56 protein-coding genes (1 of these 56 running past the window's edge) are annotated in these 57671 nt (G+C 70.3%); 30 read left to right on the top strand and 26 right to left on the bottom strand.

The genetic code is table 11. The features are described from left to right. From yidC to EUA06_RS20230, 5 genes are all read left to right on the top strand, one after another. On the top strand, positions 1-207 hold the end of the coding sequence (gene yidC / locus EUA06_RS20250; RefSeq protein WP_242498276.1) for a membrane protein insertase YidC. Its footprint begins 789 nt before the window's first position; only the last 207 of its 996 coding nucleotides appear in the window; the start codon falls outside the window, past its left edge; the stop codon is at positions 205-207. A 71-nt stretch (positions 208-278) separates the two neighbouring features. Continuing rightward, positions 279-827 carry a Jag family protein gene (locus EUA06_RS20245; protein ID WP_129479232.1) on the top strand — a complete coding sequence of 183 codons (549 nt, stop codon included), beginning with the start codon at positions 279-281 and terminating at the stop codon, positions 825-827. A 181-nt stretch (positions 828-1008) separates the two neighbouring features. Beyond that, positions 1009-1560, top strand: coding sequence for a 16S rRNA (guanine(527)-N(7))-methyltransferase RsmG (gene rsmG, locus EUA06_RS20240; RefSeq protein WP_242498275.1), 552 nt, complete (start codon positions 1009-1011; stop codon positions 1558-1560). 217 nt (positions 1561-1777) lie between these two features. Further along, entirely contained in the window at positions 1778-2719 is a 942-nt protein-coding gene (locus EUA06_RS20235) for a ParA family protein (protein WP_277985687.1), read from the top strand. A gap of 61 nt (positions 2720-2780) precedes the next feature. Next, positions 2781-3785, top strand: a complete 1005-nt coding sequence (locus EUA06_RS20230; RefSeq protein ID WP_129479159.1) for a ParB/RepB/Spo0J family partition protein — start codon at positions 2781-2783, stop codon at positions 3783-3785. 191 nt (positions 3786-3976) lie between these two features. On the opposite strand, the gene EUA06_RS20225 is transcribed toward EUA06_RS20230, so the two are convergent. Further along, positions 3977-4750, bottom strand: coding sequence for a lysophospholipid acyltransferase family protein (locus EUA06_RS20225; protein ID WP_129479157.1), 774 nt, complete (start codon positions 4748-4750; stop codon positions 3977-3979). A gap of 54 nt (positions 4751-4804) precedes the next feature. Further along, positions 4805-6019 (bottom strand): pyridoxal phosphate-dependent aminotransferase, encoded by a 1215-nt coding sequence (locus EUA06_RS20220; protein ID WP_129479155.1) that lies wholly within the window; start codon positions 6017-6019, stop codon positions 4805-4807. Positions 6020-6061: 42 nt separating this feature from the next. On the opposite strand from EUA06_RS20220, the gene EUA06_RS20215 reads away from it, so the two are divergent. Then, positions 6062-6706, top strand: a complete 645-nt coding sequence (locus EUA06_RS20215) for a GNAT family N-acetyltransferase (RefSeq protein WP_129479153.1) — start codon at positions 6062-6064, stop codon at positions 6704-6706. 10 nt (positions 6707-6716) lie between these two features. Here EUA06_RS20215 and trxA read toward each other — a convergent pair whose 3' ends face one another. The 7 genes from trxA to EUA06_RS20180 form a co-directional block, all read right to left on the bottom strand. Further along, positions 6717-7040, bottom strand: a complete 324-nt coding sequence (trxA, locus tag EUA06_RS20210) for a thioredoxin (RefSeq protein WP_091199549.1) — start codon at positions 7038-7040, stop codon at positions 6717-6719. Between the two features lie 109 nt (positions 7041-7149). Continuing rightward, complete coding sequence (gene trxB / locus EUA06_RS20205) at positions 7150-8163, bottom strand: thioredoxin-disulfide reductase (RefSeq protein ID WP_129479151.1); 1014 nt, start codon at positions 8161-8163, stop codon at positions 7150-7152. Between the two features lie 88 nt (positions 8164-8251). Next, entirely contained in the window at positions 8252-8992 is a 741-nt protein-coding gene (locus tag EUA06_RS20200) for a hypothetical protein (RefSeq protein ID WP_129479149.1), read from the bottom strand. Positions 8993-9049: 57 nt separating this feature from the next. After that, positions 9050-9718, bottom strand: a complete 669-nt coding sequence (gene sigM / locus EUA06_RS20195) for an RNA polymerase sigma factor SigM (RefSeq protein WP_129479147.1) — start codon at positions 9716-9718, stop codon at positions 9050-9052. Continuing rightward, positions 9715-11679: a protein kinase domain-containing protein gene (locus EUA06_RS20190; RefSeq protein ID WP_129479145.1), complete on the bottom strand. Its 1965-nt coding sequence runs from the start codon at positions 11677-11679 to the stop codon at positions 9715-9717. The genes sigM and EUA06_RS20190 overlap by 4 nt, the downstream gene beginning before the upstream one ends. A gap of 59 nt (positions 11680-11738) precedes the next feature. Then, on the bottom strand, positions 11739-13376 hold the full coding sequence (murJ, locus tag EUA06_RS20185; protein WP_129479143.1) for a murein biosynthesis integral membrane protein MurJ: 1638 nt from the start codon (positions 13374-13376) through the stop codon (positions 11739-11741). Further along, entirely contained in the window at positions 13373-15706 is a 2334-nt protein-coding gene (locus EUA06_RS20180) for a DUF6049 family protein (RefSeq protein ID WP_129479141.1), read from the bottom strand. The genes murJ and EUA06_RS20180 overlap by 4 nt, the downstream gene beginning before the upstream one ends. 53 nt (positions 15707-15759) lie before the next feature. On the opposite strand from EUA06_RS20180, the gene EUA06_RS20175 reads away from it, so the two are divergent. From EUA06_RS20175 to EUA06_RS20165, 3 genes are read left to right on the top strand one after another with little or no spacing between them, the layout of a single operon-like run. After that, a complete protein-coding gene (locus EUA06_RS20175) occupies positions 15760-17220 on the top strand; it encodes a CCA tRNA nucleotidyltransferase (protein ID WP_129479139.1) in 1461 nt (486 codons plus the stop codon). A 31-nt stretch (positions 17221-17251) separates the two neighbouring features. Next, positions 17252-17977, top strand: a complete 726-nt coding sequence (locus EUA06_RS20170; RefSeq protein ID WP_129479138.1) for a FadR/GntR family transcriptional regulator — start codon at positions 17252-17254, stop codon at positions 17975-17977. Further along, a complete protein-coding gene (locus EUA06_RS20165) occupies positions 17974-18714 on the top strand; it encodes a sterol desaturase family protein (protein ID WP_129479136.1) in 741 nt (246 codons plus the stop codon). Before EUA06_RS20170 ends, EUA06_RS20165 begins: the two co-directional genes overlap by 4 nt. Here the strand turns inward: EUA06_RS20165 and EUA06_RS20160 are convergent. The 3 genes from EUA06_RS20160 to EUA06_RS20150 all read right to left on the bottom strand — a co-directional run bounded on the left by EUA06_RS20160 (position 18698) and on the right by EUA06_RS20150 (position 21246). Beyond that, entirely contained in the window at positions 18698-19375 is a 678-nt protein-coding gene (locus EUA06_RS20160) for an NADPH-dependent F420 reductase (RefSeq protein WP_129479135.1), read from the bottom strand. The genes EUA06_RS20165 and EUA06_RS20160 overlap by 17 nt on opposite strands. Before the next feature lie 133 nt (positions 19376-19508). Continuing rightward, a complete protein-coding gene (locus EUA06_RS20155) occupies positions 19509-20591 on the bottom strand; it encodes an inositol-3-phosphate synthase (RefSeq protein ID WP_129479133.1) in 1083 nt (360 codons plus the stop codon). Between the two features lie 79 nt (positions 20592-20670). Continuing rightward, on the bottom strand, positions 20671-21246 hold the full coding sequence (locus EUA06_RS20150) for a PadR family transcriptional regulator (RefSeq protein ID WP_129479132.1): 576 nt from the start codon (positions 21244-21246) through the stop codon (positions 20671-20673). Between the two features lie 71 nt (positions 21247-21317). On the opposite strand from EUA06_RS20150, the gene EUA06_RS20145 reads away from it, so the two are divergent. Both EUA06_RS20145 and EUA06_RS20140 read left to right on the top strand, forming a co-directional pair. Beyond that, the gene (locus EUA06_RS20145) at positions 21318-23690 is read left to right on the top strand and encodes a transglycosylase domain-containing protein (protein WP_242498274.1); all 2373 of its coding nucleotides are present in this window, start codon (positions 21318-21320) and stop codon (positions 23688-23690) included. Positions 23691-23692: 2 nt separating this feature from the next. After that, positions 23693-24967, top strand: coding sequence for a hypothetical protein (locus EUA06_RS20140; protein ID WP_129479128.1), 1275 nt, complete (start codon positions 23693-23695; stop codon positions 24965-24967). On the opposite strand, the gene EUA06_RS20135 is transcribed toward EUA06_RS20140, so the two are convergent. Both EUA06_RS20135 and EUA06_RS20130 read right to left on the bottom strand, forming a co-directional pair. Further along, positions 24878-25957, bottom strand: a complete 1080-nt coding sequence (locus EUA06_RS20135) for an alanine racemase (protein WP_129479126.1) — start codon at positions 25955-25957, stop codon at positions 24878-24880. The genes EUA06_RS20140 and EUA06_RS20135 overlap by 90 nt on opposite strands. A gap of 1 nt (position 25958) precedes the next feature. Then, positions 25959-27095, bottom strand: coding sequence for a lipid II:glycine glycyltransferase FemX (locus EUA06_RS20130; RefSeq protein WP_242498273.1), 1137 nt, complete (start codon positions 27093-27095; stop codon positions 25959-25961). Positions 27096-27438: 343 nt separating this feature from the next. Between EUA06_RS20130 and EUA06_RS22575 the strand changes: the two genes are divergently transcribed. Further along, complete coding sequence (locus tag EUA06_RS22575) at positions 27439-28221, top strand: hypothetical protein (RefSeq protein WP_165354470.1); 783 nt, start codon at positions 27439-27441, stop codon at positions 28219-28221. Between the two features lie 34 nt (positions 28222-28255). Beyond that, positions 28256-28855 carry a class F sortase gene (locus tag EUA06_RS20120; protein WP_242498272.1) on the top strand — a complete coding sequence of 200 codons (600 nt, stop codon included), beginning with the start codon at positions 28256-28258 and terminating at the stop codon, positions 28853-28855. Between the two features lie 3 nt (positions 28856-28858). Here the strand turns inward: EUA06_RS20120 and EUA06_RS20115 are convergent, their stop codons facing one another. Together EUA06_RS20115 and EUA06_RS20110 are read right to left on the bottom strand one after the other, a co-directional pair. Beyond that, positions 28859-29656: a deoxyribonuclease IV gene (locus EUA06_RS20115; RefSeq protein WP_129479124.1), complete on the bottom strand. Its 798-nt coding sequence runs from the start codon at positions 29654-29656 to the stop codon at positions 28859-28861. Continuing rightward, a complete protein-coding gene (locus tag EUA06_RS20110) occupies positions 29653-30597 on the bottom strand; it encodes a serine/threonine-protein kinase (protein WP_129479122.1) in 945 nt (314 codons plus the stop codon). Before EUA06_RS20110 ends, EUA06_RS20115 begins: the two co-directional genes overlap by 4 nt. 224 nt (positions 30598-30821) lie before the next feature. On the opposite strand from EUA06_RS20110, the gene rpsF reads away from it, so the two are divergent. The 4 genes from rpsF to rplI all read left to right on the top strand — a co-directional run bounded on the left by rpsF (position 30822) and on the right by rplI (position 32631). Next, entirely contained in the window at positions 30822-31112 is a 291-nt protein-coding gene (rpsF, locus tag EUA06_RS20105; protein WP_129479120.1) for a 30S ribosomal protein S6, read from the top strand. A gap of 113 nt (positions 31113-31225) precedes the next feature. Further along, the gene (locus tag EUA06_RS20100; RefSeq protein WP_129479118.1) at positions 31226-31846 is read left to right on the top strand and encodes a single-stranded DNA-binding protein; all 621 of its coding nucleotides are present in this window, start codon (positions 31226-31228) and stop codon (positions 31844-31846) included. Between the two features lie 87 nt (positions 31847-31933). Beyond that, positions 31934-32170 carry a 30S ribosomal protein S18 gene (gene rpsR, locus EUA06_RS20095; protein WP_056603689.1) on the top strand — a complete coding sequence of 79 codons (237 nt, stop codon included), beginning with the start codon at positions 31934-31936 and terminating at the stop codon, positions 32168-32170. A gap of 14 nt (positions 32171-32184) precedes the next feature. After that, entirely contained in the window at positions 32185-32631 is a 447-nt protein-coding gene (gene rplI / locus EUA06_RS20090; RefSeq protein WP_129479117.1) for a 50S ribosomal protein L9, read from the top strand. Positions 32632-32811: 180 nt separating this feature from the next. On the opposite strand, the gene EUA06_RS20085 is transcribed toward rplI, so the two are convergent. Next, complete coding sequence (locus EUA06_RS20085) at positions 32812-33216, bottom strand: hypothetical protein (RefSeq protein ID WP_129479116.1); 405 nt, start codon at positions 33214-33216, stop codon at positions 32812-32814. 17 nt (positions 33217-33233) lie between these two features. Further along, complete coding sequence (locus EUA06_RS20080; protein WP_242498271.1) at positions 33234-34559, bottom strand: MATE family efflux transporter; 1326 nt, start codon at positions 34557-34559, stop codon at positions 33234-33236. A 525-nt stretch (positions 34560-35084) separates the two neighbouring features. On the opposite strand from EUA06_RS20080, the gene dnaB reads away from it, so the two are divergent. From dnaB to EUA06_RS20060, 4 genes are all read left to right on the top strand, one after another. Beyond that, positions 35085-36488 (top strand): replicative DNA helicase, encoded by a 1404-nt coding sequence (gene dnaB, locus EUA06_RS20075; protein ID WP_207208462.1) that lies wholly within the window; start codon positions 35085-35087, stop codon positions 36486-36488. Between the two features lie 315 nt (positions 36489-36803). Further along, entirely contained in the window at positions 36804-37268 is a 465-nt protein-coding gene (locus tag EUA06_RS20070) for a DUF6153 family protein (protein ID WP_242498270.1), read from the top strand. An 86-nt stretch (positions 37269-37354) separates the two neighbouring features. Next, a complete protein-coding gene (locus tag EUA06_RS20065; protein ID WP_129479113.1) occupies positions 37355-37921 on the top strand; it encodes a DUF305 domain-containing protein in 567 nt (188 codons plus the stop codon). A gap of 72 nt (positions 37922-37993) precedes the next feature. Beyond that, a complete protein-coding gene (locus EUA06_RS20060; RefSeq protein ID WP_129479111.1) occupies positions 37994-38830 on the top strand; it encodes a F510_1955 family glycosylhydrolase in 837 nt (278 codons plus the stop codon). 110 nt (positions 38831-38940) lie between these two features. Here EUA06_RS20060 and EUA06_RS20055 read toward each other — a convergent pair whose 3' ends face one another. The 8 genes from EUA06_RS20055 to EUA06_RS20020 all read right to left on the bottom strand — a co-directional run bounded on the left by EUA06_RS20055 (position 38941) and on the right by EUA06_RS20020 (position 50446). After that, a complete protein-coding gene (locus tag EUA06_RS20055) occupies positions 38941-39171 on the bottom strand; it encodes a hypothetical protein (protein WP_207208461.1) in 231 nt (76 codons plus the stop codon). 49 nt (positions 39172-39220) lie between these two features. After that, positions 39221-42388, bottom strand: coding sequence for a beta-phosphoglucomutase family hydrolase (locus tag EUA06_RS20050; RefSeq protein WP_277985688.1), 3168 nt, complete (start codon positions 42386-42388; stop codon positions 39221-39223). 291 nt (positions 42389-42679) lie between these two features. Beyond that, on the bottom strand, positions 42680-45157 hold the full coding sequence (locus EUA06_RS20045; RefSeq protein WP_129479108.1) for a heavy metal translocating P-type ATPase: 2478 nt from the start codon (positions 45155-45157) through the stop codon (positions 42680-42682). Beyond that, complete coding sequence (locus tag EUA06_RS20040; protein ID WP_129479106.1) at positions 45154-47499, bottom strand: heavy metal translocating P-type ATPase; 2346 nt, start codon at positions 47497-47499, stop codon at positions 45154-45156. Before EUA06_RS20040 ends, EUA06_RS20045 begins: the two co-directional genes overlap by 4 nt. A 50-nt stretch (positions 47500-47549) precedes the next feature. Then, entirely contained in the window at positions 47550-47765 is a 216-nt protein-coding gene (locus EUA06_RS20035) for a heavy-metal-associated domain-containing protein (protein WP_129479104.1), read from the bottom strand. 191 nt (positions 47766-47956) lie between these two features. Next, on the bottom strand, positions 47957-48241 hold the full coding sequence (locus tag EUA06_RS20030) for a metal-sensitive transcriptional regulator (RefSeq protein WP_129479102.1): 285 nt from the start codon (positions 48239-48241) through the stop codon (positions 47957-47959). A 316-nt stretch (positions 48242-48557) separates the two neighbouring features. Next, on the bottom strand, positions 48558-49682 hold the full coding sequence (locus tag EUA06_RS20025; protein ID WP_242498269.1) for a sensor histidine kinase: 1125 nt from the start codon (positions 49680-49682) through the stop codon (positions 48558-48560). Beyond that, positions 49679-50446: a response regulator gene (locus tag EUA06_RS20020; protein ID WP_479724677.1), complete on the bottom strand. Its 768-nt coding sequence runs from the start codon at positions 50444-50446 to the stop codon at positions 49679-49681. Before EUA06_RS20020 ends, EUA06_RS20025 begins: the two co-directional genes overlap by 4 nt. Positions 50447-50598: 152 nt before the next feature. Here EUA06_RS20020 and EUA06_RS20015 point away from each other — a divergent pair, with 152 nt between their 5' ends. The 9 genes from EUA06_RS20015 to EUA06_RS19975 all read left to right on the top strand — a co-directional run bounded on the left by EUA06_RS20015 (position 50599) and on the right by EUA06_RS19975 (position 57041). Next, positions 50599-50844, top strand: a complete 246-nt coding sequence (locus EUA06_RS20015; protein WP_129479100.1) for an SHOCT domain-containing protein — start codon at positions 50599-50601, stop codon at positions 50842-50844. A gap of 64 nt (positions 50845-50908) precedes the next feature. After that, positions 50909-52453 (top strand): multicopper oxidase family protein, encoded by a 1545-nt coding sequence (locus EUA06_RS20010; protein WP_129479098.1) that lies wholly within the window; start codon positions 50909-50911, stop codon positions 52451-52453. 125 nt (positions 52454-52578) lie between these two features. Further along, positions 52579-52914 carry a hypothetical protein gene (locus EUA06_RS20005; protein WP_207208460.1) on the top strand — a complete coding sequence of 112 codons (336 nt, stop codon included), beginning with the start codon at positions 52579-52581 and terminating at the stop codon, positions 52912-52914. Between the two features lie 212 nt (positions 52915-53126). Beyond that, the gene (locus EUA06_RS20000) at positions 53127-53759 is read left to right on the top strand and encodes an ATP/GTP-binding protein (RefSeq protein WP_129479096.1); all 633 of its coding nucleotides are present in this window, start codon (positions 53127-53129) and stop codon (positions 53757-53759) included. A 169-nt stretch (positions 53760-53928) separates the two neighbouring features. Further along, positions 53929-54174 carry a YgaP family membrane protein gene (locus EUA06_RS19995; RefSeq protein ID WP_129479094.1) on the top strand — a complete coding sequence of 82 codons (246 nt, stop codon included), beginning with the start codon at positions 53929-53931 and terminating at the stop codon, positions 54172-54174. Continuing rightward, positions 54171-54452 (top strand): hypothetical protein, encoded by a 282-nt coding sequence (locus EUA06_RS19990; protein ID WP_129479092.1) that lies wholly within the window; start codon positions 54171-54173, stop codon positions 54450-54452. The genes EUA06_RS19995 and EUA06_RS19990 overlap by 4 nt, the downstream gene beginning before the upstream one ends. 173 nt (positions 54453-54625) lie before the next feature. Then, complete coding sequence (locus EUA06_RS19985) at positions 54626-55291, top strand: ATP-binding cassette domain-containing protein (RefSeq protein WP_242498268.1); 666 nt, start codon at positions 54626-54628, stop codon at positions 55289-55291. Further along, positions 55288-56814 (top strand): ABC transporter permease, encoded by a 1527-nt coding sequence (locus tag EUA06_RS19980; RefSeq protein ID WP_129479088.1) that lies wholly within the window; start codon positions 55288-55290, stop codon positions 56812-56814. The genes EUA06_RS19985 and EUA06_RS19980 overlap by 4 nt, the downstream gene beginning before the upstream one ends. 20 nt (positions 56815-56834) lie before the next feature. Further along, positions 56835-57041: a hypothetical protein gene (locus tag EUA06_RS19975; protein ID WP_129479087.1), complete on the top strand. Its 207-nt coding sequence runs from the start codon at positions 56835-56837 to the stop codon at positions 57039-57041. Positions 57042-57671 lie beyond the last annotated feature (630 nt).

Genomic DNA, 57671 nt, shown 5'->3' with positions numbered 1-57671 from the left:
GCCGCCAAGGCGAAGGAGGATCGCGACCGGGCCAAGGGCAAGCTTCCGGCCGGCGAGGTCATCGCGACCGAGACGGTGGTCGAGGAGAAGCCCCAGCCTCCGCGCCAGCAGCCTCAGCGGCAGACGAAGGCCCAGCGCCAGGCGAAGACGCCGGCCAAGCCCCCGGTGAAGCCGCAGGCGAGCAAGAACAAGAAGAAGAAGCGCTGACCCCACGATTTCGGCGTTGCCGTCCGCGGCACCGCATCCGAGTGAAGCAGGAGTTCTACGTGAGTGAGCAGATGACCGACGGCGAGACCGTCGAGACCACCGAGACGGTCGTCGAGGAGACGGAGTCCAGCGACGCGGACACCAAGGCCGGACGACCGTCCAAGGTCCAGCGGCTGGAGGCCGAGGGCGACATCGCCGCCGACTACCTCGAGGAGCTGCTCGACATTGCGGACCTCGACGGCGACCTCGACATGGATGTCGAGGGCGACCGGGCGAGCGTCCAGATCGATGGCGCGGACCTGCAGCAGCTGGTCGGTCGCAACGGTGAGGTGCTCGAGGCTCTCCAGGAGCTGACCCGCCTGGCCGTCTACCGCGAGACCGGCGAGCGGTCTCGGCTCATGCTCGATGTCGGGGGCCACCGAGCCGAGCAGCGCACGCGCCTGGTGGCGCTCGCCGAGACGTCGATCGCCGAGGTGAAGGAGAAGGGCGAGGCCCTGTCCCTGGAGCCGATGAGCGCGTTCGAGCGCAAGGTCGTCCATGACGCGGTGGCGGCCGCCGGCCTGTCATCCGAGTCGGAGGGCGCGGAGCCGAAGCGCCACGTGGTGATCCTTCCGGCGTGAGCGACGACGTTTCACGTGAAACGCCCTCCGTGCCCGAAGCGGCGCGGAGGGCGTTCGCGTCTGACCGGGTGGACCTCGCGGTCCGCTACACCAACCTTCTTTCCACCGAAGGCGTGGTGCGTGGGCTGATCGGACCTCGCGAGGCCGACAGGCTGTGGGATCGGCACGTGCTCAACTCGGCGTGCTGGGTGAGGCCATCCCCCACGGTGCACGCGTCTGCGACATCGGCACGGGCGCTGGTCTGCCCGGCATCGTGGTGGCGATCGCCCGACCGGACATCAGGATGACCCTGGTGGAGCCGTTGCTGCGCCGGACCACGTTCCTCGACGAGGTGGTCTCCGAGCTGGGACTGGACCACGTGGAGGTGGTGCGCGCCCGGGCCGACGAGCTCCATGGTGAGCGCACGTTCGACGTGGTGACGTCGCGTGCGGTGGCACCCCTGGAGCGACTCCTCGGCTGGTCGATGCCCCTGGTCGCCCCCACGGGTGCACTGGTCGCCATGAAGGGTCGCTCGGTCCACGACGAGATCGACGCCGCCCGGGGCACCCTGACGACTTGGCGCTGCGCCGAGCCTGAGGTGCTGGAGCTGGGTGTAGGAGTGGTGGATCCACAGACGACAGTGCTCCGGGTGTCGTGGGCCGACCCGGGCCGGATAGGTTGGCCCCTTGCCCGTGGACCTGAGCGCGGCCGTCAACGTCAGAAGCGGCGCCGAGCACGACGAGAGGCAGAGTGACGTGAGCGGAGACAGCCATCACCGCTGGGGCGGTCGGCACACTGCCGACGACTCAGGGCAAAAGTTTTCCACCGGTCCGGAGGAGGCTGCTGAGCGCGGTTATCCACAGGACCAGTCCTCTTCTCCACAGCCCGTGGATGTTTCACGTGAAACCGACCCTGAGGTTTCACGTGACACCCATGAGGCTGTTTCACGTGAAACACGCCCGGCGTGGCAGGTGCGGACCGCAGCCGACTTCATCGATCAGCACGACAGCTTCCACGACCAGGGGACGCCGCTCGCCCAGGCCGCCCAGCACAGCGTGTTGGCTCGTTCCGGCGGACTCCGACGTCAGGGGGCTTCCCGACCGGACGCGACGCGCGTCCTCGTGGTCGCCAACCAGAAGGGCGGGGTCGGCAAGACGACATCGACCGTGAACGTCGCCGCCGGGCTGTCCCAGCTGGGGCAGCGCGTCCTCGTGATCGACCTCGACCCGCAGGGCAATGCCTCTACCGCGCTCGGTGTCGACCACCACCGCGGTGTGCCGTCGACGTACGACATGCTCGTCGAGGGCCAGCCCCTCATTGACGTGATGACCGAGTGCGCCGACCTTCCCGGCCTGTGGGTCGTGCCGGCGACCATCGACCTCGCGGGCGCGGAGATCGAGCTCGTGAGCGTGGTGGCGCGCGAGCAGCGGTTGGCGCGCGCCATCAACGCACATCCCCTCGTCGGTACGGCCGACGAGGTGGGGGACGACCGGTTCGACTACGTCCTCGTGGACTGCCCGCCCTCCCTCGGCCTCCTGACGCTCAACGCCCTCGTGGCCGGACGCGAGATGTTCATCCCGATCCAGGCGGAGTACTACGCGCTCGAGGGCCTCGGGCAGCTGCTCGAGACCGTCGAGATGGTGCGCCAGCACCTCAACCCGCGGCTGGTCGTGTCCACGATCCTGCTCACGATGTACGACGCCCGCACGAGGCTCGCGGCCGGCGTTGCCGATGAGGTGCGCAGTCACTTCGGTGACCAAGTGCTCAAGACGGCCGTGCCGCGCTCGGTGCGGGTGTCGGAGGCACCGTCCTACGGACAGACGGTGATGACCTACGATCCGGCGTCGGCCGGCGCGCTGTCCTACCTCGAGGCCGCCCGCGAGATCGCCAGCAAGGGAGCCCCCACCACATGAGCACCCCACGACGTTCTTCTCCGCCGCTTCGCTCCCCCGAACAACGCCGCGAGGACCCCGCATGAACGCCGCCAATCCGCCCCGCCGTGGACTGGGTCGAGGCCTCGGCTCGCTGATCCCGACCGCGCCGAGCCAGCCCGCACCGACCGCGTCCACCGAGACGTCGATCGCCGGCACCGAGGTCGCATCGGCGACCAACGGGTCCACGGGGGCGAGCGCGCCCGGGAGCGACCCGGTAGCGCCCGAGATGGTCGCCGGAGCGTACTTCGCCGAGCTCCCGATCACCCAGGTCCGTCCGAACGCTCGGCAGCCGCGCCACGTCTTCGAGGAGGGGGCGCTGGCCGAGCTGGTGCACTCCATCCGAGAGGTCGGCCTGCTGCAGCCGGTCGTCGTGCGCAGGACCGGCGACGAGGCGTACGAGCTGATCATGGGCGAGCGGCGCTGGCGGGCCTCCCAGGAGGCCGGTCGCGACACGATCCCCGCGATCGTCCGCGAGACCGACGACAACGACATGCTGCGCGACGCGCTGCTGGAGAACCTCCACCGCTCGCAGCTCAACCCGCTCGAGGAGGCCGCGGCCTACGGGCAGCTGCTCGAGGACTTCGGGTGCACGCACGAGGAGCTCGCCCAGCGCATCGGCCGGTCCCGGCCCCAGATCTCCAACACGCTGCGTCTCCTCAAGCTGTCGCCCGCCGTCCAGCGCCGCGTCGCGGCCGGCGTGCTGTCCGCCGGCCACGCTCGCGCCCTCCTCGCCGTCGATGACGCCGGCCTCCAGGACAAGCTCGCCTCACGCGTCACGGCCGAGGGCATCTCGGTGCGCGGCCTGGAGGAGATCGTCTCGCTCGGCGTCGAGCCGGACGAGCCGGCGCGGGTGGTGCGCAACAAGCCCGTTGCTCCTGGGTTGGCCGAGCTGGCCGACCGGTTGTCCGACCGGCTCGAGACTCGCGTCAAGGTCGACCTCGGCAAGGCCAAGGGGAAGATCACCGTCGAGTTCGCCAGCCTCGACGACCTCCGCCGGATCGTTGACATCATGGATCCGCGCAACCGGGCCGACCGGCCCATCTGAGCCGAGCAGCGCGCGGGCCAGTGGATCTGTTCGGGGCGGACTGGTCAGGCTCTCCCTGAACCTGTCAGGCCGTGCACGGGCTGACAGGTTCAGCGATCCCCGGTCAGCCGGGGATCACTGAAAAGGGCGTCGATCCACGCTCAATGTCGACAAAGTGACAAAGCCACTTGTCGCTAGATCGATATGTCGATCTAGCGCTTCTTCTTCGCCCGCTTCTCGGCACGCCTCCGGGCGCGCTCACGCTTCTCGGCGGCGTCGAGGGTCAGCGCCTCGTCGGGCGTGGGGGCGGTGCCACCCATCGACGCAGGCACCCACCAGGAGCCGGGAGGCTGCTCGGCGGTCGGGTAGTCCGCGACCACCTCGGCCAGCAGCTGGCTCATCCGGGATCGCAGCTCGGCCGTCTCGGCGGTGGGGTTGGCGCCCGTCGGGTGCAGCGGCTCGCCGACCTTGATCGCGATCGTCTTGCCGCGCGAGAAGTCACGCGGGTGGTCCTTGGTCATCATCCGCTGGGTGCCCCACAGGATGACGGGCACGAGGGGTACGCCGGCCTCGGCAGCGATGCGTACGGCCCCGGTCTTGAACTCCTTGAGCTCCATCGACCGGGAGATGGTCGCCTCGGGGAAGATACCGACCGCCTCGCCCTGGCGGAGGTAGTCGACGGCGGTGTGGAAGCTGGCGACGCCCTCGCCCCGGTCGACCTCGATGTGGTGCAGCGAACGCATGAGCGGGCCGACCCAGCGGTGGTCGAAGAGCTCGCGCTTGGACATGAACCGCACCAGTCGGTCCGACGGGTTCGCCGCGAGGCCGCCGTAGATGAAGTCGACGTAGCTGATGTGGTTGTAGGCCAGCAGCACGCCACCCTCGCGCGGCACGTGCTCGGTCCCGGACATCTGGAAGCGCTGGCCGAGGGCGCGGAACGCCGTCTTGGCCGTGACGATGATCGGGGGATAGGTGACGTCACGCATGCGCGAAGCCTAGGGTCCCGCGCACCACGCGGCGAGGGTAGGTGAGGCGGTGACTCAGCGCCGCGTGGCGAGGAAGTCGGCGATCCGGCCGATGGCCTCCTCGAGCACGCTCGCCTCGGGCAGCGTGACCAGGCGGAAGTGGTCGGGGGACGGCCAGTTGAAGCCGGTGCCGTGCGTGACGAGGATCTTCTTGGCCCGGAGCAGCTCGATCACGAAGTCCTGGTCGTCCTCGATGGCGTACACGTCGGGGTCGAGCCGCGGGAAGCAGTAGAGCGCTCCGCGCGGCTTGACGTTGGTCACGCCCGGGATCTCGTTGAGCAGACGGTGCGCGAGCATGGACTGCTCGTAGAAACGTCCGCCGGGGCCGATCAGCTCCTCGATCGACTGGTAGCCGCCGAGCGCGGTCTGGATCGCGTGCTGCGCCGGCACGTTGGCGCACATCCGCATGTTCGCGATCAGGGTGAGGCCCTCGAGGAAGTCGGTGGCGAGCTCCTTGGGGCCGGAGATCATCACCCAGCCGGCGCGGTAGCCGCAGACGCGGTAGGCCTTGGACAGCCCGGAGAACGTCAGCGTCAGCACGTCGTTGCCGCCGTAGGTCGCCGCGTGGTGGTGCCGCGCGTCCTCGAAGAGGATCTTCTCGTAGATCTCGTCGGCCATGACGACGAGCTGGTGGCGGCGCGCGATGTCGACCAGTCCCTTGACGGTCTCCTCGCTGTAGACCGCACCGGTCGGGTTGTTGGGGTTGATGATCACGAGCGCGTGGGTGTTCTCGGTGATCTTCGACTCGATGTCGGCGAGGTCGGGGTTCCAGTCGTCGTCCTCGTCGCAGCGGTAGTGCACCGGGATGCCGCCGGCGAGGGTGATCGCACCGGTCCAGAGGGGGTAGTCCGGGGCCGGGACCAGGATCTCGTTGCCGTCGTCGACGAAGGCCTGCAGCACCATCGAGATCAGCTCGGAGACGCCGTTGCCGATGAAGACGTCCTCGACGCCGACGTCACGCAGCCCGTGCGACTGGTAGTAGTGCATGACCGCCGTGCGAGCCGACCAGATGCCCTGCGAATCGGCGTACCCCGTCGACTGCGGCAGGTGGTGCATCATGTCGGCGAGGATCTGCTCGGGTGCCTCGAAGCCGAACGGCGCGGTGTTGCCGATGTTGAGCTTGAGGATCCGGTGGCCCTCCGCCTCGAGCCGCTGTGCCTCGACGAGGATCGGCCCGCGCACGTCGTAGCGGACACCTTGCAGCTTCTTGCTCTGTCGGATCGGGCGCACGCCTCATCCTCGCAGGCCGCCGACGGGTCTACGCTGGGACGCGTGTCACGCAAGACCGCGCGCCTGACGGTCGACCACCTCGCGGAGCTGGCCGATCCGGTGCGGTCGTGCCTGTTCTGGGAGCTCGGCCCGGTGGACCGCGCCCGGCTCGACGAGCAGGAGCGCGCCGCGGAGAAGGAGAGCTGGCTCTCCGGGGTGCTGCGCGACTGGGGCTCGTGCGGGCGGGTCGTACGCATCGACGGGCGAACCGTCGGCCACATCGTCTACGCGCCCGCGGCCTACCTGCCCGGCGCCGGGGTGCTGCCGACCGCGCCGGCCTCGCCCGACGCGATCATCGCCGCGACGGCCTGGGTCGAGCCGGCGATGCGCGGCGGGGGGCTCGGTCGCATCCTGGTGCAGGCGATGGCCGCCGACCTCGTCCAGCGCGGACACACCGCGATCGAGGCGTACGGCGACACGCGGGGCCGCACGCAGGGATGCGTGCTGCCCACGGAGTTCTGGGGCGGCGTCGGCTTCAAGACCCAGCGCGCGCACCCGACCACGTCGCGGATGCGGATGGAGCTGCGGACGGCCCTGAGCTGGAAGGACGAGGTCGAGCTGGCGCTGGAGCGGGTGTGGGGTGTCGTGCGCCCCACGCAGAAGGCGACCCGCCCGATCGGATCGGTGCGGGCCGCCTCGAGCGACTAGTGGATCAGCCTCAGATGAGGCCCTCGAGCTCCTTGAGGAGCGCGGCCTTGGGCTTGGCGCCGACGATCGACTTCACGACCTCGCCGCCCTGGTAGACGTTGATCGTCGGGATGCCGGTCACGCGGTAGGACGAGGGCGTTACCGGGTTCTCGTCGACGTTCATCTTGAGGAACGTGAGCTTCTCGCCGTGCTCGGCGTTGAGCTCGTCGAGGATCGGGGCGACCTGGCGGCACGGGCCGCACCACTCCGCCCAGAAGTCCACGAGGACGGGCTTGTCGGACTTGAGGACCTGCGCCTCGAACTCGGCGTCGGTCACGGCGGCGATGTTGGCCACGGTTGCCCCTTTCAAAGGTCTGGTTGCGTCTGAGGATCTCGCGGTGATGTCTGAGTCAACACCACCCCACGGACAGTTGTTCCCACCCGCTGGCGCGGGCCGGAGGTGCTCAGGCGCCGGCGGTCTGCACCTCTTCGGCGATCGCCTCGACAGTCGCGGCGGCCTCGCCGGCGGTCGACGCCTCGTGGTCGAGGGCGGCGATGAACCGCTCGGCGTCGAGGGCCGCGGCGCAGCCGGTGCCCGCAGCCGTGATGGCCTGACGGTAGTGGTGGTCGACCAGGTCCCCGGCGGCGAAGACGCCCGGCAGGTTGGTCGCGGTGGACGGGTGGTCGACGAGGACGTAGCCGTCGTCGTCGAGGTCGACCTGGCCGGTGAGCAGCTCGGAGCGCGGGTCGTGGCCGATCGCGATGAAGAGGCCGGTGACGTCGAGCTGGCGCTCGTCGCCGGTCACCGTGTCGCGCAGGGTGATGGACTCGAGCTTCTCGGCGCCGTTGATCGCGGCGACCTCGGAGTTCCACACCATCTCGAGCTTGGGGTCGGCGAAGGCGCGCTCCTGCATGATCTTGGAGGCGCGGAGCTCGTCGCGCCGGTGGATCAGGTAGACCTTCGAGCCGAAGCGGGTGAGGAAGGTGGCCTCCTCGATGGCGGAGTCACCGCCGCCGACGACGGCGATGGCCTGCTCGCGGAAGAAGAAGCCGTCGCAGGTCGCACACCACGAGACGCCGCGGCCGGAGAGCTCCTCCTCGCGGGGCAGGCCGAGCTTGCGGTAGCCCGAACCGGTCGCGAGGATCACCGACCGCGCGGTGTAGGTGTCGGTCGCGGTCTTGACGACCTTGATGTCGCCGGTGAGGTCGACCTCGACGATGTCGTCGGAGACCAGCTCGGCACCGAAGCGCTCGGCCTGCGCGCGCATCTCGTCCATCAGCGCGGGACCCATGATGCCGTCGCGGAAGCCGGGGAAGTTCTCGACCTCGGTGGTGTTCATCAGCGCACCGCCGGCGGTCACGGACCCCTCGAAGACCAGGGGCTCGAGCGCGGCGCGGGCGGCGTACACGGCAGCGGTGTAGCCCGAGGGCCCCGATCCGATCACGATGACGTTGCGCGGTTCGGTGGTCTGGCTCATGGGGCGGGTCACTCCTGCTTGTCTCGGAACTGGCGTACGACGTCCTCAACCGATCGTAGGCCAGCGTTCTTCCCGAGTCAGGAGCGCGTCAGGGCGCGGGCAGCGTGAGCGTGCGCACGGCGGTCGGGTCGCCGCAGACGTAGAGGTCCACCTGCTGCGACGCGCCGTCCGCCCGGCGGAACACGACCGCGCCCACCGCGCCGTCCACCTGGGCGAGGACGCGCCGTCCGCGCCCGGTGCCGCTGAGGTCGCAGTCGGCCTGCGGCTCGGTGGCCATCGACGCGTCGGGCGCCTGGGACCCGGCGCGAAGCGAGAGCAGCTCGTCGTCGAGGTCGACGTCGTCCGAGGAGAGCGTGGGGTACGCCGCCTCCGGGGCGGTCGGGGCCGACTTCAGGTTCTGCGGACCCGTCTCCTCGCTCTCGGCGCCGCCCGAGTCCGCACCGCCGCCGGAGTCCTCACTGAGCTCGCGCTGCGAGGTGGCGGCGTCCCCGGCGGTCGAGCCCGCGTCGGAGCCTCCCTGCATCGAGGGCAGGCCGGGGCCGAGGGCGACACCGGCGACCACCACTGCGGACGCGGCGAGGAGGCCGATGCCCGCCATCCGGCGGCGTCGGGCGCCGAGGTCGATGACGGGAGCGGTGGTCGTGGTCGAGGTGGTGCGGGCGGTCTCGCGCTCGGCGGCGAGCGAGGCGAGGGTCGCGTCGAGGCGGGCGACGACCTCCGGCGGGGTGGGCCCGTCGTGGCGCGCGTCGGCGAGCAGGCGGCGTACGGCCTCCTCCTCGGGGGGCAGGCCGTGAGGATCCTGGGGGGTCTGGTCGGGGGGCTGGGTCATCGGGTCACCTCCTCACGCGTGAGGGAACGGGTCGGGCATCGGGCATGGACGGGCGGCTCAGGGCGCGGGCGGGCCGCGGGGCCGCACGGTGGGTTGGACGGGACCGTCCGGGGGCGGGTTCCCGTGAGGGATGTCACCGACGGGGCGGTTCAGGTCGGCGAGGAGACCGGCGAGCTTCGTGCGACCGCGCGAGCAGCGCGACTTCACCGTGCCCTCGGCACAGCCGAGCATCTCGGCCACCTCCGCGACGGGATAGCCCTCCATGTCCACCAGGACGAGCGCCGCCCGCTGCTCGGCCGGAAGCGTCGCAAGGGCGTCGAGGACCCGGCGGCGACGCTCGGCGTCCTCGGCGGCGACGTCCGGCAGGTCGTCGTGCTGGGCCGTGGCGACGAGGGTGCCGCGGTCCTCGACGTCGTCGGGGAGCGAGTCGAAGCGGCGGATCTTCGCCGCGCGGAAGCGGTCGAGGCAGGCGTTGACCACGACCCGGTGCAGCCAGGTCGTCACGGCCGCCTCGCCGCGGAACGAGCCCGCCCGCCGGAAGGCCGCGATCATGCCGTCCTGGAGGCCGTCGGCGGCGTCCTCGGGGTTGCCCATCGTGCGCAGCGCCACCGCCCAGAGCCGGTCGCGGTGGCGCGCGAACAGCACGCCGAACGCGTCGGCGTCACCGTCGACGTGCGCCTGGAGGAGCTCCCGGTCCGACCGCTCGTCGGTCGACGCGGTCGTCATCCGAGCACCTGCACCTCGGAGATCGTGCCCCGGAAGCCGTCGGGGACCTGGGGCAGGATCGTGAGCCAGACCGTGACGAAGCGTCCGGACACCGCCTCGTCGACCGAGATCTCGAGGTCGCCGGAGCCGGAGGCCGTGCCGATCGGGGTCAGCCCTGCGACGCCCGTCGGCGCGGTGGAGGTGACGTACGCCGCCAGCGACGTCTCGCCGTCGACGCTCACCGTGACCTGGCGCACGCCCTTGGTGGCGCCCAGGTCGACGACCAGGCCGACGCCGGTCTTGAGGCCGGCGGGACCGAAGTTCTGCTCGTAGGTCGAGGTGCTCCACGACGTGGTGGCGTCACCGTCGACGACGTCGGGCGCCGAGTCGGAGTTCTCCTCGCCGCCGTCGGTGCCCTGCGGGTCGAACGCCGCGGCGACCAGGCCGGTGAAGGGGGTGGGCGCGGCCGCGGTGGGGCTCGGCGAGGCGGAGGTCGTCGGGTCGTCGTCACCCGAGTCGGTCACCGTGGGGAGGCCGAGCTGGTAGGCCGCGACCGCCGCCACCATCACGACCACGCAGATGGCGACGATCATGGCCAGGCGGAACCAGCTCCGCCCGGGGACCTGGTCGCCGGTGTCGTCGAGGCCCTCGCCGGTGCTCCAGCGGTCCTCCGACCACGCGCCCGAGCTCCACGAGCCGGTGTCGCGGCCCACCGGGCGCACGCCGGAATCAGGGCTCACCCCGATCGACGAGTCGCGGCTGGAGTCGCTGGAGGCGTCCCACGGCCAGTAGTCGGGGTTGCCGGAAGCGGCGCGGCTGCCGGGACGTGGACGGCGTACGGGCTCGCCTTCGGGCGGGTCGGGAGCGAAGAGCGGCTTGGGCGGCGGGTCCTCGAGCGGCGGCGGGGGCTCGGGCTTCTCGGCGCGCGCGCGCAGCCAGTCGACCTCGTCGTCGTCGTGGAACACCGGCATCCCCGCCTGCGTGGGCAGGTCGACCGCGGCGGTCGGCTCCGCGGTAGGAAGTGCGGGTTCGGGCACGGCGGGCTGCACGACGGTGACGCCGGGCTCGGGGTCCGGCTGCGGCTCGATCTCGGGTTCGAGCTGTGGCTCGAGGTCGGGCTCCGGCAGGTCGGGGGTGACCGGGACGACCGGCACGGCGGGCACGGTCGCGGTCTCCGTCGACGCCCGGGGACCCTGGACGGGGACGTGGGTGCCGGTGAGGTCGCCGACGTAGTCGTGGAGCAGGTCGCGGATCGCGCGGGCGCTGAAGTCCGACCCGTCGCCGCCGGGGGCGTGCTGGGGGTTGAGCACCTGGTCGCACAGGGCGTCGAGCATCCGCGGGATCCCGGCGCGGACGCGCCGCGGGCGCAGCACCTCGCCGTGCACCTCGGGAGCCGCCGGGACGGCGGACTCGGAGGCGCCGGCCCACTTGCCGGTCAGCGCGCAGTAGAGGAGGCCGGCCAGGTCGATCTCGTCGACCCCGGTCCGACCGGCGGGCAGGCCGCGCAGCGCGGCGTCGACCCCGAAGCCGATGATGCGGATCTGGCCGTGCTGGTCGACCAGCACGTTCTCCGGCACGAGGCGGCCGTGGGCCAGCCCGGAGGAGTGCGCCTCGGCCATCGTGTCCGCGACCTCGGCGACCAGCCAGGCCGCGCGGCGCGGCGGCAGCGGACCCTCGCGCGCGACGAGGATGTCGAGGGAGTCGCCCTGGCCCCACTCGTTCACGACGTAGCAGCGCCCGCCGGCCGACTCGGCGTCGAGGACCCGGAGCAGCCGCCGGTCCATGACGGGCCCGGCTCCGCGCGCGGCCTCGAGGACGGCACCCGCGCGCTCGTCGTCGGACGGGAGCAGGTGCACCGACACGGCCCGGTGGAGGACCAGGTCGTGCGCACGCCAGAAGCGGCCGGTCCCGTTCTCCGCCAGGAGGTCGTCGAGGCGGTAGCGCTCGGCGAGCACGTCACCGGCCTGCATCGACGTCGGCATCGCTCACCTCCCTCCCACGGCGCGTCCCTCTGCTGTCCCGGTGGCCACTCTAGGGACTTTCAGCCCCGGCGCAGCCGCGCCGCGACGGTGTCGACCATGCTGGTCACCTCGCGGATCCGCAGCACCTTCGCCCCACCGAGCACCACGAGCAGGCCGAGCGCTCCCGCCGCGCCGCCACGACCGAGCGCGACGAGCGGGTGGGGCTCGTCGCCCAGGCCGGAGAGCACCCACTCCACGCCCCAGGCTGCGGCTGCCGCGGCGGCGAGCACCAGGGACATGCGTACGGCGAATCGCATCAGCTGCGCGCCCTGCAGCTCGCCGAGGGTCCGGCGCAGCACCGTGAAGCTGATGATCGAGCCCACCAGGTAGGACAGCAGGTTGGCCACCACGAGCATCGGCGCGGTGTCGACGGGCGGGCGCGACGCGACCAGCAGGTGGGCCGCGACGACGTTGGTGAGGGCGACGGCGCACTGGATGTAGAACACCCGGCGGGTCGCCTCGAGGGAGTAGAACCCGCGCTGCATGAGGTAGTGGACGGTGAACGGCACGAGGGCCGGGCCGAAGAGCGCGATGGTCGGCGCGAGCTGCTCCGGGTCGGTCGCGCCCCACCCGAAGAGCCCGTTGGCGACGTCGTCGGCCACGACCGGCAGCAGCACCGCGAAGGGCAGCACCAACGCCAGCGCGGTGCCGAGGGTCGAGCCGACGGTGCGACCCACGCCGCGCAGGTCGCCGTCGTGGGCCAACGAGGAGATGCGCGGCAGGATCGCCGTCGCGAGCGAGACCGTCACGACGGAGTGCGGCACCATCATCAGCAGCAGGCCGGTGGAGTAGATCGTGTAGCCGGTGCCGCCGGCTGCACTGCCGCCCGACGCGAGCTTGACGACGTACATGTAGGCGAGCTGGGTGGCGACCACGAACAGCACGGTCCAGACGCCCAGGGACAGGGTCTTCTTCAACTCCGGGTCGCGGAAGTCGAAGCGGGGCCGGTAGGTGAAGCCCGAGGCCCGCAGGTAGGGCACGAGCACGACGAGCTGTGCGGCGATCCCGAGCGTGGAGCCGAGGCCGAGGAGTGCCTCCTGCGACGACGACAGCGCTTCCCCGGTCTGGGCCACGGTGGCCGCGCCGAAGGCCAGCAGGTAGGCCACGAGCATCGCGACCGAGATGACGTTGTTGGCGATGGGTGCCCACATCATCGGCCCGAAGCGGCCGCGGGCGTTGAGCACCTGCCCGACCAGGACGTACATTCCGTAGAAGAACACCTGCGGCAGGCACCACCGGGTGAGGTCGACGATGGACTCGAGGTGCGGTGCGAGGGCGGGCTCGAGGAAGTCGTCGTCGAGGTAGAGCCTCAGCAGCACCGGCGCGAGCACCATCAGCACGACGGTGACCGCGGCCAGGAACAGTGCGGACAGGGTGATGATCCGGCTGGCGTAGGCGTCGCCGCCGTCGGGATCGTCCTTGATCCGGCGCACGAGCTGCGGCACGAGGACGGCGTTGAAGACACCCCCCGCAACGAGGATGTAGACCATGTTGGGGATCGTGTTGGCGATCGAGAAGAGGTCGGCGCGCAGCACGGCCCCCAGCGCCAGGACGAGGAGGGCGCTGCGGACGAAGCCCGAGGCACGGGACACCACCGTGCCGGCAGCCATCACGGCCGAGGAGGCCAGGATGCGCTGGTCGCTCCCCGGGGTGGTCATGCGGTGCTCACGGGCGGCCCGGGAGCAGTGGCGCGCCCCCCGGCGGGTCGTACGTCGGACGCGCTCTCGCCGTGCCCGTCGCCGGCCTCCCTCGCCTCGTCCTCCGACGCCTCGTCGTGGTCCTCGCCGCGCGATGCCGCCGCCAGCTCCGCGCGACGGGCGCGGATCTGTCCGGGCAGGCGGTAGCCGATCATCCCGAAGAGCACGAGGGCGCCGCCGGCCATCGCCACCCACACCAGGGCGCTCACCCGGGCCGCACGGATCGGTAGGGCGTCGGAGGAGCCCAGCGGGGCGCCCTCCACCGAGGTGACGAAGAAGCGGACGTTGTGCGTGCCGAGCTGGTCGGTGGTCGCCTCGTAGCGGAGCACGCTGCGCGCGTCCGGCCCGAGCGTCCGCGCGCCGCCGAGGCCGCTGATCGTCAGCTGCCCGTCCGTCGTCGGGCGCACCTCGACGGTGACCGGCTGGTCGAGGAGGTTGACGAGCGTCGCGCCGAGCTTGCCGGACGCGCTGAACAGCGTCACTGCCGGAGGCGCCTCGATCTGGATCTTGCCGAGGTAGTCGGACATCCCCGCCTCCAGCCGACCGGCGGACTTCAGCGCCACGCCCGGCCGGGTGCGGTGCTGCTCGGAGACCGTCACGAGCGCCTCGTCACGCACCTGGCCCTCGATCGTCGTCTGGCGCAGGAGGACCTGCTCGAGCAGGTTGGCGGCGTTGGTGGCTCGGGTGGCGGCGGTGAAGTTGCCGGCACCGATCTCCGCCGCCTGGTCCTCGGTCGTGTAGTTCAGGGTCGACGCGGGCTGGCCGACGGCATTGCGGTCGTCGGCGATCTCCTCGACGGGCACGATGTCGAGCCACGGCTGCTCGAGCTCGTCGAAGAACGCCGCGGCGTCCTCGCCGCGCCACACGGTCGGCAGGGTCAGGATGAGCGGCGCCGAGTCGTCGTCGAGCGCTCGCAGCGCCGCCTCGCTGAGCAGCCGCTGGCGCATGGCCAGCGGGTCGGTGGCCGCCGTCGGGCCGGGACCACCGGACTCGGCCGCGGTGCTGGTGACGAGCACCTTGTGCCCGAGCATCTTCACCACCGAGTTCGGCGTCGTCGGCGGGAAGTCGAAGGCGCTGTCGCCCATCAGGATGACGGTCTCGGGCGACACCGTCTGGAGCCCCTCGGGGCTCAGCCGGTCACCGGCCGGCGACACCGCCGGCCGCGACGGCAGCCGCAGCACCCGCATCACCTCGGCGCTGCGGGCGACGGCCTGGTCGAGCCGCGTGCGGTCGTTGCGGACCGCCGCGGAGACGTCCAGGTCGCCGAAGGGGAGCGTCAGCACCGGCTGCGTACCGACGAGGTCTCGGAAGCGGTTGAGCCAGCCGGCGGCTGCGGTGGCGAGCGCCTGCTCCTGCGCCGTGGGCTCGGCGTCCGGCGAGGTGGGCGGGGCGAGGGTGTCCCAGCCGCCCGGAGCCTCGGTCGGCTCCGTGGCCTCCTCGGGCGCGGGCGTCTCGGAGGCGGGCGTCTCGGAGGCGGGTTCCTCGGAGGCAGGCTCCTCGATGGGGATGTTGGGGTCGGGCACGATGCTGCGCGCCGGGTTGCCCCGCTCCAGCCGCGTCAGTGCGACGAGCACGGCCGGGTCGACGAGCCAGCTGTACGGCGTCGCGTCGGCGGAGTCCGCCATGTCGAGCACGCCGTCGAGGCTGCCGCCCTCCCCGAGCCGCTTCTCCCACCGGTCGAGCCCGGCGACCTTGCCGTCGTCGGTGAACCAGACCGGGCTCCGGAGCGAGAGGATCACCGACGTCTCGGCCGAGCCGTCCGCGCTCGGTCGCGCCGGGATGAACGTGCGGGCCCGCCCGTCGGCGAACCCGTCGCGCGGGACGGCGCCGTCACCGAAGGCGTGGATCCCGATCCAGTAGACGCCCTCGACGCGAGGGTCCATCTCGAGCAGCTCGACCGGAACCGTGTCGGAGAAGTACGCCGTCTGCCCGGGAGCGAGCTCGGCCACCGTGTAGAAGGTGCCCGGCACCGTCACCCGGTCGCCGACGGCCTGCGTCGGGTCGCTGGCGGCTGACGTCACGAGGTTGGCGGAGTCGAGGATCGGGTTCTCCGACGAGAACGCGTGCAGGTTGATCCGGGTGTAGGTGTCCGCGCTGACGTTGGTCACGGTGCCGGTGATCACGACGTCGCCGCTGCGTGGCAGCACCGGGTCGATGGTGTCGATGTGCACGACCAGCGGGTCCTGCTCCTCCGCGGGTGCCGCCGCGGCCGGCGCCTGGGCGCCCAGGCTGGCCAGTCCGGCCGTCAGGAACCCCGCCAGGACAGCGCGGAACGAGGACGAGCGGGGCACGCACCGACTGTAGTTGTTCGGCCGCAACTGGCTGGCACGTAGACTGGCCCGTCGTGTCCGACGCCGCCCTTCCCCCGCTCACGATCGTCGAGATCCAGCGCCGCGTCGGTGCGGAGCTCGACCGCATCGGGTCGGTCATCGACGAGCTCGGAGTCCTCTTCGCCGAGGCCGGCGAGGAGCTGTCGCTGGTCGGCGGCCCGGTCCGCGACGCGATGCTCGGGCGGCTCCAGAGCGACCTCGACTTCACCACCTCCGCGCTGCCCGACGTGACCGAGCGCCTGGTCTCCGGCTGGGCCGACGCGGTCTGGGACATGGGGCGCTCCTTCGGCACCATCGGGTGCCGCAAGGGCCCGTGGCAGGTGGAGATCACCACCTACCGCTCCGAGTCCTACGACCCCGACTCGCGCAAGCCGGCGGTCGACTTCGGCGACAACCTCGAGGGCGACCTCGGTCGCCGGGACTTCAGCGTGAACTCGATGGCGGTGCGCGTGCCGAGCCGCGACTTCGTCGACCCGTTCGGCGGGATCGTCGACCTGGCCGAGCGCGTCCTGCGGACCCCGGGGGCACCCGAGGACTCGTTCTCCGACGACCCGCTGCGGATGATGCGCGCCGCACGCTTCGCGGCCCAGCTCGGCTTCGCGGTCGCGCCCGAGGTGGTCGCGGCGATGACCGAGATGGCCGGGCGGATCGAGATCATCTCGGCCGAGCGGGTGCGCGACGAGCTGGTCAGGCTGGTGTGCGCGCCCCACCCGCGGCTCGGCCTCACCCTGCTCGTCGACACCGGCCTGGCGGCGTACGTCCTGCCGGAGCTGCCGGCCCTCGCCCTCGAGCGCGACGAGCACCACCGCCACAAGGACGTCTACGAGCACACGCTCACGGTGCTCGAGCAGTCGATCGACCTCGAGCACCGCCTCGGCGGCGCCCCCGACTTCGTCAGCCGGTTCGCCGCCCTCATGCACGACGTCGGCAAGCCGAAGACCCGTCGCTTCGAGTCCGGCGGCACGGTGACCTTCCACCACCACGACGTGGTCGGGGCGAAGCTGACCCGCAAGCGGATGCAGGCGCTGCGCTTCTCCAACCACGACATCGACGCGGTCGCCACGCTGGTCGAGCTGCACCTGCGCTTCCACGGCTACGGCTCGGGGGAGTGGACCGACAGCGCCGTACGCCGTTACGTCCGCGACGCCGGCGACCAGCTCGAGCGGCTGCACATCCTCACCCGCGCCGACTGCACGACGCGCAACCAGCGCAAGGCCGACCGGCTGCGCCGGACCTACGACTCGCTCGAGGAGCGCATCGCGCGGCTGTCCGAGGAGGAGGAGCTCGCCTCGATCCGGCCCGACCTCGACGGCAACCAGATCATGGCGATCCTGGGCGTCGGTCCCGGTCGCGAGATCGGTGACGCCTACAAGTTCCTCCTCGAGCTGCGGATGGACGAGGGCCCGCAGTCACCGGAGGCGGCCGAGGCAGCGCTGCGTGCGTGGTGGTCCACGCGTCCTGGTCAGACCACTTGACCACTGGTCAGACCAGTCGTATGGTCGACGGATGGCACTCGCACCCGTCTCCCGCCGCTCCGTCCCCGACGAGGTCTACGACCAGCTCCTCGGCGAGATGCTCGGGGGCGACCTCGCCGCCGGCGAACCGCTCCCGAGCGAGCGGCGCCTGGCCGAGGTGCTGGGGGTCTCGCGTCCCGCGGTGCGCGAGGCGCTGCAGCGGCTCGCCAGCTCCGGCTTCGTCGACGTGCGCCAGGGCGGCTCGACCACGGTCCGCGACTTCCGACGCCTCGGCGGGCTCGACCTGCTGCCGCGGCTGCTGCTGACCCGCGGGGGGCTCGACCTGTCCGTCGCCCGCAGCATCCTCGAGGCGCGGGCGCACGTCGGCCCCAGGATCGCCGAGCTCGCGGCGCAGCGCGGCGGACCGGCGGCGGCCGCCCACCTCGGGCGGGCGGTGACGGAGCTCGGCGTCGACGACGACGACGTACGCCGTCAGCACGTGGCGCTCGCCTTCTGGGAGCACCTGGTCGAGGCGGCCGACTCCATCACCTTCCGGCTGATGTTCAACTCGATGCGGGCGGCCTACCTCCCGCTGGTCGAGGCGCTGGCACCACTCATGGCCGCCGAGGTCGACCGGGTCGAGGCGTACGCCGCCCTGGCCGATGCCGTCGTGGCGGCAGATGCCGACCTGGCGCGCGAGCTGGCGGGAGACCTGCTCGGCTCGGCGACGGCCAGCCTCCTCGACGCGATCGACCGGGTGCAGGAGCTGGAGCGATGAGCGACCCGGTCGAGCAGCGCGCGCACCAACGGCTCGCGGTGGCCGAGAGGCGGTTGGCACGCACGCCCGCCGTCACCCTGGCCGCGACCGGCCGGGCCTTCTGGCGCTACCCGTCGCCGTGGATCATCAGCGGCTACCTGGTCGCGACCCTCACCGCACGGGTGGTGGTCGGTGGCTGGTCCCGGGCCGACCTGCTCGCGCCGGTGGTGTTCCTCGTCCTGTTCCCCGTCGTGGAGTGGTTGATCCACGTGTTCATCCTCCACTGGCGCCCGCGCCGCGTCGCCGGTGTCGAGGTCGACACCCTCCTGGCGCGCGACCACCGGCGCCACCACGCCGACCCCCGCGACGTACCCCTCGTGTTCATCCCGTGGCGCGCCCTGCTCTGGGTGGTCGCCCTGCCCGGCCTCGCCCTCCCGCTCGGCGTCGGCGCGCTGGTCGGGGCAGAGCTGTCGGTGGCGCTGACCTTCGTGATGACCCTGGCCGTGGTGCTGCTGGTCTACGAGTGGACCCACTACGTCATCCACTCCGACTACAAGCCACGGACCCGCGCCTACAAGGCGGTCTGGCGCAACCACCGGCTGCACCACTACAAGAGCGAGCACTACTGGTTCTCGGTCACGACCTCCGGCACGAGCGACCGGCTGCTCCGTACGTACCCGGACCCGGCGACCGTGCCGACCAGCCCGACGGCCAAGGACCTGCACGGGCGTGGGGCCGGGGTCAGCGCACGACCTTGATGTTGAACAAGCCGGTCCCGAGGGCGCCCATCGTCCGCAGCCACAGCGGCAGCAGCATCTCGGTCCCGCGGGCGGTCTCGATCCCGCCGAGGTCGATCACGTCCTGGTGACCGAACGCCGTGAGGAGCTCGGTCACGAGGGACTTGGCATCCGCGTCGTCGCCCGACACGAAGACGGTGGTCGCCTCGCCGAGCAGGCCGGGGTCGACCATGAGCGGCGCGGTCAGCGTGTTGAGCGACTTCACGACCCGGGCCTCGGGGAACGCCGCCTGGATCCGCTCCGCCAGCGAGTCGGTGTCCTTGACGAACAGGCTCGGCGGGAAGCCGGCCGAGAAGTCCAGCGGGTTGGAGATGTCGAGAACGGGCTTGCCGGCGAGGTGCTCGGCGCCCGCGGCACCGAGCATGTCGAGGGCCGCGAAGCCGTTGCCCGCCAGCACGACGAGGTCGGCGCCGGCGGCGGCATCGGTGAAGGTGGTGAGCCGCACTTCGGCGTGGTCGGCGTGCCACGTCGCGAATGCCGGGTTGCCCATGCCGTCGGGCTCGGTCCGCGCCCGGGTGGCCTCGGGGTCGCGGGTGCCGACGGCGACGGTGTGGCCGAGTCCGCTGAGCCGACCGGCGAGCGCCTGGCCGACCATGCCGGTCCCGAGTACGGCGATGTTCATGGGGACCTCCCGATCGTGGCTGGGCAGCCACCGGGACTGTAACGCCCTGTCAAGCGCTGTACCCACCCCCGAGCACGGGGGTGGGTACAAGCACTGACCCGGCGTTACAGCGGCGGCCGGGGACGCCCGGCGATCACTCGCCCGCGATGAACTTCTCGAGCTCGGCGCGCCCGAGGTCGTCCGGCATCTGCACCGGCGGGGACTTCATCAGGTAGGTCGAGGCGGAGATGATCGGGCCGCCGATGCCGCGGTCCTTGGCGATCTTCGCGGCGCGGACGGCGTCGATGATGATGCCGGCCGAGTTGGGGGAGTCCCAGACCTCGAGCTTGTACTCCAGGTTGAGGGGGACGTCACCGAACGCGCGACCCTCGAGGCGGACGTAGGCCCACTTGCGGTCGTCGAGCCACGCGACGTAGTCCGACGGGCCGATGTGGACGTTGCGGCTGTCGATCTTGTCGGCCAGCTCGCCGGTGAGGTTGGACGTCACGGCCTGGGTCTTGGAGACCTTCTTGGACTCCAGGCGCTCGCGCTCGAGCATGTTCTTGAAGTCCATGTTGCCGCCGACGTTGAGCTGGTAGGTGCGGTCCAGCGCGACGCCGCGGTCCTCGAACAGCTTCGCCATCACGCGGTGGGTGATGGTGGCGCCGACCTGGCTCTTGATGTCGTCGCCGACGATCGGGACACCGGCGTCCTCGAACTTCTTGGCCCACTCGGGGTCCGAGGCGATGAACACGGGGAGGGCGTTGACGAAGCCCACGCCGGCGTCGATCGCGCACTGCGCGTAGAACTTGGCAGCCTGCTCCGAGCCCACCGGGAGGTAGCACACGAGGACGTCGACCTCGGCGTCCTTGAGCGCCTGCGTGACGTCGACCGGGTCGGCCGCGGACTCCTCGATGGTCTGGCGGTAGTACTTGCCGAGGCCGTCCATCGTCGGGCCGCGCTTGACCTCGACACCGAGGGTCGGGACGTCGGCGATCTTGATGGTGTTGTTCTCGGAGGCGTTGATGGCCTCGGAGAGGTCCTTGCCGACCTTCTTGTCGTCGACGTCGAAGGCGACGACGAACTCGACGTCCTTGACGTGGTAGTCGCCGAACTTCACGTGCATGAGCCCGGGGACGGTGCCCGAGGGGTCCGCGTCCTTGTAGTACTCCACGCCCTGGATCAAGGAGGTGGCGCAGTTGCCGACTCCGACGATCCCTACTCGTACCGAACCCATGGGGGTCTCCTTCTCATCTTCAACGGTCGTACTGACTGGTCGTGCTTGCTGGTGTGGCAGGTCTGGCTGGTGGAGCTGGTCAGTCATGCGGGGTGGGGGCGGGCGCGGGGTGTGCGTCACCGCCGCGCTCGGCCTTGATCAGGTCCGAGAGCCACCGCACCTCGCGCTCGACGGACTCCACGCCGTGGCGCTGGAGCTCGGCGGCGTAGCGGTTGACCTCGGCCTGGGTGCGCTCGAGCTCGCCCTGCACGCGGGCGAGCCGCTCCTGCAGCCGCGAGCGGCGTCCCTCGAGGACGCGGAGCCGGATCTCCATGTCGGTGGAGGAGAAGAACGCGAACCGGATGTCGAAGTTGTCGTCCTCCCACGCCGTGGGGCCGACCTCCGACATGAGTCGCTGGAAGTGCTCGGTGCCGGCCGGCGTCACCTCGTAGGTGATGCGCGGACGACGGGTCGCGGTGGTGGCGGGACCGGCGACCTCGGTGATTAGGTTGGCGCGCAGCATCTTCTTCAGCGCCGGGTAGAGCGAGCCGTAGGACAGCACGCGGCCCCAGCCGAGCATCAGGTTGAGGCGCTTGCGCAGCTCGTAGCCGTGCATGGGTCCCTCGTGCAGCAGTCCGAGGACTGCGAGCTCGATGGTGTCCGCACGGCGTGCCATGTGACCTATCGTACCGATATATCCGCAAGTGACGAATCGGGATGCTGCCTGCCTTCTCGTACCCTTGCCGGGTGACCGCTAAGAAGCGCAGGGCCGACGGCAAGGCCCAGACCCGACGGCCCCAGCAGCGGCGTACGAAGGGCCAGCGCGCGGCCAAGGTCGCCAAGGTCCTCGGAGTCCTCGCCGTCGTCGGCGCGCTCCTCGTGGCCGGTGTCGCCGTCGTGCTCTACCAGGCGATCAGCATCCCGACGCCCAACTCCGCCTTCCAGGCGCAGACGACCTTCGTCTACTACGGCGACGGCAAGCAGCAGCTCGGCACCTACTACGAGGACCAGAACCGCGAGTCGATCCCGCTCGGCGAGATGCCCCAGACGATGCAGGACGCCGTGGTCGCCGCGGAGAACCGCACCTTCTGGACCGACAAGGGCATCGACCCCAAGGGCATCCTGCGCGCGTTGTTCTCCAACGCCAGCGGCAACTCGCGCCAGGGTGCGTCGACGATCACCCAGCAGTACGTCAAGATCCTCTACCTGACGAGCGAGCAGAGCTACCAGCGCAAGATCAAGGAAGCGGTCGTCTCGCTCAAGATCCAGCAGCAGCTCGACAAGGAGGAAGTCCTCGAGGGCTACCTCAACACGATCTACTTCGGTCGCGGGGCCTACGGCATCCAGGCCGCGTCGAAGGCGTTCTTCGACCACGACGCCAAGGACCTCAGCCTCCGTGAGTCCGCCGTGCTGGCGACGGTGCTCAACAACCCGACGCAGTTCGACCCGGCCAACGGCAAGGAGGCGAGGGACGACCTCAAGGTCCGCTACGAGTACGTCCTCGACGGCATGGCCGAGATGGGCAGCATCACCACCGAGGAGCGCGACACGGCGGTCAAGCGGCTGCCAAAGTTCCCCAAGGTCGCGGCGCAGAGCCAGTTCGGTGGCCAGAAGGGCCACATGCTCGCCCTGGTGAAGTCCGAGCTGCTCGCCCGCGGCATCGCCTCCGAGGAGGAGATCGACGGCGGCGGCCTGCGGATCACCACGACGTTCGACCCGCAGGTGATGGCCGACGTCGAGGAGGCCGTCGAGGAGCAGCGACCCGACGCGGGCATGCCGGGTGCGCCCGGCAACAAGGACCTGCACATCGGTGCCGCGACCGTGGACACCGCGACCGGCGAGCTGCTCGGCTTCTACGGCGGTCAGGACTACCTCCAGTCGCAGATCAACTGGGCGGTCGCCGGCGGCATGGCCGGCTCGACGATGAAGGCCGCGACCGACGTCGCCGCCATCCGTGACGGCTTCTCGCTCAACGACACCTTCGAGGGCAACAGCCCCATCGACATCGGCGGCACGGAGTTCGGGAACCAGGGCGACACCGACTACGGATCGGCCGTCTCGATGATCACCGCCACCGAGAACTCGGTGAACACCGCGTTCGTCGACATGGTCGACTCGATGGAGAACGGCCCGCAGAAGGTCATCCAGGCCGCCGAGGACCTCGGCATCCCGGGCAACGAGACCGAGCGGTGGGGCATCCCCCGCAAGTCCATCGACTTCCAGGAGAACGCGGGCGTCACCCTCGGCACCGCCCAGGTCAGCCCGATCAACATGGCCAACGCCTACGCCACGCTCGCCAACGGCGGCGTGCGCAACGAGGTGCACGTCGTGAAGCAGGTCGTCGACAAGAACGGCGAGACCCTCTACGAGGCGAAGACCCGCAGCAAGGAGACCGTCGACCCCGACATCGCCGCCGACGTGACGTACGCCCTCCAGCAGGTCGTCGAGTCGGGCTCGGGCACCGAGGCGCTCGCGCTCGCACGTCCGGTCGCCGGCAAGACCGGCACGGCCACCAACGACGACGGTGACGTCTCGTCGTCGTGGTTCGTCGGCACGACCCCCCAGGTCTCCACCGCTGTGATGTTCGTCCGCGGTAAGGGGCGCGAGGGCCTCGACGTGCTGCGCCCCGACGGCGCGGACCTCTGGCTGCCGACCAGCAGCGACGGCCGGTCGGGCTACTTCGGCGGCAACTACCCCGCCAAGACGTGGACCTCGATCATGCAGCTCGTAATGGAGGGCATGGAGGTCGAGGAGTTCCCGGAGCCGGTCTACGTCGACGGCGATGCCCCCGACGGCAGCGACGAGTACACCCCGCCGGCGTCCCCGACGTCGACGCCCAGGCCGACCCAGTCGCCGACCGAGACCGGCGGGGTCCCCACGGAGACCCCCACCGAGACCCCGACCGAGACCCCGGTGCCGACGGAGACGCCGGTGCCGACGGAGACCCCGACGACTCCGGTCCCGACCACCCCGGTCCCCACCACCCCGGTGCCGACGACTCCCGTGCCGACGACCCCGGCCCCGACCACGCCGCCGCCGTCGCCGTCGCCCACGGAGACACCGACCACGCCGGCGCCCCGGGCCCAGCCACGGGCGGTGGCCCCGGACTTCCGGCCCTGAGCGTGCGGGCGCACTCGGGGGAGGCACCCAGCCGGACGGACCCGGTCGTCGCGGCGCTGTCCGAGGTGGTCGGCGGACCGCTCGGTGATCACGCGGCGGGCCATCGTTGGTGGACCCCTGCGCGGGTCCTCCTCGGCGCGACCGCCGTCGCGCTGGCCGCAGGCATGGTCGGCAAGACCGCCTGCGTCCCCTCGGGCTGGAGCAAGGACGAGCAGCCGTTCCGTCAGCTCTGCTGGACCGAGCTCGCCGGGACCTCGGCGACCTCCGGAGCGCCGCCGCACGTCACCACCTGGCTCGAGCGCCTCGTCGGCCTGCTCCCCGGCACGGGCACCGTGGCGACCACCGCCGCGCTGGCGGTCGTGCTGGCCGTGCTCGCCCTGCTGGCCACCGCAGTGCTCGTGCGGGTGGACGCCCGCCGACCGTGGGCCGCCGCCGGGTGGGCGGTCGGCCCGGTGCTCGTCGCCCACTGGCTCTCGTGGGAGCTCGTCGCCGCGGTGGGCGTCGCGGTCCTCGTCCTGGGCTGGACGAGCGGACGGCCCTGGCTGGCCGGCGTCGGTGCCGGCATCGGTGCGGCCTTCGCACTGCCGGTCGCGGTCGCCTTCGTCGGGGTCATCGCGGTCGGCGGCCGCACGCGCGACCGGATCGACGCCCTCCTGGCGGCAGCGGCGGCGTACGTCGTCATCACGCTGCCCGGCCGCGCACGGTCCGACGGCGTGGACACCGGCTCGGTCTGGCAGTTGCTCGACCAGGGCGGGATCGACGCGTCGACCACGACCCGCGCGGTCGTGCAGCTCGCGGTGCTGGCCGCAGCGGCTGCCGCCGTGGCGTGGATGGTGCGTCGAGCGGGGCGACCCACGCCGCTGACGAGCGTCCGCTCGGGGCTCGTGATGGTGTGCGCCGCGCTGGTCGTGGCGCCGTCGGCCCCTCCGGAGCTGGCCCTCGTCGTGCTGCCGCTGGCCGCGATCGCCGTACGCCGCTGGCGCGACCTGCTCGTGTGGCAGGGCCTGCACCTGGTGAGCTGGGTGATCACCGGGTGGTACCTCGGCGGCGGGCTCGTGCCGACGATCGCCGACGACGTGCGGGCCTACTGGCTGGCGATCGTGCTGCGGGTCGCGGGTCTGGTGTGGATCGCGGTCGCGGTGCTGCGCGACGTGCCGGACGACCGGCCGGAGGACTGGCCGGACGACTCAGCTGACGACGACGCGGTCGAAGTCGGTCGCGGTGAAGCGGACCCGGACCTCGATGTCCTCGCCGACGCGCGGCACCCGCGCGCCTGAGGGCACGAACAGCATCGAGGCCTGCATGTGCGGCGGCTCGGCGAAGAGCCGCTGCTTGCCGTCGATGGAGAACGGCGAGCGGACGAAGCCGACCGCGTCCAGGCCGCCACGGGCGAGGGTCGCGGCGCGCGCCCTGAGCGACTGGTCACCGGTCGGCGCCTCGAGGCCGATGCCGTGCGCGGTGCCGCCGCTGACGACGACGATGTGGCCGTCCTTGGGCACGCTGCGCCCGCGGTAGCCGAACGTGTCACCGCGATCGACCGCGTGCACGTCGAGGACGGTGGCCCCGACCCGGAGAGCACCGCGGTCGCCGAGCCAGAGGTCGGTGCCGATGCGCGGGCGCACGGTGAAGTCGGGATAGCTGCTCGCCAAGGACGTCATCTCGGCGTGGGTCAGGTGGGAGACGAAGACCGTGCGGGTCGGCAGGCCGGAGGCGACGATGTCGTTGATCAACCGGGTCACCTCGCCGAGGTGGGAGGTGGTGTTGAGCGGAAGGTGCATCGCAACACCGCGCAGCCCGCTGCGCTCCCCTCCCAGTGCATCCGCTGCAGCGGCCAGCTCGCGGCGGGTCATGCCGTGGCGGCGCATCGAGGTGAGCTGCTCGAGCACGAAGCGGGCGTCCGGGTCGTGCGCACGGAGCCCGGCCAGGTCCTCGGGCCGACTGACGGTGTGCACCACGCGCGAAGCCGTCCGGGCGTCGCGGTCGAGCGCCGCGCGGAAGGGCCGCCACGGAGTGAGCACGAGCAGGTCGCCGCTGTAGCGCGACGCCATCTGCTCGATCTCGTCGTAGGTGCCCACCGCGATCGTGTCGAGCGGGGCGCCGGTCTCGTCGGCGTGGTCCGCCAGCCACTGCGCGCGCCGGGCGAGCCGGGCGAGGCCGAAGCCGTAGCCGTTGCCCTTGGTCACCGGGACGATGCCGGGGTTCTGGGCGACGACGCTGCGCAGGTGCGCGCGCCAGCGCTCGCCGTCGACGGTGAGGGTGAGGCTCATGTCAGCCCCGCCTGGCCAGGTAGAGCTGGAACGCCTTGTAGATGGCGCGGTTCACCGGCAGGTCCCACTCGCCGGCGTACTCCACTGCCTGGCCGCCGGTGCCGACCTTGAACTGGATCAGCCCGACGTGCGGGTCGTCGGCGTCGAGGGTCTCGGTGATGCCGCGGAGGTCGTAGACGTGCGCGCCGGCGTCGAGGGCGTGGCGGATCATCGCCCACTGCACGGCGTTGGACCCGCGCACGTCGCGCTTCTCGGTCGACGAGGCGCCGTAGGAGTACCACGCGTGGGTGCCGACGCGGATCGCGATCGTCGCCGCCACGAGGTCCCCCTCGTGACGGGCCAGCCAGACCTGCATCCGGTCGGGGTCCTCGGCGACGAGCGCGTCGAACATCGTCTGGAAGTAGGCCAGCGGGCGCGGGGTGAAGTGGTCGCGCTCGGCGGTGTGGACGTAGAGGTCGTGGAAGGCCTTGAGGTCCGCGCGCTCGCCGAGGGTGACCTCGACGCCTGACTTGTCGGCCTTCTTGATGTTGCGGCGCCAGAGCTGGTTCATCCCCTTGAGGACGTCGTCCTCGCTGCGCGGGGTGCCGCTCTCGTCGACCAGCGGGATCTGGAAGTTGAACTGCGGCTGCCCGGCGGAGAAGCCGCCCTCGGCCGACTGCTGCTGCCAGCCGAGCTCGTGGAGCTGCGCGACGACGCAGGCCCCCTCCTGCGACCGCTCGAGGGGAGGCACGTCGCCGAGACGGCGTACGGACTCGTCGGCCACGCCCGTCTTGACCTGCTCGGCCGACCAGCGACGGGTGACGACCGGGGGACCCATCCGGACCGCGAAGGCGCCCTGGCCCTTGAGGTGGGCGACCATCGGGGCGAGCCACGCCTCGAGGTCGTCGCCGCCCCAGTCGATGACCGGACCCTCGGGGAGGTAGGCGAGGTAGCGCTTGACCCTGGGCAGCTGGCGGTAGAGGACGAGTCCGGCACCGACCAGCTCGGCGCCACGGAACCAGCCGATCGACTCGGCCTTCCACTCCGACTTCACGCTCGCCCAGGCGGGCGTCTGGAGGAAGCTCGCGGACGACCGACCGGCGATGAAGTCACGGTGCTGCGGCGCGGTGATCGGGCGCAGCGAGAGAGGGGTCGTCACCCGACAGACGTTACAAGGGACCAGACACGACCCCCGTGCGTGTCTGGTCCCTTGTGACTAGAGACGCACGTCGTCAGGGAACGGTTGCGTCGCGCAGGAACCTTTTTTCGTAGGCCACCTCCCCGCCATCTCAAGAAGTAGTCAAGAGATCAATCAAAGGGGTGGTTCGGCATAGCCCGTCCGGGTCATGGCCGTTGGGCCAGTGGTGCAGGGGCACCGGGCCGTGGGGGTCCGGGACCCGATGACCGCATCCATGGTCAGCACCACCTCGTCGGTGCCACCGCGCCGGCGACCACCTCAGTACGGCGCCACCGCGCCGCCACGTCCTTTGGGGAGGACCCAGATGAACAGCTCCATCCGCACTCCGCACCACCGCCCGACCGCCCGCGCACCACGACTCCTCGCCGCGGCCTTCCTGTGCGTCGGCGCCGTCGGTGTGGTGGCAGGCCCTGCGTACGCCGACAGCGACCAGGTCTGCGGGCCACTGACGTCGGGCAAGATCGACACCTCCGGTGACCCGGAGACGGTCACCATCACCCTCTCCGACGCGGACATCGCCGCCGGCAAGGTCATCACCGGGTACTGCGTCAAGGCCGGCTCGGCCCAGCAGGCCGACGGCGGGCCCGTCTACGTGACCCTCGACCCGCCCGTCACGACGATCACCTTCGGGCACCCGACCGGCAAGGACGTCAGCCACTACTCCTACTCGGTCGGGGTCACCACCACGCCCACCACCCCGACCCCGGAGACGCCCACGACCACGACGCCGACCGAGGAGACGCCGACCACCACGACGCCGACCCCCGAGACGCCGACGGCCACGACTCCAATCCCGGAGACGCCGACCCCGACGCCCACGCCCGACGTGCTCGGTGAGCAGGCGACCGCGCCCACCGGCACGTCGAACCAGCCGCAGGCGCAGGCCCAGCCGCAGGCGCAGGTCCAGCCGCAGGCCCAGGCCCAGCCTCAGGTGAAGCCGCGCTCGCCGCAGGCGCTGCCGACCGCGGTGAACGCCGGCGCTTCGGCCGACGCCCCCGTCTCGGGCACCGAGTCGCTCCTGGCCATGCTCCTCGTGCTGCTGGGTGCGGTGAGCGCGCGCACCGGGTGGATCCGCGCGCGTGGCTGATCGAGGACGTCACCGACTGTCGGGGGTGCTGCTCATGGCAGCAGCGCCCCTGCTGGTCGTCGGCGGCCTGTTCGTCAGCACCACGGTCGGGGACGGCGGTCAGCCGACCGTCCCGGACGTCGCCCCCGTGGCGTCGGTGCCGGTGCCCGCACCTGCCCCGACCTCGCCCACGCGCGGGACCATGCCACGCGTGGCAGGGGTGCGGCCCGACACCGTCGTCGTACCGTCCCTCGACGTCCGCGCCGACGTGACCCCGATCGCCACGCAGGACGGGGCGCTCAACCCGCCCTCCGACCCGCTCGACGTGGGCTGGTGGTCCGGCGGTTCCCGCCCGGGTGACGCCACCGGCGCGGCCGTGATCACCGGGCACACCGTCCACACGGGCGGCGGGGCGTTCGACGACCTCGAGGAGCTCGCGACCGGCGACCGCGTGCTGGTGCTGTCGGGCGGCACCACGGTGGCGTACGCCGTCGCGACGGTCGAGGTGCTCAGCCGTGCCGAGCTGGCGCGGGAGAGCGCGACCGTCTTCGCTCGGTCCGGTCCCGGTCGGCTCGTCCTCATCACCTGCGAGGACTGGGACGGCACGGCCTACCGCAGCAACGTGGTCGTCACCGCCTGGCCGGTCGGGACCTGACCCTCAGAGCCGCTCGCGCAGCCACGCGAAGTCGGCGACGTGCTCAGCTGCGCCACCCGGCGTCTCGCAGATGACCGGTGCGCCGGCCTCGCGCACGACCGCGGCGAACTCGTCGGCGGGGAGGTGGCCGTTGCCGAAGTTGGCGTGCCGGTCCGCACCGGAGTCGAAGTTGTCGCGCGAGTCGTTGGCGTGGACCAGGTCGATGCGGCCGGTGATGCCGCGGACCTTCTCGACTGCGTCGCCGAGCTCGATGCCGCCGGCCCAGGCGTGGCAGGTGTCGAGGCAGAAGCCGACGTTGTCGGCCCCCTCGGCCGAGGAGATCGCGTCCCAGACGCCGGCAATCCGGTCGAGGTGCCGCGCCATCGCGTTGTCGCCGCCCGCAGTGTTCTCGATCAGCAGCGGGATCTTGAGGTCGGTGGCCTCGATCGCCTTGCGCCAGTTGTCGAAGCCGACGCTCGGGTCGTCGTCCTTGTTGACGTGGCCGCCGTGCACGATCAGCCCGAGCGCACCGATCTCGGCGGCAGCGTCCATGTGCTGCTGGAGCAGCTTGCGGCTCGGGATCCGGATCCGGTTGTTCGTGGTCGCGACGTTGACGATGTAGGGGGCGTGGACGTAGAGGTCGACCCCCGCCTCCGCCGCAGCCGCGCGCAGGGCGGCCGGTCCGCCCTCGAAGCGGACCTCCGGGCCCTTGTAGCCCTGCGGGTCGCCGAGGAAGAACTGCACCAGCGTCGTGCTGCGCGCGACGGCCTCGGCGACCGGGTCGGTCTGTTCGACGTGGGCTCCGATGGCGAGAGTGCTCATGTCGCCCACCCTAGGAGGACGCACAGACAGCCGGCGACGACGGCGACGAGTGCGGCCACCGCCGCCCACGCCGGCCAGTCGACCTCCCCCGCCCCGGTCGTACGCCGTCCGCGCGGCGGCGGCCCGAGCCGGTCGGGCACCGGCGGGCCGGCGGCGGCCGGCAGCGGCAGCCGGCGCAGCAGCCGCAGCGCCGCGTCGGCAGTCGCGAGGCGCTGCTCGGGGTCGCTGACCAGCAGCCGCTCGACAAGCGGTCGGAGCGGATGGGACGGCAGTGCCTCATCGACGGGGGCCCGCTGGCACGCGGGCGGCAGCCCGGTGACCATCTCGAGCACCACGCGGCCCACGGCGTAGAGGTCCTGCGACGGGTCGGGTGGTGCTCCCCGCGCCTGCTCGGGGGCCATGTAGCCGTCGGTGCCGATGGCGCCCGGGACGGTGGTGAAGCGGCGGTCCGCAACGGGGGCGGCGACGCCGAAGTCGCCGAGGCGCAGGTGCGGCGGCCCGTCGCCGGTCGCCTCGAGCAGCAGGTTGGCGGGCTTGACGTCGCGGTGCACCAGCCCGGCGCCGTGCACCGCGGACAGGCCGAGGAGGAGCTGTTCGCACAGGAGCCCGGCGGTGCCGGGGTCGAGCGGGCCGTGCTCGCGCAGGAGGTCGGCGACCGAGCCGCCCGACACCAGCTCCATGGCCAGCACCACCAGGTCGTCCTCGGCCGCCCAGCCGTGCGGCGCGACGACGTGGGGGTGGCGCACCCGCACCGCCTGCTCGCGGACGAAGCGGGCGAGCAGGGCCGAGCTGTGCTGACCGAGCACCTTGAGCGCGACGTGGCGCCGGGTCCGCTCGTCCCACGCACGCCAGACCGATCCCATGCCGCCGGACCCGACCTGGTCGAGCAGGACGTAGCGCCCCGCGACCATGGCGGGGTGTCGGGTCGTCACTGCCGGCACGCAGGCGACGCTAGCCCGGTCCGACGTCGTCGCGCGGCGGTCGTCCACAGGCGTCGTACGACGATTCAGGCGGGGGTCCCCGGCGCTGGTAGCCTTCCCCGGTTGCCTCCGGGCGACATGTGCACCAGCACGGCACCGCGACCCACGTCGCACGCCGTGAACGCAGAGTCCTCCTGCCACGGAAAGCCCGTGGCCGCTCTAGCCCAGAGGAGGTGGAGACCGCTATGCGTGCCTATGAAGTGATGGTCATCCTCGACCCGAGTCTCGACGAGCGCACCATCGAGCCGTCGCTCGACAAGTACCTCAACGTGATCCGCAAGGACGGCGGCTCGGTCGAGTCCGTCGACGTGTGGGGTCGTCGCCGGATGGCGTACGAGATCAAGAAGAACGCCGAGGGCATCTACGCCGTCGTCCAGCTGACGGCCGAGCCCGCCACGGTGAAGGAGTTCGACCGCCAGCTCACGCTGAACGAGTCGATCCTCCGCACGAAGGTCATGCGTCCCGACGCTCACTGAGCGTCTGTGGATAGACCCTTCCGGCTGTCGGTGAGTGCCTGTTTGATGGGCATCACCGGGAGCACCCCCCGGATCAGTCAGCGCAGCAGCACCACATCCTGAGGAGACCTGGCATGGCAGGCGAGACCACGATCACCGTCATCGGCAACCTCGTCGACGACCCGGAGCTGCGGTTCACCCCTTCTGGGGCACCCGTGGCCAACTTCCGGATCGCGTCGACGCCGCGCACCTTCGACCGCCAGACGAACGAGTGGAAGGACGGCGACACGCTGTTCCTCTCGTGCGCCGTGTGGCGGCAGGCCGCGGAGAACGTCGCCGAGTCCCTCCAGCGGGGCATGCGCGTGATCGTCCAGGGTCGCCTCAAGTCGCGTCAGTACGAGACCCGCGAGGGTGAGAAGCGCACCGTCTTCGAGATCGACGTCGAGGAGGTCGGCCCGTCGCTGCGCTCCGCATCGGCCAAGGTCACCAAGACGACCCGGTCCGGCGGCGGTGGCGGCTACTCGGGTGGCGGCGCCGGTTACTCGGGCGGCGGTGGTGGCGGTCAGTCCGCGACGGCCGACGACCCGTGGGCCAGCCCGGCTCCCTCGCAGGGTGGCGGCGCCGCCCAGGGCGGCAGCTGGGGCGGTCAGTCCCAGGGCGCCGCGGGTGGCCAGGGTGGCGGCCAGTCCGCTCCGCCCAACGACCCGTGGGCGACGCCCGGGGTCAACGGCGGCAACGAAGAGCCGCCCTTCTGATCCTGGTCCGGGATCACTGAAGCAAGACACACCTCCATTCCGTCCCTGATTGCCTCAGGGCCGGGCTCACTGAAAGGGAGCACCACAATGGCCAAGGCAATTCTGCGCAAGCCCAAGAAGAAGGTTTGCCAGTTCTGCAAGGAGAAGGCGACCGGTGTCGACTACAAGGACACCACCCTCCTCCGCAAGTTCATCTCCGACCGTGGCAAGATCCGCGCCCGTCGCGTGACCGGCAACTGCGTCCAGCACCAGCGTGACGTGGCCATCGCCGTCAAGAACGCGCGCGAGCTGGCTCTGCTGCCCTACACGTCCACCGGTCGCTGAGAGGAGCACGAGACATGAAGCTCATCCTGACCCAGGAGGTCGACGGCCTCGGCGCCCCCGGCGACGTGGTCGAGGTCAAGGACGGCTACGGCCGCAACTACCTCGTTCCCCGTGGCCTCGGCATCAAGTGGAGCCGCGGCGGCGAGAAGACCATCGAGTCCATCAAGACCGCCCGCACCGCTCGTGCGGCGCGCGACGAGGACCACGCCAAGGAGATCAAGACCAAGCTCGAGGCCAACCCGGTCATGGTCAAGGTCCGTGCCGGCGAGGGCGGTCGCCTGTTCGGCGCCGTCACCACCTCGGAGATCGCCGACGCGATCGCCGAGGTCTCGGGCGAGAAGGTCGACCGCCGCACGATCGTCGTGGCGAACCCGATCAAGACGCTCGGCTCGCACACGGTGTCGGTCAAGCTGCACGACGAGGTGTCCGCCACGGTGGCCCTCAACGTCGTCCCCGCCTGATCGGCGCGACGACACCCGCACCACGTTCCACCACGCGCGGCCCGCTGCCTCTTCGGAGGCGGCGGGCCGGTCGTCTTTCCCCAACCCTCCGGGGTAGTCCGCTGCAAATAGCCGCTCCCGGGCGTTCCACCAGCGGTCTTCTGCAGCGGACTACGTCGACGGGTGACGGGAATCTGTGGACTACTGGGTGGGGCGCTCGCAGAGGAACGGCGGGCCGGAGCCACCGGAGTGGTACTCGTACGTCGTGCCGTCGACCCGCAGCGTGATCCGCAGGCCCTCGATGAGCGACTGGGTGTAGAGCACGCCCTTCTTCGCGCACCCCTTGCTGCCGTCGGTCCAGGTCACCTCCTGGACCGCGCCCACCTCGACCGTCCCGGTCTCGACACCCAGCCTCGAGGCGAGGTCGTCGATCGAAGCGATCACGGCGGGTGAGTCCGCGCCGGGGACGGGCTCGCTGGGCGTCGGCTGCGGCACGGGGCTCTCCTCGGCGGTCTCGACGGACGGGTTCGCTGCCGGGTCGTCCGCGCACCCGGTGAGGGCGAGGCCGAGGGTGGCTGCCACGAGCCAGGTGCGTACGCCGGTCACGATCGCCACACTAGGCCTCAGCGAGTGACCCGGGCCCCGGTCACCATCCACGCGTCGCCGCGCGCCCGCCAGGTGAGCAGCACGCCGCGCGCGCCCATGAAGACGAACGTCATCGCCACCCACACCATGACCAGCCCGTGCGGGAGGGTGGCCGCCCAGAGCGCGGCCGGTGTGTACGCCGCCAGCACGACCAGGCCGGCCCACGCCAGGTAGGCACCGTCGCCGGCGCCGATCAGCACGCCGTCGAGCACGAAGACGACGCCGGCCAGCGGTTGCCCGATCGCGGCCACGAGGAGCACCGGCACCAGCAGCTCCTGGACCGACGGGTCGCTGGTGAAGAGCGCGCCCACGAAGGGGGACACCGCCGCCAGGGCGAGCCCGGCCACGAGCCCGCTGCCCCAGCCCCACCGGATCATCCGCTTCGTCAGCCGGCGGGTGGTCTCGACGTCGCCGCTGCCGAGCGAGCGCCCGGTGAGGGCCTGCGCGGCGATCGCGATGGCGTCGAGGGCGAAGGCGAGGAACGACCAGAGGGTGATCGCGACCTGGTGGGTGGCGATGGTGACGTCGCGCCCGTCCGTGCCGACGCGGGTGACGGCGTACGTCCCGACGAGCAGGCAGGCGCGCAGCGCGAGGGTCCGGATGACGAGGGCGACGGCGGCGTGGGCGGCGGCGCGGATGCCGGGCAGGTCGGGGGTCAGCGGGGCGCCCTGCTCGCGGGAGGCGCGGACGACGACGGCGACCAGCCAGCCCGCCGAGACGACCTGGGCGATGACCGAGCCGATCGCGGAGCCGGCGATCCCGAGGTCGAGGCCGTAGACGAGGAGGAGGTTGAGCGCGATGTTCACGCCGTTGCCGACGACCGCGACGAGCAGGGGCGTACGCGTGTCCTGCAGTCCGCGCAGCACGCCGGTCGCGGCGAGCATGATCAGCAGCGGCGTGGTGCCGAGGAAGGCGATCGCGAGGTAGGTCTCGGCGTGGCCGGCGACCTCCGCGCCGGTGCCGAAGGCGCCCACCAGCGCCGGGGTGCCGACGACGCCGAGGACCGTGGCGATGGCGCCGATGATCACCGCCAGCCAGATGCCGTCGACGCCTTGGGCGAGGGCCGCGCGGAGGTCGCCCGCGCCGAGGTGGCGCGCGACGCTCGCGGTGGTGCCGTAGGCGAGGAAGACGCACAGCCCGACGACGGTCTGGAGGATGACGGCGGCGATGCCGAGACCGGCGAGCTGCGGGGTGCCTAGGTGGCCGACGATCGCGGCGTCGGAGAGCAGGAACAGCGGCTCCGCGACCAGGGCGAGGAAGGCGGGCACGGCGAGCCGCAAGATCTCCCGGTCGACGGCTTTCACGAGTTTCAGCCTAGGAACACCGCTCCGTCCACCGCTCGGCGGGCCGCGATAGTCGACGGGTCCGCACGGCGTACATAGTCCTTTCGGACTACCTGTGCATCGTGGTGTGGATGAATGGGCCGGAGGAGCCTTGGGAGCGCGTTGTCGACAAAGCAACAGGCGACATCCAGATGTCGGACAGGTGAACGACCGCCGCGGCCACATATTCTCCGTCCACAGGGTGTGCAGGATGTTTCCGCAGGTCAGCAGCCTGCGCCCGATCGATTGACTTCGTTCTCCACAGCGCGCTCCACCGTGCGTCCACGACGGTGCGCGTGTCGTCCACGTGAGTGCGCAGGTTGTCCACAGGGCCTGTGGAGAACCGGCTGTCCATAGGGGCCCATGACCACGTACGTTCGCCCGCGGCAAGGGCCACGCTCGGGGATCACGGACACGACACTCACTCGACGTCATCACGACGTCGCACCAGTGTCGGTGGTCGTCCCTAGCGTCGGACCCGTGGGCAGCGCGGCGAAGGGAGCACCGGTGAGCGTCACCTTCCAGGGGGACACCGACGAGGCATGGGGCGACGGTCCCGCGGCCTACGAACCCGGTGAGTCGCCCCGTTCGGCGGGTGACCGGACGCCTCCGCAGGACAACGCCGCGGAGCAGAGCGTGCTCGGCTCGATGCTGCTGTCCAAGGACGCGATCGCCGACGTCGTCGAGACCATCAAGGGCGTCGACTACTACCGGCCCGCCCACGAGGTCATCCACGACGCGATCATCGACCTCTACGGCCGCGGGGAGCCGGCCGACCCGATCACCGTCGCGGCCGAGCTGGTCAAGCGCGGCGAGCTGCAGCGCATCGGTGGCGCTCCCTACCTCCACACGCTGTCGGCCAACGTGCCGATCGCGGCCAACGCCGGCTACTACGCCGAGATCGTGCGCGACAAGGCGGTGCTGCGCCGCCTGGTGGAGGCCGGCACCCGCATCGCGCAGCTCGGCTACGCCGGCGAGGGGCAGATCGACGACGTCGTCGACAGCGCCCAGGCCGAGGTCTACAAGGTCACCGATCGTCGCGCGACCGAGGACTACGCGCCGCTGAGCGACATCATGAGCGGCGTCCTCGACGAGATCGAGATGATCGGCAACCGCGAGGCCGGTCTCTACGGCGTGCCCACCGGCTTCGCCGACCTCGACGACCTGACCAATGGCCTCCACTCCGGCCAGATGATCATCGTCGCGGCGCGCCCCGCGATGGGTAAGTCGACGCTGGCCCTCGACTTCTGCCGCGCCGCGTCGATCCACAACAACCTGACCAGCTGCTTCTTCAGCCTCGAGATGACGCGCTCGGAGATCATGATGCGTCTGCTCTCGGCCGAGGCGAAGGTCCCGCTCAACCACATCCGCAACGGCACGATGCGCGACGACGACTGGGAGAAGCTCGCCCGCAAGATGGGCCAGGTCTCCGGTGCGCCGATGTTCATCGACGACAGCCCCAACATGACGATGATGGAGATCCGCGCCAAGGCCCGCCGGCTCAAGCAGCGCCACGACCTCAAGCTCATCGTCATCGACTACATGCAGCTGATGAGCTCGGGCAAGAAGGTCGAGTCCCGTCAGCTCGAGGTCTCGGAGTTCTCCCGCAACATCAAGCTCCTCGCCAAGGAGCTCGAGCTGCCGATCATCGCGCTCTCCCAGCTCAACCGTGGTCCCGAGCAGCGCGGCGACAAGCGCCCGATGATGAGCGATCTGCGTGAGTCCGGCTCGCTCGAGCAGGACGCCGACATGGTGATCCTGCTCCACCGCGACGACGTCTACGAGAAGGAGTCGACCCGCCCCGGCGAGGCCGACCTGATCGTGGCCAAGCACCGCAACGGCCCCACCCGCGACCTCACCGTCGCCTTCCAGGGCCACTACTCGCGCTTCGTGGACATGGCCCAGGGCTGAGCTCAGTGCCTGCGTCAATGAAAAATGTCAGTAACGCGAGATAAACTGTCAGTTACACGACGAATGTGTCGCAAGCGGGGGGTTCCCGGGTGTGCCAGCCGGCGGCCGCGCTCTGCGCCCGGCTTTCTGAATCTGTCGATGCGCGGGTGTCTATGAGCGTCAGCCCAGGCAAGCACGCGACGTGGCCGACGGTGACGCCGAGCGATCGCGATGAGGATGGTCCCAGCGATGCGGATTCAGAGTTCGCATTGGTCGGGCTCGAGCACGCGGGCAGCGCGGGGGACCGATGACCAAGTGCTGCCTAAGATCAAGTTCGTGAGGAACCGAGCATCGACCCGGGCATCTGGCGCGCCCTTCGCGCTCGCCGCGGTGGCCGTCGCGCTGTTCGGTCTCCTTTCCATGCACGGCTGGGGTTCCCATACCGGCGCTCACTCCATGGGAGCGATGCCCGAGAGCGCGAACGTCATGATCGCCGCGAGCGACCCCACCCGGCATGACCACTCCGGACGGGCCGCCAGTGCCCCGGATACCTCCGAACAGATCGTCGCGGGTCACGCAGCGGGATGGGATTCTGGGGAGCCCGTCAGCGAGAGCGGCGCGGGGGTACTCGGCCTCTGCCTAGCCGTGCTGGCCGGTCTACTACTCGGAGTCGCCCTTCTGCTCGCACGTAGGGGCGTCCGCATCCCCCGCACCCTGCTGCCCGCGTGGCAGCCCCCGCTGTTCATCGGGCGCGACCGCGACCCGCCGGACCTCGGCATGCTCTGCGTGATCCGCTGCTGACAGGCATCCGCCACGAGGCGCCCACCCTTTGGGCGGCTCGAGTTTCGCCTGCCCAGACACCCGATCACACAGATGGAGAAACACTCATGCGCAAGTCGCTGATCACCGCCGTCCTAGCGGCGTCGTTGTTCACCCTCGCAGCCTGTGGCAACGAGGATGAGGCTGATACCGCCGGCGGGCACAACGACGCCGACGTCACATTCGCCCAAGAGATGATCCCCCACCACCAGCAGGCCATCGAGATGGCAGAACTCGCCGAATCACGCGCGGGAAGCGAGGAGGTCAAGGAGCTCGCCACCGACATCGAGGCAGCGCAAGGTCCCGAGATCGAGACCATGACCGGCTGGCTGGAGTCATGGGGCGAAGACGTCCCCGACGAGGGCATGTCGGGCATGGATCACGGCGACATGTCCTCCGACGACATGACTGGGATGATGACCGACGACGAGATGGCCGACCTTGAGGCGACATCCGGCGCCGGGTTCGACCAGATGTTCCTCACCATGATGATCGAGCACCACGAGGGTGCGATCGAGATGGCCCAGACCGAGCAGTCCGACGGTGAGTTCCCCGATGCGGTCGCGATGGCCGAGGAGATAGAAACGACGCAGGCGGAGGAGATCCAGACAATGCAGGACCTGTTGAAGTCCTGATCTCGTTCCTGGAGCCGGGCAGGCCGGAGCTAGTCCGCCTGTCCGGCACCAAATCCTCACCTCGGAGCTGCCATGAGCCGACCCAACGCCGCCCTCACTGCCGTCCTCCTCGGCGCCGCTCTCGTCACGGCCGCCTGCGCGAAGGACACCACAACGACAGCGCCCACCGCCGATGAGGACACGAGCGTCGGCCACATCCATGGTCTCGGCGTCGACCCGGCCGACGACAGCCTCTACGTCGCCACCCACTTCGGCCTCTTCCACGTTGACGAGAGCGGCCGGCCGAGCCGCGTCGCCGACCGGTATCAGGACACGATGGCGTTCACCGTCGTCGGCCCCGGCCACTTCCTCGGAAGCGGGCACCCGGACCTCACTGAGGACCTGCCCGCTCACCTGGGCCTGATCGAGTCCACGGATGCCGGAAAGACCTGGACGCCGCTCGCCCTCCAAGGCGAGGCGGACTTCCATATACTCGAGCCCGCCGGTGATGCCCTCTACGCATACGACGCCACCTCAGGCCGCCTGCTGCGAACGGAGGATCGGAAGAGCTTTGACGAGGTGTTCCAGGGCCCCCTGATCAGCGTCGCGGCCGTCGATGAGAATGTCTCGCTGACCGCGACCAACGGCAACGGCCGACTCGTCAGCATCGACGCCGGGTCCGGCGAGACCCGTGAGCTCGGCGGACCGACCATGATGTACCTCGACACCACTGCGGACGGGACCCTGGCCGGTATCGACCCCAACGGCGTCGTCCAGGTCAGCGCCGACGCTCGAACCTGGCGAGAGGTCGGCTCGATCGATGGTCAACCGGCCGCGTTCACCATCAGCGACCAGGGCTGGTACGCCGCAACCGAGACGGCCGTCTTCCAGTCCAGCGATGACGGCGAAACATGGTCCCGCGTGCTGTGAATGAGTCGCGGGAGGATGGGGAAGCCGAGCGTCGCACCAACGCGGTGGATCCGACCGCGCTAACCGGGTGCACCAGCGCGTGAGAGAGCGGCGGCTGAAGGCCGCGTTGATCAAGTGCTGGCCGCGGTCCGGCGTCCCGGCGCGTGCGCCCGCTCCGCACGCTCCTTCCGCCAGCCGTAGCGGGTCAACCCGTTGGGCTTGTAGATGTTCAGCACCAAGATGCCTATCAACAGCACCAGCCCAATGACGGCATGAGCGATGTCGCTGCTCATCATCAGCAGGTGCTCGTCGTCTGCGACGCGGGCGATGTCCCGCGAGAACCGGGTGGGGGCCTCGATCAAGCCGGGAACCTCATCCTCAGCGAAGATGCCCAACTGGACCAGGACAGGCTTAGTCGATGGTTCCCTGGGACGGATCGGCTCCACGTTCGTTGCGGTTCGCCGCGGTGCCAGGCGGACTGTGCAGGTGTCGGGAGGCTCCGGGCTGGAGCACCGTTGCGGTGCCGTTGGTGCCCACGCGCAACGGATGCGGGGTCACGCAATCGTGGGCGTCGAACTGGACACCGCCCTCACTGACATGAAGCGTGACGTGGTGGCCTTGGTAGTGGATCCTGAATGACACCGCCTCGATCTCGGGGGGCAGGCAGGGCGTTGCCGTGAGTTCCCGCTCCGAGATGCGGAGGCCAGCGAAGGTAGTGCGCACGATGTCGACGGTCCCCGCCATGGCTCCGAGGTGCACGCCTTCCTTGGTGGTGCCGCCCTGAGTGTCATCGAGGTCGGCCACCAGTGCTTCGCGGAACAGCGCCCAGGCCCGGTCAGGGTCGAACCTTGCCAGGACCGAAGTGTGGACCACGCGACTCAAGGTGGAGCCGTGGGCGGTGCGCGCCAGATAGTGGTCGACGGTGCGAGCCAGATCCTGCTCGGTCATGGAATAGCCGAGCGTCGACAGCACACCGAGGAGGTCGTCGACGTCCAGCAGGTACACGAGCATGAGGACGTCGGCCTGCTTGGCCAGTTTGTAGCGGTTGGTGGTGTCTGCCTCGGCCTCGAGGATGAGATCGAGCCGGCCGATGTTGCCGTGGGCGGAGCGGTAGCGCTCCCAGTCGAGCTCGGCGAGGTCCTGGTAGCCGTCAAACTGGCTGATGATGCCGTCGTGGATCGGGACCGTCAGCCTTCTGCTGAGATGCTCCCACCGGGCCGGTTCGTCGGGCTCCACTTGGAGTGCAGACATGAGCTCGTCACAGGCCTGGCCGCGGAGCAGTCCGAGTACGTCGAGTGCCCGGCTGCACACCCAGGCTGTCAGGACGTTGGTGTAGGCGTTGTCCCTCAGGCCGGAGCCGGGGGTGTCGGGGTATCCGTCGTGATACTCGTCGGGTCCCATCACCCCTTCAATGTGGAAGCGCTCGCCGACCGGGTCGTACCGGGCCATGGAGACGAACGCTCTGGCCACGTCGATGATCAGCTCGCCGCCACGTTCGGCCAGCCAGGTCAGGTCCGCCGTGGCCGCGTAGTACTGCCAGGCGTTGAAGGCGACGGCGAGGCCGACGTGCCGCTGCCGCCAAGAATTGTCCGGCATCCAGCGCCCCGACCGCGGGTTGAACAACCGGTCCGGTGTCTCTTCCCGCCCGTCACTGCCGCTCTGCCAGGGGAACACGGCGCCGGCCAGCCCCAACCGGGACGCAGTGTGCCTGGCTGCGGGGAGGCGGCGCCACCGGTACTCCAGCAGGGCCCGCGACACCGCCGGCGCCTGGGTGGTGAGCAGTGGCAGGACGAAGAGCTCGTCCCAGAACACATGTCCCCGGTAGCCCTCGCCGTGCAGGCCGCGTGCCGTTACACCGGCGTCCAGCTGGGCCGTGTGTTGGGTGAAGGTCTGCGCCAGGTGGAACAAGTGGAGGTTGAGGATCATGCTGTCCTGCGCGTCGAGTCCGTCGACCGTGACAGCGAACCGCTTCCACAGCTGGGCCCAGTCGGCCTCATGCTCGGCCAGGAGCTCGCCGAACCACTCGGGGGCGCGGGCGAGTTCCGCGAGGGCACCCTCCCGCGGAGACGCAACCGCGGAGTCCTTCGAGGTCACGATGGCTGCGGTCTTCTCGACGCTCACAGCCTGGCCATCGGTCATGTCGAGAGTGAACTCATGGGCATGGAAACCCGGGACCGCCTGCACGTGAGTCAGTGGACTCCGTCTGCTGCCGTTGACGCGAGTGCGGACGGCGGTGGCGATCCGGATCCCGCTCGCGGTCGTTTCGGCCTCGACCACGAGAAGATGGGGATCAACCGGTGCTCCTTGGACGCCCATGAGGTGACGGTTGGCCAGGGCACGAAACTCCGCGACGCCTGCGTTGGTGACAGTGGCGTCGATGCCCGACCGGATCGTGACCGTCCCGTTCCATCCCTCGGCGACCAGCGTGGTCTCTAGGGCCGCAATGTGGCACCTGACCAGCGAGACCAGCCGGCGTTGGACCAGGCGCAACCGGCGACCTCGCCGGTCGGTCAGGAGAACTCGGCGGACGAGCAGGCCCCGGCGAAGGTGGAGCTCGGTCGACTCGCTTTCGGTGCTGAGTCCGCCGGCGGACCACCACTCGCCGTCGTCGACCCGCAGGTCCAGAGGAAGCCAGTTGGGGGCGTTGACGATCTGCTCGTCCTCCACCGCCGTGCCTTCGATGGTGCTGGTCAGTCGGTTGTAGACGCCGGCCAGATACGTGCCCGGGTAGTGCGTGCCGTCGGCCCTGGTCTCTGGAGCGGCCCCGCGCGTTCCCAGGTAGCCGTTGGCCAGGGTGGTCAGCGCTTCTCGGTGGCCCTCGTGGGCGGGGTCGAACCCCTGGAAGGTGACGAGCCAGGGGTCGTTGCGGCGCACGCCCAGATCGAGCTGGCTGACGTCTTCGACGACAACGTCGGCGCCCGCGGCTTCGAGCCCCGCCCGATTGCCCTGCCGGGCGACGCCCACGACCAGACCGAACTCCCCTCGACGGGCCGCCTGCACGCCGGCAATTGCGTCCTCCACCACCGCAGCCCGTCCAGGATCCACGCCGAGCCGACGTGCAGCCTCGTTGAACATCGCCGGGTCAGGTTTGCCGGCCAGGCCAATCTCGTGTGCTGTCGTCCCGTCGACCACGACGTCGAAAAGGTCGGTGATACCTGCGGCAGCCAGGAGCGCCTCCGCGTTGCGGCTGGCCGTGACCAGGCCGGTTGGGACGTGGCCCTCTCGCAGCCGCCGCAGCAACGCATGGGTACCGGGGAACACCCGGATCTCGTGCTTGGCGAGAAGGTCGAGGAAGATCGCGTTCTTCCGCGCAGCAAGTCCCGCCACGGACCACACGTCGGTGCCGTCGGTTTGAATGCCCTCGGGCACGCTGAGTCGCCGGGATGCGAGGAAGGTCCGCACCCCGTCCTCACGCGACCGGCCGTCAACGTATCGGCGGTAATCCTCTTGCGGGTCGAACTGACCTGTGTCGGCGTCGGACGCTAGGCGAGGATCGCGCAACACCTCGTCGAACAGGCGCTGCCAAGCCTCGGCGTGGATGGCCGCGGTGTCGGTGACCACGCCGTCCATGTCGAAGATGACCGCCGCATATGGCGGGCGCAGTGCGGCCCGGAGACCGCTGCTCGTGACCGTGATTGCCTCCTCGCGTGCATTGTCTCAACTATTGCTTGGGATGCCCGGATGCTTTGTGTCCTGAAGTTCACCGTGCCCCTTGGGGAGGAAAGCTCGACCAGAAACTGGCGGCCCGGCGGTCCCGGCCGCCGGGCCAGTTCTCACCTGGCGGTATGCGAGCCGAGTTGCCGGGCTGCTGCGTCTCCCACCTCGCGACGCTGCTGCCACGGAGGCAGACGACGGTGCCAGTTCGCCGACCTAGTGCGTTGGCTGCAGGTGCTCAGCCTGGACCGGTTCGGGACGGGAGGGCTGCGCCGGTAGGGGCAGCCTCTTCAGCATCAAAGCGTTGACGGCCACCAAGAAGCTCGATCCAGACATCGACAGGGCAGCGATCTCGGGCCGCAGCACCAGCCCGAACGCAGGCTCGAAGACCCCGGCCGCGATCGGCAACGCAATGGCGTTGTAGCCCACCGCCCATCCGAGGTTCTGCCGCATCTTGCGCAATGTGCCCCGTCCGATCGTCAGTGCCACCGGCACGTCCAGCGGGTCGGACCGCATGAGGACGACATCGGCGGCCTCGATGGCGACGTCGGTGCCGGCGCCGACGGCGATGCCGACGTCGGCCTGCACCAGTGACGGAGAGTCGTTGACGCCGTCGCCGACCATCGCGACGACGCGCCCTTCGCCCTGCAGTCGCTGGACGTGACGGGCCTTGTCCTCGGGTAGCACCTCGGCAATCACAGTGTCGATCCCGAGCTCCTCGGCGATCCGCTCGGCGGTCGCCTGGTTGTCGCCGGTGAGCATGACCACCCGGATTCCGGCCTCGTGCAAGGCGGTGATGGCCGCGGCCGAGGTCTCGCGGACCGCGTCGGCCATCCCGATCACCCCGGCGACGATCCCGTCGACTGCGACGAACACCGCCGTGCGCCCGCCGGAAGCGATTTCGTCGCGCCGCGCTCCGAGGTCCCCGACCGCGATGCCCTCAGATTCCATCAGGCGTCGGTTGCCGATCGCGACCTGGTGTCCGTCGACCTCGGCGAGCGCTCCGATGCCGGTGACGTTGCGGAAGCCGGTGGCGCGCAGCCGCGGTACGTCCGTCGCGTCGACGTGGCGTACGACGGCCTGGGCGAGCGGGTGTTCGGACTCACGCTCGACCGCCCCTGCGAGCGCCAGCAAACGGTCGCGGTCGATGTGGCCGACCACCACGTCGGTGACCTCTGGCTCACCCTTGGTCAGGGTGCCGGTCTTGTCCATCACGACGGTGTCGATCCGGGCTGAGGTCTCGATCGCGGTGGCGTTCTTGAACAGGATGCCCCGCTTCGCACCCAGTCCGGAGCCAACCATGATCGCGGTCGGCGTGGCGAGGCCGAGGGCATCTGGGCAGGTGATGACGACGACGGTGATCGCGAACAGCAGCGCGGTCTGCACGCTCGCGCCCGCAGCCAACCAGACCAGGAATGTCCCGACCCCGCCGACCAAGGCCACCAGGACGAGCCAGAACGCCGCCTTGTCCGCCAGTCGCTGTCCCGGCGCCTTGGAGTTCTGCGCCTGCTGCACCAGCGCGACGATCTGCGCCAGGGCCGTGTCCGCGCCGACCTTGGTGGCACGGACCCGGAGAGTCCCGGTGGTGTTGACGGTGGCGCCGATGACAGGGTCGCCCGGCCCCTTGGGCACCGGGAGGCTCTCTCCGGTGACCATCGCCTCGTCGACGTCGGAGTCGCCTTCCTCGACTACCCCGTCGGCTGCGATCTTGGCGCCGGGCCGCACCAGAAGCAGGTCGCCGACGACGACATCCGCCGTGGAGATCTCGACCGGCTGGCCCTCGCGGATGACGAGGGCTTGGGGTGGTGCCAGGTCCAAGAGGGTTCGGATCGCGTCGTTGGCCCCACCGCGGGCGCGCATCTCGAACCAGTGGCCGAGCAGCACGAACGCGGTCAGCACGGTGGCCGCCTCGTAGAACACCTCGCCGCCACCGGTCAGGGTGATCCCGAGCGAGTAAAACCACCCTGCTCCGACGGCCACCGCGACGAGCACCATCATGTCCAGCGTGCGGGCGCGCAGGGCCCGCCAGGCTCCGTCGAAGAAGATCCAGGCGGAGTAGAACACCACTGGTAGTGACAGAAGCAGACTGAACACGTCGTCGCGGAGACCGAACGGTGCGACGGTGTCGAAGCCGAGCACCTCCCGCCCGATCGGGGACCACAGCAGGATGGGGACTGAGAGCAGAGCGGCGACGAGGAACCGGTTGCGCATGTCGCGGACCATGTCGGCCATCGACATGGACCCGTGGCCGCCGTGGCCCATCGCGTCGTGCGGCGACGAGACGGGCGAAGCAGGGCCGGTGGGGCCGCTGGGCTTGTCATGGTCGGCATGAGGGTCGTGATCGCCATGCGCGACCTGCTGAGCATGGTCGACGTGGTGGTCGTGACCTGGTTCGAGCATCGGGTCGCACACGTGGCTGGGAACAGACTGCCCCACGCAGTGGAAGCCGCACTCCCGGATCCAGTCCCGCAGCTCGCTGATGCTGGTTTGTTTCGGATCGTAGGTGACGGTGGCGGTCTGGGCGACCGGGTTGACGTCGGCGGTGAGCACTCCCGGCTGGCGTGACAGCACGGCCTCGGCGACGTTCTTGCTGGTCGCCCACTGAACCCCGGACACCTCGAGTACGGCCGTCGCCCCGCCGTCACGCCGCGCGTCGTGGTCGTGATGACTGGTGGGCTGTTGGTGCCTGGTCATCGTCGTGCCTCCACTTTGGGAAGTTGGGTCTTGGTCGAGTCGTGATCGAGGTGCGGCGCCTCGGTCGATTGCGTGGAGACGGCCTGGAACCGGCGCAGCCGCAGGCTGTTGGACACCACGAACACCGAGGAGAAAGCCATCGCGGCGCCGGCGATCAGCGGGTTGAGCAGACCGAGGGCTGCCAAGGGCAGTGCCGCGACGTTGTAGGCGAAGGCCCAGAACAGGTTCCCCTTGATGGTCCGCAGGGTGCGACGGGACAGCCGGATCGCGTCGACAGCGGCGCGCAGGTCGCCGCGGACGAGGGTGAGGTCCGAGGCCTCGATGGCGACGTCGGTGCCGGTGCCCATGGCGATGCCGAGGTCCGCGGTGGCGAGCGCGGCGGCGTCGTTCACGCCGTCGCCAACCATCGCAACCGTGCGGCCCTCACGTTGCAGGCGCTCGACCACGGCCACCTTGTCGGCCGGAAGCACCTCAGCGATGACTTCGTCGATGCCCACTTCTGCGGCTACCGCCCGGGCTGCTCGTTCGTTGTCACCGGTCAACAGCACCGGCCGCAGTCCGAGCTCCTTGAGCTCGGTCACGGCCAGCGCGCTGGTGGGCTTGATGGCGTCGGAGACGACCAGCACGCCGCGGGCTGCGCCGTCCCAGCCTGCGGCGATCACGGTTCGGCCTTCCTGCTCGGCAGCATCGACCACCCGTGCGAGGTGCGGGTCGAGGGGTTGGCTCCATTCCTGGGCAAGCCAGCCGGGCCGGCCTGCCACCACCGCGTAGCCGTCAACGACCCCAGCGACGCCGAGGCCCTGGGACGAGGTGAATCCCTCGACTTCGGGCAGCTGCGTGTCGAGTCGTTGGCTGGCGCCGGTGGCGATGGCTTGACCGATCGGGTGTTCTGATGCGTTCTCGAGGGCCCCGACGAGCCGGAGCAGGTCGGCGCCGTCGACGTCGTCGGCGGGGACGGCCTCGACGAGTTCCATCCGTCCGGTCGTCACGGTGCCGGTCTTGTCCAGGACGATGGTGTCGACCACCCGCGTGGACTCGAGCACCTCGGGGCCCTTGATGAGCACGCCGAGCTGGGCGCCGCGGCCGGTGCCGACGAGCAGCGCGGTGGGTGTGGCCAGCCCGAGGGCGCAGGGGCAGGCGATGATCAGGACCGCCACTGCGGCGGTGAACGCCGCGGTGACGCTGTGGCCGGTCAGCAGCCAACCGGCGAGCGTGGCCAGGGAGAGAGCGATCACGATGGGAACGAAGATCGCCGACACCCGGTCTGCGAGGCGCTGAACCTGCGCCTTGCCGTTCTGGGCGTCCTCGACCAGCCGTGCCATCTGGGCGAGCTGGGTGTCGGCTCCGACTCGGGTGGCCCGGACGACCAGGCGTCCGCCGGCGTTCACGGTTGCGCCCACGACGGCGTCACCGGTGCCCACCTCGACGGGGACCGGTTCTCCGGTGAGCATGGAGGCGTCGACGGCCGACGTGCCGTCCTCGACGACTCCGTCGGTGGCGACCTTCTCACCGGGGCGGACGAGGAATCGGTCCCCGACCGCGAGCTGGCTCACCGGCACGCGCACCTCTGTGCCGTCGCGGAGGACGGCCACGTCCTTGGCGCCCATGTCTAGCAGGGCGCGGAGCGCCGCCCCGGACTGTCGCTTGGCGCGGGCCTCGAAGTAGCGGCCGGCGATGATGAAGGTGGTGACCGCCGCCGCCACCTCGAGGTAGATGTGAACATCCGCCTCGCCGTCGGGGAAGAGGTCGAACGGCATGCGCATCCCGGTCATCCCCGCGTGGGTGAAGAGCAGTGCCCACAGCGACCACAGCCAGGCGGCGGACACTCCGACGGAGATGAGGGTGTCCATTGTGGCTGCGCCGTGGCGGGCGTTGGTCACGGCAGCGCGGTGAAACGGCCAAGCTCCCCAGATCACGACGGGTGAGGCCAGGGTCAGGGAGATCCACTGCCAGTTGTCGAACTGCAGCGCAGGGATCATTGACATGGCCAGGACCGGCGCAGTGAGCACGGCCGACACGATCAGGCGCTGGCGCCAGCTCGCGGCCTCGCGGTCCCGGTCGTCGGACTCGGTGTCGGCCGTGGTGTCTTCATCGCCGGCGGCCGGGCTCGGCGCGGTCGCGCTGTATCCGGTGGCCTCCACCACGGTGACGAGGTCGGCGGGGGTGAGGTGGGGCGGGTAGCTGACCTTGGCCTTCTCGGTGGCGTAGTTGACCGTGGCCGAAACGCCGTCGAGCTTGTTCAGCTTCTTCTCGATCCGCGTGGCGCAGGAGGCACAGGTCATCCCGCCGATTGCGAGCTCAACGTCGTTGAGGCCACCGGGCGTGCTGGTCTGCAGTGTCATGATTGTTGCCTCCTGCGGGGGATCGTGGTTCGAGGTGAAGGCCGGGATCCTCAGGCGAGCTGGTAGTCGCCGGCCTCGTCGAGGGCGGCGGACACCTGCGATTCCTCGAGGGGTTCGGCGCTGGTGACCGTGACGGACGAGGTGCCGCCCGCAACGAGGTCCACGGTGACGTCGCTGACCCCACCCAGGCTCTTGAGCTCGCTGGTGACGGCGCTGGCGCAGTGGCCGCAGGTCATGCCCGTGACGGCGTAGGTGTTGGTGGTCATCGCGTTCCCCTTCGTAGCGGCGGTAGCGGCTGAATCAGTGTGGGTCCCAGTGGAACTTCCGGTCTGGGTGTTGGCTCCGCAGCCGCATCCTCCGCAGCCGCACCCACCGCCGTTTGCGGCGGTGTCGAACAACGGGAGATCGCGGTTGGTGTCGGTCGTGGGCATTGGTGCTCCTTCGTTGGGCGGGTCGATCATGAGCGCACGAGTCGTCGGATCGCTGCCGAGGCCTCGTTGAGCTTCTGCTGGGTCTCGGCGGGGTTGGTGGCGTCCGTCAGGCAGTGCTCGAGGTGCTGGTCGAGGAGAAGCAGTGCGACGCCTTCGAGGGCCTTCGTCGCGGCCGAGACCTGGGTGAGGATGTCGATGCAGTACTGCTCCTCGTCCACCAGGCGCTGCAGGCCGCGGATCTGGCCCTCGATGCGGCGCAGCCTCGTCAGGACTGCCTGCTTCTCGGTGATGTAACCCGGTTCGACAGCCATCGCGGAATCCTCTGCTTGTGCCTGGTTGGGGGCGTCTGCCTGAGGTTCGACCATACCCCCCCGGGGTAGTGATGCAAGGGCGTCGGACAGACCTTCATCGAACCTTCATCGAGGTCGGTTCCCGGCCTTTAGGGTCAGGTGCGGAGCTTGCTTGCGGCCTGCTCGAGTGCCGGCGTGGGTGATGACATGGCTTCCCCCAAGGCGCGCCGGTTCGACACCGTCCAGCGTCGGTGGGGTCCTCGGTGAAAAGGGGCGAGTTTGTGTGAAGGTTCGCTGAAGATGCGCGGCCGGTGGTCCCGGGGTCCGGGTCGGAGGACTACCGGAGGCCGGGGAGCCGCACGGTGAACGTGGCACCGAGTCCGGGCCCGGCGCTGGTCACCGAGATCCCACCGCCATGCGCCTCGACGATTGCCCGGGCAATGGCCAGCCCGATGCCCGAGCCGCCTTGGCCACGGTCGCGGGCGGTGTCGGCACGATAGAACCGATCGAACAGGTGCGGCAGGTGCTCCTTCGCCACCCCTTGACCAGTGTCGGCGACGCGATACTCCACCCAATGGTCGACCCTGCGGCAGGCCAGGGTCACGGTCCCACCCGCCGGAGTGTGACGCAGGGCGTTGTCGAGAAGGTTGCCGAGCACCTGTCCGAACCGGTCTACGTCGACGCGGACCGGGCCGGCATCGGCGAGCTCGGTGAGCAGGTGCACCCCCTTGGCGGCGTACCGGTCCCGGGCGACGTTGACGGCCGCGGCAGCCACGTCGGCAGCGGCCAACGGTCGCAGCGTGACGTCGAGTCCCTCCTCCGCCCGCGAGACCGCTGTCATGTCCTCGGCCAGGCGGCGCAGGCGGCCTGTCGACCCGCGGATGATGCTCAGGGTGTCGTCGTCCAGGGCTCGGACGCCGTCCTCGACGGCCTCGAGGTGGGCGTCGATCGTGGCCAGTGGCGTGCGCATCTCGTGGGCCAGGTCGGCCAGCATGCTGCGCCTGGTCGACTCAGTCGCTTCGAGCCTCGCTGCCAGCCGGTTGTAGGTCAGTGCGAGCGAGGCGAACTCGTCGCCCAGGCCCGGGTCGGGCACCCGGGCGTCGTACCGGCCGGCGGCGATCTCTGACGCTGCCACGGCCACGTTGCCGATCGAGCGCTCCACCCGGCGGCTGAAGTACCACGAGACCGCCAACGCCGCGAGGACCGAGGCGAGCAGCGCGAGCGAGACCGAGAGGACCAGCGCCGAGCCGAAGGCCTCCTTCACGTGACGGGTCTCCTCGACGGTGTGGGTGTCACCAGCTTGCTGCAGGTGGTCGCTGAAGATGCCGGGTCCGACGACCGAGGCGACCAGCCAGGTGGTCAAGGCCCCAGCCACCAGCACCAGGGCCTGGGCGACCAGGAGCCGCGCGGCGAACCGCGGCCGGGCACGGGCCATGTCCGGCGGCAGTGCGGGGCTGGTCACTGCCCTGTGCCCATTCGGTAGCCGACGCCGCGGACCGTCCGGATGAACCGGGCATGGGTCGCGTCGTCGGACAGCTTGCGGCGCAGGTGACCAACGTGGACGTCGACCAGGTGCTCGTCACCGACCCACGTGGGCCCCCAGACGGCGTCGATGAGCTGGCGGCGGCTGAATGCCATCCGCGGGCGCTCGGACAGGGCGGCGAGGAGGTCGAACTCGGTGCGTGTCAGCGCCAGTGGTTCCCCGTCGAGCCACACGTCGCGTCCCAGCGGGTCGATGATCAGCGCGCCAAAGGTGCGGGCGCCTTCAAGAGCATCGGACGAGGTTCCCAGTGGACGGGGCCTGCGGAGCATGGCCTGGATCCGGGCCATCAGGATCCGGGGGCTGAACGGCTTGGTCAGGTAGTCGTCGGCTCCCACCGAGAGACCGATGAGTGTGTCGATCTCCTCGCTGCGGGCTGTCAGCATCACCACGTAGGCATCGGAGAAGGTGCGCAGCTGCCGACAGACCTCCACGCCGTCCAGTCGGGGCAGGCCCAGGTCCAGCACCACCACGTCCGGGTCGAGGGCGCGGGCGGCCTCCACCGCCTCGAGCCCGTCGTGGACTACAGCCACCTCGAAGCCGTCACGCTCGAGATAACTGCCGATGAGTCCGGCCAGCTGAGTCTCGTCCTCGACCACCATCGCCCGAAGACCGGTTCGAGGGCGGCCACCCGCGGTCCCCGCTTCCGGTGAGCCGCCCTTCTCGTCCATGACGTCCTCGCTCATACCCGCCATGGTGGCAGTCCGCTGCCCCGCAGCCGTAGGTCGGCACCGGTGAGGGCAGGTTCTTCAGCGAACCTTCACATGAACGCCATCGAGACCCAGTGGTGCCCGGGCGATCGTGGGAGTCACCAAGCTACGCGAAGGAGCTGAGGACGATGATGGGCTGGTATCACGACGGCATGGGCTGGGGCGGCTGGGTCGTCATGACCGTGGCCATGGTTGCGTTCTGGGGGCTGGTGGTCTTTGCCGTCCTTGCCCTCTTCCGCACCCAGCGCTCCGGTGAGTCCGCCCCGGACCGGCGCGACCCGATGCAGATCCTCGACGAGCGGTTTGCCCGAGGCGAGATCGACGAGGACGAGTACCACGCCCGCAGCAGTGTGCTGCGTGGCTCGGTGCACTAACACGCTCGTCCCCTTCCCGCCTTGCACACCTCGCCCTCGCAGAAGACGACTCAGGAGCCCCACTTTGTCTGAGATCACCCGTCGCGCCGTCCTCCGCGGAGCCGCCGGACTCGCAGGTGTGACCGCCCTCGGAGGCCTCGCCTCCTGCAGCCGGACCACAGGCACGGCCGTCGGCCCCGTCGCCGACGCGGTAGCCGCGGCGGAGGCGGCACGCCGGAAGCCCAGAGGTCGGCTCGTCACCGCCCGACTCACCCCCCAGCCGTTGACCCTGGACCTGGGGGGCCGGACCGTGAGCACGTGGGCCTACGGCGACACCGCACCTGGGCCGCTGCTCCGCGCCACCGCCGGTGACGTGCTCCGCGTCGATGTCGACAACCAGCTCCCCGCCGCCACGAGCGTGCACTGGCACGGCCTGGCGCTGCGCAACGACATGGACGGCGTACCGGGCATGACGCAGGACCCGATCGCTTCGGGAGGGACCTTCAGGTACGAGTTCACCGCCCCTCACCCGGGCACCTATTTCTACCACCCGCACTCCGGGGTTCAGCTGGACCGTGGCCTGTACGGCGTCCTGGTGGTCGACGACCCGGACGAGTCGGGACGGTACGACGCCGAGTGGATCGTCGTACTGGACGACTGGGTCGACGGGACCGGTCGCACTCCGGACCAGGTCCTCGCCGAACTACAGCAAGCCGGCGGCGATGACTCCATGGGCAACATGCATGACATGGGCGGCATAGGCGGCATGGAGGGGATGGACCACGGCTCGATAGGCGGGTCGATGGGTGGGATGGAGGCCATGCAGTCACCGGTGCTGGGTGGTGCCGGGGACATCGCCTACCCGCACTATCTCCTCAACGGCAAGACTCCCGCGGATCCGGCCACGCTGTCGGCGAAGCCGGGTCAACGCGTTCGGATCCGCTTCGTCAACGCCGGCTCGGACACGGCGTTCCGGATCGCCGTCGGTGGGCACCGCATGACCGTCACGCACAGCGACGGCTTCCCCGTCGTGCCGGTGCCCACCGACGCGCTGCTGATCGGGATGGGCGAGCGCTTCGACGCCACCGTCACCCTCGGCGACGGCGTGTTCCCACTGGTCGCCTCGGCCGAGGGCAAACAGGGTCAGGCGATGGCCGTGATCCGCACCGGCGCCGGTCGCCCACCCACTGCCGACGTCAAGGTCCGCGAACTGTCGGGCAAGGTACTGCTCGGGACCGCCGTGTCGGTGGCCGAGTCGGTCCGCCTGGACCCACGACCGGCCGACCGAGCCCACGACCTGGTCCTGGGCGGCACCATGACGCCCTACCGATGGACCATCAACGGCAAGACGTTCCCCGACGCCGACCCGTTGCGGTTGAGCCAGGGTGAGCGGGTGCGGCTGCGGTTCGTCAACCGGTCGATGATGTTCCACCCCATGCATGTGCACGGCCACACCTTCGCCCTGACGAACGGCGGGGCCCGCAAGGACACCGTCATCGTGCGCCCGATGGCGACCCTCGACGTCGACCTCGAAGCCGACAACCCAGGCCAGTGGGCAACCCACTGCCACAACATCTACCACGCCGAGACCGGCATGATGACCACGCTTTCCTACCAGGCACAGGAGTGACGATGTCCGACCCTCATGCCACGGGCGGGGAGGTAGCGAACGGCCGTCTCGACGAGCCCAGGGCCGACCACGCAGCCGATGAGGATCCCCAGCGTCGGGGGGCCCTGGCCACCGTCTGGAGTGCGGTGACCGCTGTGGTCGGTGGCATCATGGGCCTGCTGCCCCACTTGCTGCACCACGTCGGGATCCTCGGCGGAGCGGTGCTGGTGACCGGCGCGACCGGCAACGTGCTGTTCGCCGTTTTGGGCCTGGTCTTCTCCCTACCGCTGCTCCGGCGCCTCTACCGTCGCTTCGGCTCTTGGAAGGCACCCGCCATCGCGCTGGGCGTGTTCGCGCTGATGTTCTCGCTCTCGGCCTTCGTCATCGGCCCCGCCATCAGCGACGACGACCCGAACCCAGACCGGGACCGCACCCCCGTGCAGACCCCAGACCCTGACGAACACGAGGGCCATCACGACTGACAACCCGTCCGCGATTAGGCCAAGGTCCATGGCAGACCGTTCCGATGAGCCACGTCGTGGACTACCTCCAACGACATCTGCACAACCACTGGGACGTGCTGCGCCAGCGCATATCCACGACGAGGGACTCGCCGTCCTGGCGCTGATGGAGAACTGGGGGCTCGGCCACTTCGCCGCAGACCGATCTCCCGGCCCGTGAGGAGGCGCGGCACATGGCCGAGTGTGAGTGCAACCAACTACATACGCCTCGCCGCGTGGTCCTCACCGGCGGGCCGGGAGCAGGCAAAACGGCCGTCCTGGAGCTGGTACGCCGTTCGCTGTGCCGACACGTCAGGATCCTGCCGGAGTCCGCAGGTGTCGTGTTCGGTGGCGGGTTCCCGCGCGACGAAGACACGGAGTGCCGGCGCGCCGCCCAACGGGCGATCTTCCATGTCCAGAAGGAGCTGGAGGCCACCGGAGATGCGCACCGCCCGGCAATCGTCCTGTGCGACCGCGGCTCGGTCGACGGGATCGCGTACTGGCCAGGACCACCGGATGACTTCTGGACCTCCACGGCCACCACGATGGACGCCGAGCTGGGGCGGTACGACGCCGTGCTGCACCTGCGTACGCCCACGGCCGACCAGGGCTACAACCACCAGAACCCGCTGCGGACCGAGTCAGCGCTGCTTGCGGCCGATGTCGACGCCCGCATCCTCGAGGCCTGGAAACGGCACCCCCGTCGCCACGTCATCCAACCCACCGGCGACTTCATCGAGAAGGCGACTCAAACCCTCGACCTGCTGCGAGAAGAGCTGCCTGCCTGCTGCGCCGGCCACCTGGCCATCACCACTCGCGCACGATGACTCCGGCGCTGTGAAGGTCCGCCCGACAAGGGCCCCAGCCACGTCCGGCGCACCCCGGCGCGCTTCTTCAGCGAACCTTCACAAGACGGCTGGCGTCACCTTCACCCCCCGGCGAGATCCTCGAAGTGGACCAGGAAATCAACGGTCCCATCACGAGTCGGAGGACGACATGACCACCCGCTGGAGCACCAACATCACGCCCGCCGAACGAGCGGCTCGCATTGTCATCGGCGGCCTCGGCGCCCTGACCGGAATCGTCCTGCTCACTGGAGCCACCTCGGCCTTGGCCGTGGTTCTCGAACTCGTGCTCGTGGTGGCCGGCCTCGACCTGGTCGTCACCGGAGCGCTCGGGCACTGTCCCCTCTACGCCCGGCTCGGCCACGTGCCGGCCTCCCTGAAGGAGAAGACATCATGACAAGCCCGACAACAGGCCCCGACCGCCCGCTGTGGAACCCGCCCCCAGGTGGGACACCGGAGGCCGAGCGCACCCCCGCGAGCCCCCACAGCAGTCATGGCGCACACGGCGGCCACCGGTGGATGATGATGATCTGCTGCATCCCGATGGTGGCGATCGTGATCGTCCTGCTCGCCACCGGAGCGGCGGGGTCCGGCGCTCTGTTGTGGGCCTTGGGCTGCGTGGCCATGATGGCCGCGATGATGTTCATGATGCCCGGCGGCCACGACCACAAGTAAGCACTCAACCGCGGGCCCCGGTCTCGGCGGATGGCCCGTTCGAGGAAGTGATCCTCATGCAAGGTCCGTCTCACACCGAGGAAACGGCGCCGGTCACCGAACGGGTTCTGCAGACCGGGACAACCAACGACCCGCGACCCGGACCGTCCTCAGCAGCGACCCTGGATTCCCGTGTGGTCGCAGCCGACCAGGACGCGAGTCGCGACGCGGCAGTCCTCGCCGCGGGCGGGATCGATAAGTCCTACCGACGCAACCTGTGGTCACCGCGAAGCCGGGTCCGGGTGCTGACCGGAGCAGAGATCACCCTCAAGCAGGGCGAGGTCGTGGGCCTGGTCGGCGAGAACGGGTCTGGGAAGTCGACGCTGATGAGGATCCTGGTCGGCGACCTACGGGCCGACACCGGCACGGTCACCAGGAGCGGCAAGGTCGGCTACTGCCCCCAGGAGCCGCTGGTCTACCCGCGGCTGACCTGCGACGAGCACTTCGAGCTGTTCGGCCGCGCCTACAGCATGGCCCCGGAGCAGGAGCGGAAGAGCCGGGCGTCGATCTACGACTCGCTGGGCTTCGAGCGCTTCGCGGCAACCCGGGCGGACCAGCTATCCGGCGGCACCCTGGCCAAGCTCAACCTGGGCCTGGCGCTGCTGCCCGATCCGGCGCTGCTGCTGCTCGACGAGCCGTACGCCGGGTTCGACTGGGACACCTACCTGAAGTTCTGGACCCTGGTGGACGAGCGTCGCGCCGCCGGCCGGACGGTACTGATCGTCAGCCACTTCGTCGTTGACGAGGCACGCTTCGACCGCATCGTGGAGATCCGCGAGGGCAGGACGTGGGCACGATGACCACCCCCGCGCTGCTAGTTCGACGCTTCCTGGCCGACTACACCAGGAACGGTCCGAACCTGGTCCTGCTCGCCGTCATACCCGTGGTCTTCGTCGTGGTCGCTGCCCCGGCTTTGGCCGACGCCGCCCGGCTGCTGGGTGGCACCGGTGGTGGTCCCGCTCTGGAGACCGTCACCGCAGGATGGGCGGCCGCCTTCCTGACCGGGGTCGCGATGTACTTCCAGATCTCCTCCGCGCGCACCACCGACCGTCGGCTCACGTTGGCCGGGCTGTCGCGCGTCCGGCTCGCGGGTGCACGGCTGACGGCCGGCGCTGTGCTGGCCCTGATGGCCACCCTGGTCTCGGTACTCGCCCTCACATTCCGGGGAGAGGTCGACGACCCGTGGCGGGTGACTGCTGGCACAGCCATGTTCGCGGTGGTCTACCTCGGTCTCGGAGCCGTCGTGGGCGCCCTGGTCCCGAACGCGGTCAACGGCACCGTGATCCTGATGTTCATCTGGATCCTCGACGTCTTCTTCGGCCCCACCCTCAGCGGCTCCGAGTCCCCCGCACTGCGGTTGCTGCCCACCCACTTCATCTCGCTGTGGACCGTGGCCCTCCCTTCCGGGCACGGCGGACCGGACGAGCTCGCCCTGTCACTGGGTTGGGTGCTCGCCTCCTTGGCGCTCGCCCTGTGGGTCATCACCCGCATCACGACCACCGGGCGCACACGCCGCGCCGGCCGCACGGGACCGGTCAGTCAACTGCTCACGGGCCTGCGCATGGGATGGCGCGACTGGAGGCGCACCCCGGTGCTGTGGCTCCTGCTCGCGCTCGTCCCGGCGGTCTTCATCCTGCTGTCCGACGCGATCACCCCCCACGGGCACACGCCTGTCGTCCTGCGCGAGGCCGGTGCCAAGGTCACGACCATGGTGGACCCCGCAGAGATCCACGCCGGAACCATGGCACCAGTGGCCGTCGCCTCGCTGGCCGCCCTCGTCGGCATCTTCATCGTCCTCGACGCCCGAGCCGCCGACCGTCGCCTCACCCTCGCCGGACAACGCCCAGCAGTGCTGCTGACCACCCGCCTGACCATGGTTCTCGCCGCCGCCGCCGTCGCCACCGCGGTCTCGCTCGCGGTCACCGCCACCGTGTTCGACGCCAGCAACTGGGGCGTCTACATCGGCGGCAACGCGCTGCTCGCCGTCACCTACGCCCTGATCGGCGTCCTCCTCGGCCCGATCTTCGGCCGGGTCAGTGGCACCTTCATGGCCTTCCTTATCCCGTTCCTCGACCTGGCCATCGGGCAGAGCCCAATGCTGCGCGGCGAACCCGCGCCATGGGCGACCTGGCTTCCCGGATATGGCGGAACCAGGGTCATGATCGACGGCGCACTGACCGGCGGCTTCGATGAATCCGCGTCCCTGGCAATCGGACTAGGGTGGATCGCACTTCTCCTTCTGGCGTCAACCGTGCTCCTGCGCGGCATCGCCGGCTCCCCTGTCCTCAAACGACCGAGCAAGGCGCACTCTGCGCACGCATGAACAGATCGAGGAGATACGCAATGTTCAATCAGATGATCCGGCTTGCTGCCATCGGCACTGGCCTGGCGGCTGCAGTGCTGACGGTGGGCGCGGCGACACCAGCCACGGCGGCGGGTGACTTCGGCGACCACGTCAGCACCTGCGCCCAAACCATGGGCTTCAGCGCCGACCACAACCCCGGAATGCACCAGGGACGCCACGGTTGGGACCACACCCACATCTGCTGATCTGAGTCGGCAGCAACCGGTTCACGGCCGCCTGAAGCGCCCCAGGTTCTCTGCCACTGGGTCATCTCCCACGACGGCTGTGCAGGCGCCGGTTGCTGTGCCGGTCGCGACGCAGCCGGCGGTGTCTTTGCTCGGCGTCGACCATCAACGCGTGTCGTAGGCATCGGCAACCACCCCGTACGAGGGCCGGATGCGCTGGACAGCGAGATGGTCGGTGAACGTGATGGGAGGTGGATTGCGACCGCGCGAACACGCTTCCGCGTGGGTGATCAGCTCACCGCACGGCCGGTTGCGCTCGCGGCCGCAACGCCGTCTGCAGTGACTCGTCGACCAAGCTCGACGGCCTTGGTCGGTGCCGCGTTCCGAGCGACGATCGAAGGCTGCGAGCATGAACGCGGTGTAGACGAACCCGGCCCGAGGTGCGGACATAGGCGAAGTCCATGACCTAGGTCCGGTTCGGTCGTTTGGACGCAAGCCCGGGGCGGCCTACGCGCACAGGCCTCCTGCCCCGCGGCCGAGGGCGGGTGATGTTCCTCGTGAAGCATGCCACGGCTGTCGACGACGGGTGAAAACTGACCCTTGATCGACGGGTGAAAACGGACCCCCCTGCTCGATCCTGTAGAGGGTGAT

Source organism: Nocardioides glacieisoli (genome assembly GCF_004137245.1).
In the GTDB taxonomy this organism is placed as follows: domain Bacteria; phylum Actinomycetota; class Actinomycetes; order Propionibacteriales; family Nocardioidaceae; genus Nocardioides; species Nocardioides glacieisoli.
The sequence above is the reverse complement of the archived record's forward strand: the minus strand, read 5'-3'. Positions and strand labels throughout refer to the sequence as shown.

Bases quoted from the DNA above. Each gene is read 5' to 3' on its own strand.
- EUA06_RS19990 (WP_129479092.1), top strand. From the start codon at position 54,171: ATGACAAGCCCGACAACAGGCCCCGACCGCCCGCTGTGGAACCCGCCC.
- EUA06_RS22575 (WP_165354470.1), top strand. From the start codon at position 27,439: ATGAACAGCTCCATCCGCACTCCGCACCACCGCCCGACCGCCCGCGCA.
- EUA06_RS20200 (WP_129479149.1), bottom strand. From the start codon at position 8,992: ATGACCCAGCCCCCCGACCAGACCCCCCAGGATCCTCACGGCCTGCCC.
- EUA06_RS20245 (WP_129479232.1), top strand. From the start codon at position 279: ATGACCGACGGCGAGACCGTCGAGACCACCGAGACGGTCGTCGAGGAG.
- EUA06_RS20030 (WP_129479102.1), bottom strand. From the start codon at position 48,241: ATGGCTGTCGAACCGGGTTACATCACCGAGAAGCAGGCAGTCCTGACG.
- EUA06_RS20230 (WP_129479159.1), top strand. From the start codon at position 2,781: ATGAACGCCGCCAATCCGCCCCGCCGTGGACTGGGTCGAGGCCTCGGC.
- EUA06_RS20120 (WP_242498272.1), top strand. From the start codon at position 28,256: ATGGCAGCAGCGCCCCTGCTGGTCGTCGGCGGCCTGTTCGTCAGCACC.
- EUA06_RS20155 (WP_129479133.1), bottom strand. From the start codon at position 20,591: ATGGGTTCGGTACGAGTAGGGATCGTCGGAGTCGGCAACTGCGCCACC.
- EUA06_RS20115 (WP_129479124.1), bottom strand. From the start codon at position 29,656: ATGAGCACTCTCGCCATCGGAGCCCACGTCGAACAGACCGACCCGGTC.
- EUA06_RS20035 (WP_129479104.1), bottom strand. From the start codon at position 47,765: ATGACCACCAACACCTACGCCGTCACGGGCATGACCTGCGGCCACTGC.
- EUA06_RS20065 (WP_129479113.1), top strand. From the start codon at position 37,355: ATGCGCAAGTCGCTGATCACCGCCGTCCTAGCGGCGTCGTTGTTCACC.
- EUA06_RS20040 (WP_129479106.1), bottom strand. From the start codon at position 47,499: ATGACACTGCAGACCAGCACGCCCGGTGGCCTCAACGACGTTGAGCTC.
- EUA06_RS20190 (WP_129479145.1), bottom strand. From the start codon at position 11,679: ATGCCGACGTCGATGCAGGCCGGTGACGTGCTCGCCGAGCGCTACCGC.
- EUA06_RS20165 (WP_129479136.1), top strand. From the start codon at position 17,974: ATGAGCGACCCGGTCGAGCAGCGCGCGCACCAACGGCTCGCGGTGGCC.
- EUA06_RS20135 (WP_129479126.1), bottom strand. From the start codon at position 25,957: ATGAGCCTCACCCTCACCGTCGACGGCGAGCGCTGGCGCGCGCACCTG.
- EUA06_RS20000 (WP_129479096.1), top strand. From the start codon at position 53,127: ATGGCCGAGTGTGAGTGCAACCAACTACATACGCCTCGCCGCGTGGTC.
- EUA06_RS20160 (WP_129479135.1), bottom strand. From the start codon at position 19,375: ATGAACATCGCCGTACTCGGGACCGGCATGGTCGGCCAGGCGCTCGCC.
- EUA06_RS19975 (WP_129479087.1), top strand. From the start codon at position 56,835: ATGTTCAATCAGATGATCCGGCTTGCTGCCATCGGCACTGGCCTGGCG.
- EUA06_RS19980 (WP_129479088.1), top strand. From the start codon at position 55,288: ATGACCACCCCCGCGCTGCTAGTTCGACGCTTCCTGGCCGACTACACC.
- EUA06_RS20150 (WP_129479132.1), bottom strand. From the start codon at position 21,246: ATGGCACGCCGTGCGGACACCATCGAGCTCGCAGTCCTCGGACTGCTG.
- rpsR (WP_056603689.1), top strand. From the start codon at position 31,934: ATGGCCAAGGCAATTCTGCGCAAGCCCAAGAAGAAGGTTTGCCAGTTC.
- EUA06_RS20170 (WP_129479138.1), top strand. From the start codon at position 17,252: ATGGCACTCGCACCCGTCTCCCGCCGCTCCGTCCCCGACGAGGTCTAC.
- EUA06_RS20225 (WP_129479157.1), bottom strand. From the start codon at position 4,750: ATGCGTGACGTCACCTATCCCCCGATCATCGTCACGGCCAAGACGGCG.
- EUA06_RS20045 (WP_129479108.1), bottom strand. From the start codon at position 45,157: ATGACCAGGCACCAACAGCCCACCAGTCATCACGACCACGACGCGCGG.
- murJ (WP_129479143.1), bottom strand. From the start codon at position 13,376: ATGACCACCCCGGGGAGCGACCAGCGCATCCTGGCCTCCTCGGCCGTG.
- EUA06_RS20060 (WP_129479111.1), top strand. From the start codon at position 37,994: ATGAGCCGACCCAACGCCGCCCTCACTGCCGTCCTCCTCGGCGCCGCT.
- sigM (WP_129479147.1), bottom strand. From the start codon at position 9,718: ATGACGACCGCGTCGACCGACGAGCGGTCGGACCGGGAGCTCCTCCAG.
- trxB (WP_129479151.1), bottom strand. From the start codon at position 8,163: ATGAGCCAGACCACCGAACCGCGCAACGTCATCGTGATCGGATCGGGG.
- EUA06_RS19995 (WP_129479094.1), top strand. From the start codon at position 53,929: ATGACCACCCGCTGGAGCACCAACATCACGCCCGCCGAACGAGCGGCT.
- rpsF (WP_129479120.1), top strand. From the start codon at position 30,822: ATGCGTGCCTATGAAGTGATGGTCATCCTCGACCCGAGTCTCGACGAG.
- EUA06_RS20100 (WP_129479118.1), top strand. From the start codon at position 31,226: ATGGCAGGCGAGACCACGATCACCGTCATCGGCAACCTCGTCGACGAC.
- rplI (WP_129479117.1), top strand. From the start codon at position 32,185: ATGAAGCTCATCCTGACCCAGGAGGTCGACGGCCTCGGCGCCCCCGGC.
- EUA06_RS20020 (WP_479724677.1), bottom strand. From the start codon at position 50,446: ATGAGCGAGGACGTCATGGACGAGAAGGGCGGCTCACCGGAAGCGGGG.
- EUA06_RS20015 (WP_129479100.1), top strand. From the start codon at position 50,599: ATGATGGGCTGGTATCACGACGGCATGGGCTGGGGCGGCTGGGTCGTC.